Source organism: Embleya scabrispora DSM 41855, assembly GCF_000372745.1.
Taxonomy (GTDB): Bacteria; Actinomycetota; Actinomycetes; order Streptomycetales; family Streptomycetaceae; genus Embleya; species Embleya scabrispora.
Genome location: NZ_KB889698.1, coordinates 1 through 57,671 on the forward strand (window position 1 = coordinate 1; position 57,671 = coordinate 57,671).

A 57,671-nucleotide genomic window follows, 5' to 3' on the forward strand; every position below is an offset into this window, starting at 1 on the left:
ACGAGCGCGGACACGAGCCCGGATCCGACTGCGGATCCCACGCCGGACACGAGCGCGGACACGAGCCCGGATCCGACTGCGGATCCCACGCCGGAGCCCGCATCGCAGGCCCGTCCGGACACCCGGCCGGACCCGACGCCCGACGACTCCCCCGACGGCACCCCGGACGCCGGGCCGGATACCGACCCCCGTCAGGACACCACGCCGGACCCGTCCGCCGACCCGGCACCGGATCGCGACCTCGCCCCGGCCGCGGACCCGGTCGGGGACCAGGACGTGAGCCCGACGCCGGACGCACACACCGACCCCACGCCGGACCGGGCGCACCAGGACACCGCGCCCGACACGACCCCCGACCGGCCGGTCGACCAGGTGTCGGAGCAGACCTCCGACACGACACCCGATGGGCACCTCGCCCCGGACCAGGACACGGATCCGACCCCCGACGACCCCGCCGGTCGGCCGGACCCGGCCTCCCACCCGACCGGGGACCCGACGCCCACCCCGGCTCGGGACGGCAACGGCGACACCACCGTCGACGCGCCCGCGCAGCCGGGCGGACCGCTCACCACGACGACGCCCGGCGCACCGGTGCGGCCGAACCAGGCGGGCCCGTTCCGCGGCACGATCCAACGCCTCGGCGACCGCATGCGGGGTCTTTTCGGCCAGGGCCCGAACGTCGCGACCACCCCGAGCCACACCGCTCCGGCGGCTCCGCCGCCGCATCAGCCCGGCCCGTACCACCAGAACACCAACGCACCGTCCCCCTACAACGCGACGCCGTACGGCAACGGCCCGGTCGCGAACAACCCATACGCGCAGCCCATGCCGCACCCCACTACGCCGATCTCCCCCACCAGCCCGATCGCGAACCGCCCGCCGCTGTCCGCATCGCGTCCGTTCAACCGGCCCGGCGGCCTGCTCCCGCCCAACTGGAGCGACGCTGCCGCGCTGAACAACGCGATCCCGCGTAATCCCGACGGCACTCCCGTGGTACATCCGGACCCGCGAAACGGCAGATGGTTCCGGCTGCAAAACGACGGCGGCATCCAGGTCCCCGGCCGAAACATCAACTGCCTGGACGGCGTATTGGCCTTCGGCAACACCTGGTTCGGGCGTCCGGAGGTGTCCGCCGCCCGTATGCCGGGCGAGAACACCGGTGAGACCAACGGCCCCGCACGCATGGCGCAGGAGACGAACGGGACCTGGAACCAGCTGGGCGTCAACCCGGACGGCACGATCAACCCCGATGCCGGGTTCGCCCAGTTGGAAGCGACGCTGCGGGCCTCCGGACCCGGCTCGATCTCCTACATCGTCACCGAGTGGCCGCCGCGGCATGAGGTGCAACCGGACGGCTCGGTCGAGGTCGTGCGCAGCTCGCACGCCTGGGCCGCGATCAACGTGGGCGGCGAAGTCCTCTATGTCGACCCGCAGACGAACCAGATCGCGACCCATCCGCAGCCGAACGCGATAAGCGTCTACGCCATCACGCTGGACGCGAACGCCCGACCGGTATCCATGTCGCCCCCGCCGGTCACCCAGCCCGTCGCAACGCCGCCGCCTCCGCTGCCGTACAACCAGCAGATCAACCCGTACAACCAACAGCCGGTGCAGCCCACCCCGTACACCCAGCAACCGCCGCCGTACGCACAGCCGCACCACCAGCAACCGGTACAAACGAACCCGTACACCCAGCAACCGGTGCAGCCGAACCCGTACACCCAGCAGCAGCAACCGCCGTACGCGCAGCCTGCGCCCCACCACCAGGCCCCGGTGCAGCCCGGCCCGTACAACCAGCAGCAGCAACCGGGCCCGTATCACCAGCCGCCGCAGGAACCGGGGCCCTACAACCAACCCGCCCCGCACCAGCAGCAGCCGGTGCAAAACAACCCGTACAACCAGCAGCCGATCCAACTCGGCCCGGTCCACCCGACGCCGCAGAACCCGCCGCCGGTCCAACCCGCGCCGCACCAGCAGCAGCCGGTCCAGACGGGCCCGGTCCACCCGACGCCGCACAACCAACAGCCGGTCCAGACGGGCCCCGTCCACCCCGCGCCGCACAACCCGCCGCCGGTCCAACCCGCCCCGCACCAACAGCAGCCGTTCCAGACCGGCCCCGTCCACCCCGCGCCGCACAACCCGCCGCCCGGCGACCTGCCGCAGAACGTCACGGGTCCGATGCCGGGCTCGGCACCGAATCCGAACGGGGGCACCACGCCCGGCGGGGGCCCGAACACGACGCCGGCCACCCCGCCGCCGCCGAGGCACGCCCAGAACAATCCGCCCGCTCCGATCGACACGACGCCGCCGCTGGCGTCGCCGATGCGGCCGAACCCGAGGCCGCTCGGCGAGCCCGCGACCACGGCGAGCCCGACCGGCGACCGGCCGACCACGCACGACGGTCGGCGCGACGACGTCGAGCGCGAGGTCGCCGCGTACATGGCGACCCGGCCGGCGGCGACGAATTTCGATCCGAACGCCGCGGCGAATCCCAACCCCACGCCCAATAACAACAACAGCACCACCCCCACCAACCCGAACCCGCCCAAGCCCGAGGACGTTCAAGGCGGCCAGTCGCCCTACGACCTCAACGTCACCCGAGACCCGTCCTTCATGGCGGACCGCTCGAACCTGACCTGGGACACCAACCGCGGCAACGCCGAGTTCGAAATGCCGCAGACCGTGCGTTCGAACAACCCGCACCCGGACACGGGCGCGCCGCCGCGGACCAACCTCGACCGGGCGAAGCTGCTGCGCATGTTCGACGCGGCCGGGATCGACGCGCTCGTCAACCACCCGACGCCCGAAGACCTCACCAGCGCCGAGCGGCAGGCCCGCGATGAGTTCGACCGACTGCTGCGCGGGGACGACGGGGCATTGCTGACCGGGTCCGACCTGGCCGACCGCCGCAACGAGTTGGCCGCGCGCGGCCGGGACATGACCGGCGCCGGCCGATTCCCGATCAACTCGGGTTACGCCGGCCAGATAGTGCACTTCGCGAGCCCGACGCTGGACAACCATTTCCCCGACGGCGTCTACATCAATCTCCAGGGTTATCCGGACTTCACGCCGTATGCGGTGCGCACGATCAATCTCCCGCATACCGTCGTCGCACCGCCCAAGCGCAGCGATTTCCCGCCCGGCCGACAGGGTACGAAGGATTTCAAGGACGCTCGCGCGGAGGCGAACGACAAACAGCGCAAGCTGGATATTGCGCAGGCCAATGCCGAATTCCGGCGCGATCCGATGTGGGCCACCGCCCGACCCGGTCGCAGCGCGCCGGGATACGTCTGGCATCACGTCGAGGGCACACGCACCATGATGCTCATACCGTTCGCAGTACACTACGCGGTGAAACATCACGGTGGGATCGCCAGCGCCATGGCCCCCAATACCTCGACCGGCAACCCGGGAGTCTAGCAGTGACCGTCGAATTGACGCCGCGAGGAACACTCTCGGAAGCAGCCCTGCGCGAACTCGAAGGGAAACTCGGGTTCGCCCTGCCGGCCGAATATCGGGCCTGGTTGGCCGCGACCAATGGGGCTGATTTCCCGGTCGCCGCCCAGCTCATGCCACATGGTCTGGATCCCGAGGACGATCTCTACGGATATCGAACCGGCGGGGATCTGCAGACCGAGTTGCTCTACGCCCACGGCTATTGCCGGGATGTTCTCACCCTGGACTATCTGCCGGTCACCCGACTCACCACCGGAATCGTGGCGATCAAGGTCACCGAACCGGAATGCGGGTCGCTCTGGTACTGGAGCGAATCGACGCTCGACACCGACGAGGAATACACCCCGGAATACATCTCGGCCAATAATCTGCGCAAGGTGGCCGATACATTCGCCCGATTCCTGGAGCTGTGGGAGATCGATCCGACCTCCCCGTTCCTGGATTCCGAGTCCTGAGGCGGGAGCGATGACACACCGCCCCGCCCCGACGGAATACCGGACATGAAGGAGAGGACCGCAGCATGACCGACACCGGCACCGAGCACGGCGGCTCTCCGGCCGCCGAATTCGCGGGTTCGATCGTCGATTTCGGCCGCACGTCGCGCAGCCGGGTATACCCGGACGGTATCTTCGTCGACCTCTACGGATTCCCGGACTTCCTGCCGTATGCGCGAATGGTGATCGAGACCGGCCCGGTACCGCCGGGCCTGGGCATCGACGAGGCCCGGGTCACCGACGTACTGGCCGCCAACCTCGCGGCGGCCGGCACCGGCGACCCGCTGTACGCCGACGTGGCCGAGACCGCGACTCCGCGCGGGTGGACCTGGCACCACGCGCCGCACGAACGCCGGCTCCTCCTGGTCCCGGTCGACGTCAAGAACGCGCTCCGCCACCACGGCGGCGTGGCCACGATGACCGTCGACCGGGATCGCACCGGCCTGTGGAGCCCGGCCGAACAGGCCCGGGTGCCGGCCCGCCTCCGGGTGGGCCGGCCGCTCTCCGACGCCGATCTGACCCACCTGGAGAACAAGTACCTCAAGTACCGGCTCCCGCACGCCTACCGGGCACTGCTGATCGACAACGGCGGCGGCGCGCCGCCCCGACCGGCCGTGCACATGCGCCACGGGTTCGTACTGGACCAGCAGTTCTTCAACCTCTACGGCGAGTACGACCCCTACGATCTGCTCGACGTCGCGGCCCGCCTCACCGATCGACTGACCGCCGATTTCCTGGCCGTCGCGTGGGTGCAGGGCGGTGCCCTGGTGCTCAAGACGCAAGGGGTGGACGCCGGTTCGGTCTGGTACTGGGACAACGACGATCGGTATGCCCGACAAGGCGACTCCCCCGAGGCGACCGTCGGCCTGTTGTCCCGGCTCGCCGACGACGTCACCACGCTGCTGACCGACGAGCTGATCCAAGTGCCGGGCGAACTCGACGAGATCGCCCGCACCGCGGTTGCCGGCGGGCACTACCGACCGGTGGTCGCCGACCGCGCGGGCGCGGGTCTGCCCGCCGACCTGCGTCCCTGACGCGGCATCACGAAGGGAACGGACGAAGACTGATGTTCGACAATCTGCTGCCGCCCGGCGTCGGTGCGGCGTTGCAACGCCCCGGCATGGAGCCGATGACGGCGGTCAGCGCGCACACCACGATCGTGGACCTGCACCCAGCCGTGGCCGCGCTGCTCGACCGCACCGAGCCCGCGATGCGCTCGGTGTTCCACGGGCGGTGCCCCGACGCCCTGTTGTTGTCCCAGGTCGCCGTCGAGGCCGAGGCGTCGTTGGCCGCCGAGGGCACGCAAAACCCCGATCACGAGGTCGTGCTCGACCGGATGCGGCACCTGCTCCGCGGCGCGGCGCTGGCCGCGATCCTGCTGCGCGAGCCGAACGACCCGGCGCACGAACGGCCGATCCCGCCCTGCTCGTCCTGCGCGCCCGCGCTGGCGGCCCTGGAGGTCGCGATCCTGGAGGTGCCCGCGTCATGAGCGATCGTTTTCCCGAGGCCGTGACCCAGGCCCTCACGGCCACCGGCTGGCAACCCGGCATTCACATCCCGGAAGAGGAACTCCTGCGCTGGTACCGGGCGTTGGGCACGGCCGGGATCGACGTCCCGCCGAGCGCGATCAAGGCGCTGTGGGAGTTCGGCGGCATGACGGTGCATCAGTACGGTCCCGGCGTGGACATGTCCCGGATGCCGTTCCGGATCGACCCACTGGTCGGGCTGTACGCGGGCGACCTGCTCGCCGCGTACGGCGCGGCGCTGGGCCGGCCGCTGACCCCGGTCGGCGAATACGACCTGGGCCGCGGCCGGTTGGCGATGGATCCGCGCGGTGCGGTGTACCTGTGGTGGGGCGATCTGTGGCACGTGGCCGACACCTTCGACAGCGCGCTGATCGCGCTGATCGAGGGCCGCCGGCCGACCCGCCTGAACCTGGCACCGGCCGACGCGCCGCTGCCGCCACGGCCGATCGACGAGCGTGAGGCCCGGGACAAGGCCCGTCGGCATGTGGTGGGCGGGGGTCCGAACGCGCCGACCGACTTCGTGATGACCGAGTTCGAGTACGGCTGGCTGGTCCAGGCGATCTACGCGAACCCCGACCCGATGGCCAACATAGGCGCGGGCCAGTGGATCGTGGACCGCCGCAACGGCCGCGTGACGTTGTGGCCGAGCCTGCCCACCGAGAACGTTCTGGCCATGTTCCGCGAACGCTACGTGGACGCGTAGCCCCTGCCCGCACACCGGCCGTGAACGCCGATGCGCCCCGGAACCGCGTGGGTTCCGGGGCGCATCGCGTGGTGGCGATCGGCGGAGCCGAGTCACTGTCGAAGGTGATCCTTGTTGATCCCGTACCCGGGTATGTGCATCCGACCACCCAACTGTGCGTACATCGCGGACTCCACGTTGGTGAAGAACACGACGGGCACGTTGATCGGCGGCGGACTGTCCGGGGTGAAAGTGATCGGAACGACTCCGAAGATGTTGCCCTTGAGGTACTTGACGTACATCGTCGTCTTCGTATCCGCTTCCATCCAGGACTTGCTGCCCTCCCGGGCCGTGATGGCGACGTCCCTACCCGACGCCTCCTTCACGGTCATGGACAGGTTCCAGATGTCGATCCCCTTCGAAACCGTGAACTTCAGTGCCGGTTCCTCGGTCCCTTGGAGGGTCTTGACCTTCACCACACCCTCGTAGTTCAGACCCGCCATCGCCAGCAGATTGGATCTGAGCACGAACGGGTCGACCGCGACCGGCGGTTCGCCGGACCCGGCCTTGGCGTCGACCGGGCCCTTGATCGGGCACGGAAAGGGCGTTTTGCCAGCCGTCGGCTTGGCCGAGGACAACGTGGCGGACGGTTTCGCCGACGTCGTCGCGGACCGGGTCGCGGCCTTGCCGGAGGGAGTGGCCGAAGCCGCCGACGCGGGCTGCGTGTTCGTCGCGAGCGTCGACGGCGCAGCCGCCGGCGCGGTCGACGCCGTGGACGGGAGCATGTTCCCGGGCAACCCGAGTCCCGGGAGCCCGGGCAGGGCCACCTCGGGCAGTTTCAGTTCGGGCAACTCGAGCTCGGGCAACTTCGGTTCCGGCGTCCGTCCTTGCGGCGACCTCAACTCCGCCGCCCTGGTTTCGGCTGCCGGGCTTGGCGCTGCCGCAGCAGGTTGCCCCGCCTTGCCGACTGACGTCGAGGCCACCGATTCGCCGGGCGCGGTGCTCGGCGGCGCGCTCGCCGTGCTCGGCGGCGCCGACGTGCTCGACGAGGTCGTGGGACTCGCCGAAACACACGGACCGTCCGCGTACGGGTTGCTCGGCAGTTCATCGCTGGGCGACGCCTGGGCGATGCCGACGACACCGACCACGCCGATCATGGCCGTCGCGATCGTCGCCAGCGCCAGGCGCGGCGAAACCGCCCCTGGGGCACCGTCACCGGGCCGGTCGGTCTCCGACCCGGTCGATGCTTCCCCCGAGGCATCAGGGGCCTTTCCGTTCAGAGCCTGCGCGAGGAAGCCGTCCTCGACCAAGGTTTCCTGGGGAACGCGTTCGCCCCCGGTGCCGCCCTCGTCGTCCTCATCCGAGCGGTCCTCGCCGGCTTCCTCTTCCGCCGGCAGGAATACCCACGAGATCGCGAGCGTGCCGCCGATCAGGCCGAACAACATCCCGACGAAGAATCCGCCGAATGTGGCGACGACGAACGACACGAGCGACACGAGGATCACGAAGATCCCGATGTAGACCCTGGCCTTGGGATTCAGCCAGATCGCGATCCCGGACAGGATCAGGATCGCGCCGATGAAGATCGCCGAGACGCCACCCATCTGGGTGATCTTGAAGGTGATGTCACCGGCGCTGAGCGTTGCGTAGGGCGCCCACAGGATCGGGCCGGAACCCAGGATCGTGAAGAGCCCGGCCCAGAAGGGCCGTTCCTTCCGCCACCTCCGAAACGCCTGCCATCCACGTCCCAGCGCGCTGGGTTGCCGCTGTTCTGCGGTCACTCTCGACTCCCTGAAGTGTTGCTGCGGTATCGCGGACCGGCTGCGGGCGGACCTGCCCCCCGCAGCCGACGATGCGTCAGAAGCACTCCAGGCTCGGGCCGCCGACCTTCAGGTGCAGGTCGTTGAGCCAGAACTTGCCTGCCTGGACCATCCACGCGGACTGGTTCACGTTGGTGAACTTCGCCTTGGTGGCCTGTTGGCCGAACATGTTCGGGGCGCCGTTGCCGATGTCCTTGGGACCCTTGGCCCACGGGACGCCGTTGTCCTTGCCCATGGTCGACGCGTCCACGCCGATGTCGATGTTCTCGAAGTAGGCGTCACCGTCGAGCGAATCCATCGAGAGCGTCATGTTCTCGGCCTTCGCGGGCCGACCGTTCCCACCCGCCTTGATCTGCATGACGAGCGGAGTGCCGGGCACGCGCACCGACTGACACATGTTGGTGATCTGCGCGGTGCCGAGCGCCGCCGTGGCCACCGGAACGTCGGCGCCGTTCTTGCGCTTGAGCGCCTCGCCGTACTGCGAGAAGTCGGTCGCGTCCATCTCGTCCGCGTGCACCTTGAAGTTGCCACCGGACACCGTGATGTTGACCGGCACAACACCGTTGGCGACCCCCGCGAACACACCGACGGTCATCGCCGCGACCGGTATGAGGGTGATGCCGAACCGCTTCCAGCGAGTCTTGCCGCTACCCGCCTGAACCTTCTTGTCCATGGTCCTCCTCGGGACAGAATCCCCTCCTCATGCGGACCAGGGCCGCACGTGGCGGGGCATGGAGGGAGGGCCTGCCTGTCCTGGGACGGACCGGCACGGCCTGGATGGGGAGGTCCGCGTCCGAGCCACCGACCGGCTGCCGGGGCGAATGGGACACGGATCGAGCGGCCCGATCATCTTTCACGACCGGGTCGGCACACAAGAGGTTCGTTACCGGCGAGTAACGCCGACTTGGGGACAGCACCCTTCGCCGCATCACAGCGCGACGCCGGCGCCGGCACAGGCCATCCGATTTCATCGGATTAGTCCATTGAAAGGTCACCTGTAAGTGACCAAATGCCACGCAGGGCCAGGGATATGTCCCTTAGTCAAAGATGGGTAAAGACAAAGCCCCGGCCGCTCTCGAGACGAGAACGACCAGGGCTTCATCGACAAGACAAGACGTCCGACGCGGATCGGGGGACCAGGATCAGAAGAGCACGCCCGCAAGCGCCATTCGCGCCTTGGGCACCCTCGGGTCGTCCGCGCCGACGATCTCGAACAGGTCGAGCAGATGCAGGCGCGCCTTGTTCCGGTCCTCGCCCGCGGTCCGCCGCACGGTCTCCACGAGTCGGGCGAACGCCTCGTCCGCCCGGCCGTCCAAGATGTCCAGGTCGGCCGCGAGCGTCTGCGCCGCGACGTCGTCCGGGTGTTCGGCGGCATCCACGCGCGCCTTGTCCGTGTCCACGCCCTGCGTGCGCAGCAGGAGTTCGGTGTTGATCAGACCGAGCTTGGCCTCGGCGTGTGCCGGGTGGTCGGAGATCACGTTCCGGAAGGCCTGGGCCGCGCCGTCCAGATCGCCGGCCTCCAGGGCCTCGTCGGCGGCCGCGAGCAGCGGGTCGCCGGCGGGCTCCTCCTCGGCCTCGGCGGGCGCGTCGGCGGGCTCGCCGTCGACCACGACGCCGGTCAGGCCGAATCGCTCCTCACCGAGTTGCACGAGTTGATCCAGCACCTGCCGGGCCTGCTGCTCGGGTACCACGCCCTGGAACAGCGGTGCGAGTTGACCACCCAGGACCGCCATCACGGCGGGAATGCCCTGAATGCCGAACTCCTGGGCGAGACGCGGGTTGGCGTCGACATCGATCTTGGCGAGCACGAAGCGGCCGGCGTACTCCTCGGCCAGGCGCTCCAACAGCGGGCTCAGCTGTTTGCACGGCTGGCACCACTCGGCCCAGAAGTCGATCACTACGGGGGCCTGTTGGGAGAGCGCGAGCACCTCGGTCTCGAAGGTGGCCTCGGTGACGTCGATGACGACCCGTTGGGCACCGGACGCGGCGGCGGGCTTCCCGGCCGGCGCGGCCGCACGCTTGGCGGCGTTGTCGGCGGCGGCCTTGACCGCGCCGAGGTCGACTACTCCGCGCATGGACATGTTCCGTGGCTGCATGTAGACATCTTCCCCCGAGAGCAAGCCGAACGATGCACGGGGCGACTCACGGGTGCACGTCGATGCCTCGTCGCGCCCCGGTCCCCGCAGGATGCGGGCCCGGGACGGACGACGACCCTTGACGGGCCGTCAGTCGCGATCGTGTGCTCGAATCCCCATCCAGGCACTGCGATTCGCTACGGCTCGTAGCGTAAGGGGAGCGTCGGGGAGAATGCGACCGTAGGATCCGTAATGGCGGATGTGAGTTGCACCACCGCCGCGCACCGTACCAGCCGGTAACATGACCGACCGTGTACCGGGAATCGGCTGGAGACCAGGCGGACGAGCCGCCCACGCAGCGCAAGGGACGCCCGCGCAGCACCACCGCGGACGACGCGATCCTGGACGCGGCGCGCTCGCTGCTGGCCGACGGCGGATGGGCCGGGTTGACCATGGGGGACGTCGCCGCGCGGGCGGGAGTGGCCAAGACCACGCTGTACCGCCGCTGGCACTCCAAGCACGACCTGGCCATCGCCGCGGTCACGGAGATGCTCGGCACACTCGACCTGCCGGATCAGGGTCCGGACCTGCGCGCGGACATCGAGGACGTGGTCCGCCGCTTCGCCGCGCTCCTGGGCCGCCCGGAGATGCGCACGGCCCTGATGGGCCTGGTCGCCGACTCCACCAGCGACCCGGCCCTGCGGCGCCGCATCCGCGAAGAGGTCGTCGATCCGCAAAAACGCCTCGTCGTCGAGGGCCGCGCCCGCGCCGGGTCCCGAGGCGAGATCACCGCCCCCGGCGACATAGACGTCGACCTGATCTTCGACATCATCGCCGGCACGGTGGTCCAACACATCCTGGTAAGCGCCGAACCCGCCTCCGACGCCTGGGTCCAACGCTTCACCACGTTCGTGGTAGGCGGCATGCTCCCGTAACCCCACCCGACACTCCAAGCACCCGACCAAGCCGAGACGCACTCGGCCCGGCCGGCGCCTGGGGCAATCAGCCCGGCCGGCGCATGAGGCCACCTTGCGCCGCCGGGCCGAGTGCGCGTGAGGCCACCGATGCCGAAGGCGAGGCCGACCGCGACCCCCTCAGAATCGCGCCGGCTCCGTATACGTGCCCCACTCCTCCCGAAGGACATCGCAGATCTCCCCGAGCGTCGCCTCCACCCGAGCCGCCGCCAACATCGGCGGCACCAGATTCCCCGAGCCCCGCGCGACATCCCGCATCGCGGCCAACGCCGCGTTCACCGCCGCCTGGTCCCGCTCGCCCCGCCGCACACCGAGCGCCGACACCTGGTCCCGCTCGACCTCGTGGCTGACCCGCATGATCTCCAGGTCGCCGGTCACCGAACCCTCGTGGCAGTTGACCCCCACCACACGCTTGTCGCCCTTCTCCACCGCCCGCTGATAGCGGAACGCCGACTCGGCGATCTCCCCGGTGAACCACCCGTCCTCGATGCCGCGCAGGATGCCCGACGTCATCGGCCCGATCGGGTGCGGCGACGTCTCGCCCAGCTCGCGGATCCGCGCGAACGTCGCCTCCGCCTCGGCCTCCAGCCGATCCGTGAGCGCCTCGACGTACCAGGACCCGCCCAGCGGGTCGGCCACCGCCGCGACCCCGGTCTCCTCCATCAGCACCTGCTGGGTGCGCAGCGCGATCTCCGCGGCCTGCGCACTGGGCAGTGCCAGCGTCTCGTCCAGCGCGTTGGTGTGCAGCGAGTTGGTGCCGCCGAGCACCGCCGCGAGCGCCTCGACCGCGGTGCGCACCACGTTGTTGTACGGCTGCTGCGCGGTCAGCGAGACACCGGCCGTCTGGGTGTGGAAGCGCAGCCACTGCGCCTTGGCGGTCTTGGCGCCGTACACGTCACGCATCCACCGCGCCCAGATCCGGCGCGCCGCGCGGAACTTGGCGATCTCCTCGAAGAAGTCCACGTGCGCGTCGAAGAAGAACGACAGCCCCGGCCCGAACACGTCCACGTCCATGCCGCGCGACAGGCCCAGTTCGACGTAGCCGAAGCCGTTGGCCAGCGTGTACGCGAGCTCCTGCGCGGCCGTCGCACCGGCCTCGCGGATGTGGTAGCCGGACACCGAAAGTGGCTTGTACGCCGGGATCTCGGCCGCGCAGTACTCCATCAGGTCGCCGATCAGCCGCAGATGCGGCTCGGGAGCGAACAGCCACTCCTTCTGCGCGATGTACTCCTTGAAGATGTCGGTCTGCAGCGTGCCGTTGAGCGCGCCGATGTCCACGCCCTGCCGCTCGGCCGCGACCAGGTACATGCAAAACGCCGGCACCGCCGGGCCCGAGATGGTCATCGACGTGGTCACGTCGCCGAGCGGGATGTCGCGGAAGAGCACATCCATGTCGGCCGCCGAGTCCACCGCGACGCCGCAGTGCCCGACCTCGCCGAGCGAGCGTTCGTCGTCGCTGTCGCGGCCCATCAGGGTGGGCATGTCGAACGCGACCGACAGGCCGCCGCCACCGTTCGCCAGAATCATCCGGTAGCGCTCGTTGGTCTGCTCGGCGTTGCCGAACCCGGCGAACTGCCGGATGGTCCACGCCCGGCCGCGATAGCCGGTCGGGTACAGACCGCGCGTGTAGGGAAACTCGCCCGGCCAGCCGATCCGCTCGAAGCCCTCGTAGGGCTGATCGGCGGGCGGCCCGTAGACCGGCTCCACCTCGAGTTCGGACAGGGTGGTGCGGCGCATGTCCTCGTTGCGGACCTTGTCGTACCGGTCCTGCCAGCGCCGCCGACCCTCTTCGATGTCCTCGGTATTCACGTGGCTCCTGTCCGCTGCCGTCGTCGTAGGACCCATTCCCGCGCGGCACAAGAAAATTACTAGGACGTCCTAGTAAATGTCCACGACCCCGAGCGCGCCCCCGAGACTCGGCCCCGCGCAAGGCCCCGGAAACGCCGAAGCCCCCGACGGGACGTCGGAGGCTTCGAAGGCACGCGGGACCGGGGCGCGCGGCCCGGCGGCGACCGCTCAGGCGGTGGCCGGCGCAGCGGTCGGCTCGACCAGCTTGTGCTTCATCTTGTAGTCGAAGACGAACGGGCCGAACGGCGGAATCGCCGCGATGAAGGCGAGCAGCGTGGTCTTGTTGTCCCACGACAGCTTGGTGCGCACGTCCATCAGGGCCAGCAGGTACAGGATGAACATGACCGCGTGCAGCAGGCCCAGCGGCATGACCAGGTTGATGTCCGAGATCCGGCTCAGCAACGAGCCGAAGACGAGCAGAAGCAGGAACGAACAGCCCTCGGCGATCGAGATCACCTTGAAGCGGCCGACAGCGGTGGAAAGCATGGGGGATCCTCGGGGGAAGCGGATACGTATCGGGCTGACTGCGAGCCGACGACGCGTGCCGAGCGGCCACGAACCGGGCGGACCGGGCAGACGGAGCGGCTGGGGCGGACGGCTCAGGCGGTGGCGCCGGCGGTTTCCAGTCCGCGCTCCCGGACCGCCTCGACGGCCTTGCGCTCGGCGAAGAACGACGCGAGCGGGATCGTGCCGGCGACCATCATCAGCAGCATGCGTTCGAACTTCCACTTCATCTTGCTGCTGAGATCGAACGTGACGACCAGGTAGATCATGAAGAGCAAGCCGTGGGCCTGGCTGACGTAGAGCGTCGCCTTCTCACCCGTGTCGAACCCGTACTTGAGGACCATGCACAGGCACAGGACCAGGAGCATGCACCCGGTGATCCAGGCCATCACCCGGTAACGGGTCAATACGACAGGCTTCACGGCAGCACCTTCGGTAACGGCGGCTTCGACGACCACGTCGACCGCTTTTCACAATGGCGCATGCAGCTTACGTCGCCGGCACCGGGGTCCCCGAATCCGCCCCTCCCCACCGTTATGTGCCGACCGGTACGCACCGGCCGTGCCTCGGCCGAGTCGCACTCCGGGTCGCGCTCCCGCTACGCGTCGGCCGAATCGCGCTCCGCGCGGATCGGCGCCGGCACCGAGGCGTCCTCCGCCGCGGTCTCCTCGACCCGGAAGTCGCCCGCGTCCACCCGCAACACCCGCAGCAGGTCGAACAACTGGGCGCATTGCTCCGGGGTGTACGCGCCGAGCCCGAACTCGCGCGCGGTCAGGTCCCGCGTGGCCCGCTCGGTGACGTCGCGGCCCTTGTCGGTGATCACCGCGAGCACACCCCGCCCGTCGCGCGGGTTCGGCCGGCGGGCGACCAGTTCGGCCTGCTCCAGGCGGTCGATCGTGTTGGTCACACTCGTCGGGTGGACCATCAGCCGCTCACCGATCCGGGACAGCGGCAACGAGCCGGTCCGGCTGAAGGTGAGCAGTACCAGTGCCTCGTAGCGGGCGAAGGTCAGCCCGTACGGCTTGAGCACCGCGTCGGCGCCCGCGAGCAGGATCTGCTGGGCACGCATGATCGAGGTGATGGCGACCATCGGCGGGCACTCCCCCCAGTGCTCTCGCCAGTGCTCGTCGGCACGCGTGATCGGATCGAAGGGGAGATTCAGTGGCTTCGGCACGGGCCGAGCGTAGTGGAGGTTACCCATCGGTCACGTGGCTGTCTCACGTCTCGCGCATACCCCCACGCGTATGCCGCGCGGCCGGCCGTGAGCGCCGGCACGCGACGCGCCGATGGACCGCGACGACCAAAGGTCATTCAATCTTCAACTATTTTCGGTATTCTCTGTACATGACCGAATCCGAGCCCAGGTGGCTGAGCGACGAAGACCAGCGCGTCTGGCGCCGGATCATCGCGGTGATCAACATGCTGCCGCCGCGGTTGGAGCGCGAACTCCAGCGCACGCACGGGTTGTCCCTGCACGACTACCAGATCCTGGTCCAGCTCTCCGAGCACCCGGACCGGGAGGTGCGGCTGAGCGATCTCGCCGAGGCGACGCAGCAGTCCAAGAGCCGGCTCTCGCACCAGATGACCCGGATGGAGAACGCCGGCCTGGTGGCGCGCCGCAACTGTCCCACCGATCGGCGCGGCGCCTTCGCGGTGCTCACCGAGGAGGGTTGGCGAGTGCTCGAAGCCGCGGCGCCCACGCATGTGGAAAGCGTCCGCGAGCACCTGATGGACGTGATGACGCCCGCCCAGAAGCAGATCGTCGGCGAGGCGTTCGGCGCGGTGGCCGACAAACTCCGCCCGGCCACCCGCCCCACGGCCTGCCCGTCCCTGAAACAGCCCTGACCGACCGACCCAACCGAAGCCGGCCCACCCCTCGACCGGGCCGGGCCGACTCGCGACTACTGGCCCCCCAGTCCCGCGATCAACTCGTCCGCGGCCGTATACGGGTCCAGAGCCCCCGAAAGCACCCGCTCGGCAAGCGCGTCGAGCCGCAGGCCGCCCCGTAGATCGCCGATCCGCGCCCGCAGCGCGGTGACCGCGATCGCCTCGACCTCGTCGGCCACCCGGCGCCGGCGCCGGCGGGTCAGCTCACCGCCGGCCTCCATCCAGGCCCGGTGCTTCTCCAGCGCCTCGACCACCTCGTCCACCCCCTCGCCGCGCGAGGCCACCGTCTTGACGATCGGCGGACGCCAGTCCCCCGGCCCGCGTGCCTCGCCCAGCGAGAGCATGTGGCCGAGTTCGCGCGCGGTGGTCGCCGCGCCGTCCCGGTCCGCCTTGTTGACCACGTACAGATCGCCGATCTCCAGGATCCCGGCCTTGGCCGCCTGGATCCCGTCGCCCATCCCGGGCGCGAGCAGCACCACCGTGCTGTCCGCCATCGAGGCGATCTCCACCTCGGACTGACCCACCCCGACGGTCTCCACGATCACCACGTCGCAGCCCGCCGCGTCCAGCACGCGCAGCGCCTGCGGGGTGGACCAGGACAGCCCGCCCAGGTGCCCGCGCGAGGCCATCGAGCGGATGTACACCCCGGGGTCGGTGGCGTGGTCCTGCATCCGCACCCGGTCACCGAGCAGCGCACCGCCGGAGAACGGCGAGGACGGGTCCACCGCGAGCACCCCCACCCGCCGGCCCAGCCGGCGATACGCGCTCACCAGCGCGGTGGTGGAGGTCGACTTGCCCACGCCGGGCGATCCGGTCAGCCCGATCACGTACGCGTTGCCCGCCAGCGGCGCGAGCGCGGCCATCACCTCGCGCAACTTCGGCGACGCGTCCTCGACCAGCGAGATCAACCGGGCGACCGCCCTCGGCCTGCCCTCCCGGGCCTGGGCCACCAACGTCGCGACATCCATCCCCGACCTCATGCGCCACCGCTTCCCTGCTCGGATATGCCGAAACGACCCCGGAGTCGGCGTGGCGCTCCACCGGGGTGTGCGCCACGCGACTCCGAGATCGTTTCAGGTGGGTGTATCACCGGGAACCGCCCGGTCGGCGCCGGCCGCCGGACGAGTGCCCGAACCCGGGCCCGAACCGGCGACCGGACCGGTTCAGCTGCCCGGGACCGTGATGATCAGCGCGTCGCCCTGGCCACCGCCGCCGCACAGCGCCGCCGCGCCGGTACCGCCGCCGCGCCGCTTGAGTTCGAGCGCCAGGTGCAGCACCACACGGGCGCCGGACATCCCGATCGGGTGACCCAGCGCGATCGCGCCGCCGTTGACGTTGACCTTGTCGGTGCTCACGCCCAGGTCGCGCATCGACTGCACGGCCACCGCCGCGAACGCCTCGTTGATCTCGATCAGGTCCAGGTCCTCGACGTTCAACCCCTGCTTGCCCAGCGCGTGCTTGATCGCGTTCGAGGGCTGCGACTGGAGCGAGTTGTCCGGGCCCGCGACGTTGCCGTGCGCGCCGATCTCGGCCAGCCACTCCAGGCCCAGTTCCTCGGCCTTGGCCTTGCTCATCACCACGACGGCGGCGGCGCCGTCGGAGATCTGCGAGGCCGAGCCGGCGGTGATCGTGCCGTCCTTGGTGAAGGCCGGCCGCAGCTTGCCCAGCGACTCGGCGGTGGTGTCCGCACGGACCCCCTCGTCGGTGGCGAACACGATCGGCTCGCCGCGCCGCTGCGGGATCTGCACCGGCACGATCTCGGCGTCGAAGACGCCGTTCTTCGCCGCGGCGGCGGCCCGCTGGTGCGACCGCGCGGCGACCTCGTCCTGCTCCGCGCGGGAGATGTTCAGCTTGCCGTTGTGGTGCTCGGTCGACTCGCCCATCGGGATGTTCTCGAACGCGTCGGTCAGCCCGTCGTAGGCCATCGCGTCGAGCATCTCGACCGCGCCGTATTTGAAGCCCTCGCGCGACTTCGGCAGCAGGTGCGGGGCGTTGGTCATGGACTCCATGCCGCCCGCGACCACGATGTCGAACTCGCCCGCGCGAATCAGCTGGTCGGCCAGCGCGATCGCGTCCAGGCCGGAGAGACAGACCTTGTTGACGGTCAGGGAAGGCACGTTCATCGGGATGCCGGCCTTGACCGACGCCTGGCGGGCGGGCATCTGCCCGGCGCCGGCCTGGAGCACCTGGCCCATGATCACGTACTGGACCTGGTCCCCGGTGATGCCCGCGCGCTCGAGTGCGGACTTGATCGCGATGGCGCCGAGGTCGGTGCCGGAGAAGCCCTTGAGGGATCCGAGCAGACGACCCATGGGCGTGCGGGCCCCGGCGACGATGACAGAACCGGCCATGAGGGTGGCCTCCACAACTTTATGGTCGGGGTGCCATCGCCGGGCGGCCCGGACGACGTGCGGCATCCCCGCGACGGACGTGAGGTTGTTCCGGAACCTACCCGGAAGGGCCGCGACCGTGGCAGGGGGCTCCGATGTGACGGAACCCACCATCTCGGGCCACCCACACCGAGTGTGCTCTCGCCCATAGTCTCGTTGGGACGGGCCGGGTATCTACCAGCAGGTAACCCGGGTACTTCCCATAGCCCCTTGGAGGCCATGGTGCTCACGCGTATCGACCACATCGGCATCGCCTGCCGCGACCTCGACGCGACAGTGGCGTTCTACACAACGACCTACGGTTTCGAGGTGTTCCACACCGAGGTCAACGAGGAGCAGGGCGTCCGCGAGGCGATGCTCAAGATCAACGAGACCTCGGACGGCGGCGCCTCCTACCTCCAGTTGCTGGAGCCCATCCGGGAGGACTCCACCGTCGCGAAGTGGCTCGCCAAGAACGGCGAGGGCGTGCACCACATCGCCTTCGGCACCGCCGACGTCGACGCGGATTCGGCCGCGATCAAGGACAAGGGCGTCCGGGTGCTGTACGACGAGCCGCGTCGTGGTTCCATGGGCTCGCGCATCACTTTCCTGCACCCCAAGGACTGTCACGGTGTGCTCACCGAGCTGGTGACCTCGGCCGCGGACCCCGACGCGGAGCACTGAGCCGAGCGCTCGAATGGCGCCGGCACCCGGCGTTTCGGCACCTGCCCGCGACACCTCGCGCGGCGCCGGCTCCCGACCACACCTCGCGAACCCGACAACCCGTCAAGTGCGCAGCGCAGTTCCTGCGACTCCGCCTCTTGTCGGGTTTGTGCCGACCGCCTAGCGTTACCAGCGGGTAAGTTCAGCGAAGTTCAACAAACCCTCATGTTGTCTCATGCTTCAACCGCCGACCCATGGAGGCCGACGATGAAGGAGATCCTCGACGCCATCCTCGCGGGGGACACCCCCAAGGAGGCGTACGCAGCGCTCCCGCTTCCCGACTCGTACCGCGCCGTCACCGTCCACAAGGACGAGGAGACGATGTTCGAGGGCGTGGAATCGCGGGACAAGGATCCGCGTCAGTCGCTGCACGTCGAAGACGTGCCGCTGCCCGAACTCGGCCCCGGCGAAGCCCTCGTCGCCGTGATGGCCAGTGCGATCAACTACAACACCGTGTGGACCTCGCTCTTCGAGCCGGTCTCCACGTTCCGTTTCCTGGAGAAGTACGGCCGCAACTCGGAGCTGACCAAGCGGCACGACCTGCCCTACCACGTGGTCGGCTCCGACCTCGCGGGCGTCGTCCTGCGCACCGGCGCGGGCGTCAACGCCTGGAAGCCCGGCGACGAGGTGGTCGCCCACTGCCTGTCGGTCGAGCTGGAGAGCGCGGACGGGCACGCGGACACGATGCTCGACCCCGAGCAGCGCATCTGGGGCTTCGAGACCAACTTCGGCGGTCTCGCGCACATTGCCCTGGTCAAGAGCAACCAGCTCATGCCCAAGCCGGCGCACCTGTCGTGGGAAGAGGCCGCCTCGCCGGGCCTGGTCAACTCGACGGCGTACCGCCAGCTCGTCTCGCGCAACGGCGCCGGCATGAAGCAGGGCGACAACGTGCTGATCTGGGGCGCCTCCGGCGGCCTGGGCTCGTACGCGACGCAGTTCGCCCTCGCCGGCGGCGCGACGCCGATCTGCGTGGTGTCCTCCGAGGACAAGGCGCAGCTGTGCCGGGACATGGGCGCCGAGTTGGTGATCGACCGCCGGGCCGAGGACTTCCGCTTCTGGAAGGACGAGCACACCCAGGACCCGCGCGAGTGGAACCGGTTCGGCAAGCGCATCCGCGAACTCACCGGCGGTGAGGACGTCGACATCGTTTTCGAACACCCCGGTCGCGAGACGTTCGGCGCGTCCGTGTACGTCACCCGCAAGGGCGGCACCATCGTGACCTGCGCGTCGACCTCGGGTTACATGCACGAGTACGACAACCGATACCTGTGGATGAGCCTGAAGCGCATCGTCGGCTCGCACTTCGCCAACTATCGGGAGGCGTGGGAGGCGAACCGTCTGGTGGCGAAGGGTAAGATTCACCCGACGTTGTCGCGCACCTACGCTCTGGAAGAGACCGGCCAGGCGGCCCGGGACGTCCACCGGAACCTGCACCAGGGCAAGGTGGGCGTACTGTGTCTCGCACCGGAGGAGGGCCTGGGGGTTCGGGACGCCGAGATGCGAGCGCGGCATATCGACGCCATCAACCGCTTTCGTAACGTCTGACGGCGGTCCCTGGATCTGAGACCATTCTCCCTGGTAGTCAATGCGGTACGGGCGGTTCCGGATGTACATCCGGGGTCGCATCGTCACCAACCGGTCGGAAACGGCCGATTTGCAGTACTGAAACGTACGCGGCCAGGGGATGGAGTGGGACCCCACAGTGCGGGGCTACGACCGCTACCAAGTTGACGAGCACCTCGAACTGCTCGACGACGAGATCAAGCGGCTGAAGAAGGAGCGCGACGACACCGTCGCACACGCGGAGGACCTCGGCTATCAGGTCGAGGTTCTCCGCGCGAAGCTGCATGACCTTCGCCGCCAACTCGCCACGCCCCGATTCGACAGCATCGGCGGCCAGGCCGAGCAGATGCTGCGCAACGCCCAGTTGCAGGCCGATCAGGTCCGCGCGGACGCCGAGCGCGAACTCCAGGAGTCGCGCGCGACCACGCAGCGCCTGCTCCAGGAGGCCGCCGCGCGCTCCGCCCGGCTCGAGGCCGACTGGCAGGCCGAGGTGATGGAGCGCCGCCGGCGCCTGGACGAGGAACTGGCCCAGGCCCGCCAGGCCACCGAGACTCGGGTCAACGAGAACGTCGCGTGGGCCGAGCAGTTGCGCGCCCAGGCCGAGGAGCGTTCGCGCCAGCTTCTGGACAACGCCCGCGCCGAGGCCGAGCGGATCGCCGCCGCCGCGCGCGAGCAGGCCGTGGGCACCAGCGAGAGCACCCGCGCCGAGGTCGAGTCGCTGCTCTCGCGGGCCCAGAGCGACGCGGACCGGGTGGTCGCCGAGGCCAAGGCCCGGGCGAGCGTGGCCGTGGACCAGTCCGAGCAATTGCGCACCGAGACCCGCACCCGTGCGGAGAGCCTGGTGGGCGACGCCCGGGTCGAGGCCGCACGGATCATCGGCGAGGCGCGATCCGAGGCCGAGCGGGTCACCGGCGAGGCCGGCGCCCGCGCGCAGGGCGCCTCGGAGAACACCGCAAAGCTCCTCGAATCCGCCCAATTGGAGATCGAGCGGCTGCGCGCCGAGGCGGCCGGCGAGGCGGACCGCCGTCAGGCCGAGGCCCAGCGCCTGCTCCAGGCCGCCGAGGTCGAGGCGAACGAAAAGCTCGGCAAGGCCGCCGGCGACGCCGAGGCGTATCAGGCCAAGTCCCGCGCGGAAGCGGACAAGGTCACCGCCGAGGCCCGCGCCGCCGCCGAGCGGTTGCGCGCCGAGGCGCTCGCCGAGGCCGACCGGTTGCGCGACGAGGCCCGCGCCGAGGCCGAGGCGCTGCGTACCGACACCCGCGCCGAGTTGGACACCGCCCGCGAGGAAACCCTGGCTCGGGTCGACGAGTTGGAGGCCGGGGCGCGCGCGGAGATCGAGCGTCGCCGGCAGGAGGTGGACCGACTGCGGGCCGAGGCGCAACAGTTGCTCACCAACGCCGAGGCCGGCGCCGCCGAGCGCCTGGAGACCGCCGCACGGGCAGCGGACGACCTGATGGCCAAGTCCCGGTCCGAGGCGGAGCGGCTGCAGAGCGAAGCCCGTACCGAGGCGGACGAGTTGCGCGCCCGGGCACAGGCCGACGCCGAGGCGGTCGAAACGCGCACCCGCGAGTCGAGCGATCGACTGGCGAACGAGGCCCGCGAGTACGCGGAACAGGTGCGTGCCAAGGCCGCGGAGAGCGCCGAGGAACTGCTGGAGACGGCCCGTGCCGAGACCGGCAAGCTGCGCGAGAAGGCGGTCGCCGACACGCACCGTCTGCGCGAGCTGACGCAGCGCCAACAGGCGGAGGCCGTCGAGGAGTTGCAGCGCGCCCGGGACGAGGCGCAGAACCTGCGCGAGGCGGCCGCGACGGCCGCCGAGCAACTGCGCGAGGAGTCGGCCGCGCAGGCCGCGGAGCGGGTCGAGGCGGCGCGCGCCGAGGCGGAGCGGGTACGCACCGAGGCGGCCGAGAACGCCGGCCGCTCGCACGCCGAGGCCGAGGAGTTGGTGGCCAAGGCCCGGACCGAGGCGCACAAGGCCGCGACCGACGCGTCCCGTGCGGCCGAGGAATTGATGCGCTCCGCCGAGCAGGCCGCGATCGAACTGCGCGACCAGGCCGTGACGCAGGCCGAGACGGTGCGCACGGAGGCCGAGCGGCAGGCGGCCGAGCTGCGGGCCCGCACCGAGGAACTGCGCTCGCGCGCCGAGCAGTCCGCCACCGAGGCGGAGGCCGCGTTGGATCAGGCCCGGGCGGATGCCCAGGCCACCGTTGAGCAGGCGCGCGCCGAGGCCGGCGCGCGCACCCAGTCGGCCGCGGTCAAGGCGGACGAGCTGATCGGCAAGGCCCGCGAGGAGGCCGAGAAGGTCCTCACCGACTCCCGTGAGGAGGCGGACGGGATGCGCTCGGCCGCCCGCCGGGACGCCGCCTCGATGCGCGAGGAGGCGGAGACCGAGGCGCGCACGCTGCGCGAGGAGACCGAGAGCACCGCACGTTCGGTGCGCGAGGCCGCCGAGAGCGCGGCGCTGACGCTGCGCGAGGAGAGCACCGAGCAGGCCCGCACACTGCTGGCCGGCGCGGATGCCGACGCCACCCGGATGCGGACCGAGGCCGAGACCGCCGCGCAGGCGCTGCGCGAGAAGACCACCGAGACGGCCCGTTCGGTGCTGGAGCAGGCCGACGCGGAGGCCGAGCGCATGCGCACGGAGGCCGAGACGGCCGCCCGCACGCTGCGCGAGGAGACCACCGGGACCGCGCGTTCGGTGCTGGAGCAGGCGCACGCCGAGGCCGAGCGCATGCGCACCGAGGCGGAGGGGGCCGCCCACACGCTGCGTACCGAGACCGCCGCGACCGTGCGCGCCGCACTGGACAAGGCCGAGAAGGACGCCGCGCGGGTGCGTGCGGAGGGCGAGGAGACCGCGCTCGGCATCCTGGAACAGGCCGACGGAGAGGCCCGCACCCTGCGCCAGGAGGCGACCGCGGCGCTGGCCGCGGCCAAGGCCGACGCGGATGCGGCGCGGGCGCAGGGCGAGACCGACGCGGACCGGGCCAGGTCCGAGGCGCAGTCCGCCGCCCGGGCGCTCCTGGAGCGGGCCGAGCGCGACGCCGAGCAGGTGCGCACCGACGCCGAGACCGCGGCCCGCACGCTGCGGCAGGAGGCCGCCGCCGCGCTGGAGGCCGCGCGCACCGAGGCCGAACGGCTGCACACCGAGGCGAGCGCGACACGCGCCGCGGCCGACCGCGAGGCGACCACGCTGCGCGAGGAGGCCGCCGCCGCACTCGCGGAGGCGACGGCGGAGGCCGAGCGGCTGCGCGGCGAGGCCGAGACGGCCGCGCTGACCCAGCTGGAGCAGGCCGACACCGACTCGGCGCGGATGCGCGAGGAGGCGGAGGCCGAGGCGACCCGGCTGCGGGTCCAGGGCTCCCAGGCGCTGGAGGAGGCCCGCGACGAGGCCGCCGAGCTGCGCGACCGCACCAAGGCACGGGCTCGCGAGCTGCTGGAGAAGGCCGAGGCGCGCGGCACGGACCTGCTCGAGAGTGCGACCACCCAGGCCCGGTTGGCCAAGGAGGACGCGGCTCGCGCGGTGGCCGAGGCACAGGCCGAGGCGGAGGCGGTACGTGCCGCGGTGGTGGGCATCGAGGACGCCGCCCGCGAGGAGTCGGACCGGCTCACCACGCTCGCCGAACGCGACCTGGCCAAGGCCCGCGACGACGCCGAGACCACGCTGGTCCGGGCCCGCGCGGAGGCGGACGCCACGGTCACCGCGGCGCGCAAGCACGCCGAGCGGATGAAGTCCGATTCCGAGCGGGAGGCCGAGAAGACCCGAACGGCCGGACGGGAAGCGGCGAACAAGGAGCTGCGCGAGGCCGAGGAGGCCGCGACCGAACTGCGCGACCAGGCCCGCGCGGAGCTGGAGCGGGCCGCCAACGAGGCCGAGGATCTGCTGATTCGGGCGAAGGGTCGGGCCACCGAGATCGTCGGCACGGCCGAGCGCAAGGCCGAACAGCGCGTCAACGAGGCGAACGAGGCGGCGAATCGACTGGTCGCCGAGGCCGAGGCGGAGGACGAACGGCTGCGCGCCGAGGCGACGGCGGTGATAGAGAAGGCGCGCAAGGACTCGGACGCGATGATCAGCGAGACGCGCCGGGACACCACCGCCACCCGCGAACGCTCCGACAAGGAAGCCGAACAGGCCGTCGAACGCGCCCGCCGGCAGGCCGCGGAGGGCCTGAAGCAGGCCGGCAAGCGAGTCGACGACCTCGTCGCCGCCGCCGAGGAACAGGTGAGCGAGGCCCGCGTGGACGCCGAGAAGATGAAGGTGGCCGCGGCGGAGGAAGCCGAGCGAATTCGTGACAAGGCCGGTTCCGAGGCGGATAGGGTACGGATTGCCGCGGTGAAGAAGGCCGAGGCGTTGCTCTCGGAAGCGGAACAGCGCCTCGCCGACGCCCAGAAGGGCGCGGACGACCTGCGGGCGAAGGTGGCCGAACAGGTGGCCGCCGCCCAGCGGGAGGCGCAGGCGGTCCGTCGCAAGACCGCTGCGGACGCCGAGAAGGTTCTCGACGAGGCGCGGAAGGAGGCGGAGCGACTGCGCACCGAGGCCCGCAAGGACGCGGACCGTCACCGTGCCGACGGACAGCGCAAACTCGACGAGTTGAACCGCAGACGCAAGGACATCACCGCCGAGATGTCGCGCGTGCAGGGCGTGTTGGACGCGCTCGCCGCACCCGCGGGTCTGTCCTCCGGCAAGGGCAACTCCTCGTCGGGCAAGGGTCCCGCGGCGAAGGGTGCCGGTTCGTCGTCATCCGATTGAGCGATGCCGGCCGGTTCTCATCCCCCGGTCAGGTCGATGCTCCGCCCGATTCGTGCCAGGATTCCACCCGTCACCTCATTCACCGCACCCGTCATACGACAGGAACCCCATGAGCGACACTAACTCTCCGCACGGCTTCGACATCGTCCGCCGTGGGTACGAGCGTTCGCAGGTTGACGACCGCATCACGAAGCTCGTGTCGGACCGTGACAGCGCGCTCGCGAGGATCTCGGCGCTGGAGAAGCGGATCGAGGAACTGCACCTCGAAAGCCAGAACGCGCAGGCCCAACTCGCCGACGCCGAACCGTCCTACGCGGGTCTCGGCGCCCGGGTGGAGAAGATCCTCCGCCTTGCCGAGGAAGAGGCCAAGGACCTGCGCGAGGAGGCCCGCCGCGCCGCCGATCAGCACCGCGAGCTGGCCGAGGCCGCCGCCCAGCAGGTCCGTTCCGACGCCGAGCAGTACGGCAAGGAGCGCAAGGCCAAGGCCGAGGACGAGGGTTCGCGGATCCTCGACAAGGCCAAGAGCGACGCGGCGCAGCTGCGCGGCGAGGCGGCCAAGGACGCGTCGGCCAAGCGCGAGGAGGCCGAGGCCCTCTTCGAGGAGACCCGGGCCAAGGCCGCCCAGGCCGCCGCCGACTTCGAGACCAACCTGGCCAAGCGCCGCGAGCAGTCCGAGCGCGACCTGGCGGCCCGTCAGGCCAAGGCCGAGAAGCGCCTGTCCGAGGTCGAGCACCGGGCCGAGCAACTGCGCCTGGAGGCCGAGAAGCTGCGTACCGACGCCGAGCGTCGTTCGCGTCAGACGATCGAAACGGCGCAGCGCCAGGCCGACGACATCGTCGCCGACGCGCGGGCCAAGGCCGACCGGATCCGCTCGGAGTCCGAGCGCGAGCTGGCCGCGCTGACCCACCGTCGGGACAGCATCAACGCGCAGCTGACCAACGTGCGCGAGATGCTGGCGACCCTCACCGGCGCGGCCGTCGCCGCCGCGGGTGTGAGCATCGATGACGACGACGACAAGATGCCGGGTGTGCCGGCGCAGCAGAGCCGCTGACGCTCCCTCGCGGGGCATCGGTACGGGCCGTAGCGGCCGGTTTCGGCGGCCGGGCGGCGGACGGGTTCCACGAGGACCCGCCCGCCGCCCGGCCGCATTTTCATGACGCGGTCTCGGGGTGCGTCGGCAGGACTCGCAGCGTGCCGCGTCGGACCCGAGCAGGTGAACGAGGAGCAACGGGGCATGGGTCGACTGGGCAGCATCTGGCCGCGCCGCAGATCGGGGGCGCCCACCGGCAGCGGCACCGCCTCGGATGCGGACACGGCGTCGGGCACGGCGTCGGACGGGGCAGGCGCGCCCGCGGACCCGGTCGATGTCGACCCGACGGTGCCGGGCAAGCAGGCCACCGCTCCGGGGACTTCGGCCGATCCGGCACCCGTGCCGGTGCCGGTGCCCGCCCGGGTGGGCCCGGCCGATCCCGAGGCGACCGACGCGACGCCGCGGCCGGACGTGGTCGGTGCCGCGGACGCCGCCGCGGGCACGGGCTCGGGCGTCCCGGCGCAGGCCGACGGCAAGGCCCCGGGCTCGACCCCGGCTTCGCCCCCGACGCAGGACCAGGTCCCGACCCAGGCCCCGGTCCGCCCGTGGACCGGTGTCGGCTCGCGGTTCGGCGATCCCGGTCAACCGCTGCGCCGTTCGTCGCCGTTCTACGTCGGCTTCATCGGCGGACTCGGGCTGATCACCGCGTGGTTCCTGGCTCAGGCCGTGCTGGGCATCCAGCACGTCCTGATCATCATCCTGATCTCGTTCTTCCTGGCCGCGGGCCTGAACCCGTTCGTGGAACGGCTCGAACGCCGGGGCATGGCCCGACGCTGGGCCGTGTGCACGGTCGCCCTCGGCTTCCTGGTGGTGACCGCCGGTTTCGTCACCGCGATCGCGCAGCCGCTGGTCGAGCAGACGTCGAGCCTGATCAACTCCATCCCGGACAGCCTCACCGAGTTGCGCAACAACGAGAGGTTCCGAAAGCTCGACGAGAAGTACGACATAGTCACCCGGGCCAAGGACTGGGCCGCCGACGCCAACACCGCGCAGAACGTGGCGGGCGGCCTGTGGGGCTTCGGCAAGATGGTGCTGACCTCGCTGTTCGACACGCTCACCGTGATCGTGTTGACGCTGTACTTCCTGGGGGCGCTGCCCAGCATCAAGAACCACCTGTACAACCTGTTCCCGAAGTCGCGGCGGGCACGGGTGCGGCTGCTCGGCGACGAGATCCTGTCCGGGATCGGCGGCTACGTGAACGGCGCGCTGATCGTGGCCACATGCGCGGGTCTGTCCTCGTTCATCTTCCTGATGATCCTGGGCAACGACTACGCGCTGCCGCTGGCCCTGGTGATCGCGTTCACCGACCTGATCCCGATGATCGGCGCCACCGTCGGCGCCGCGGTGGTGTCGGTCGTGGTCTTCTTCGACTCCCCCGGCAAGGCGCTCACCTGCGTGATCTTCTTCCTGGCCTACCAGCAGTTCGAGAACTACCTGATCTATCCGCGGGTGATGAACCGCGCGGTGAACGTGCCACCGGCGATCACGGTGATCGCGGCTCTGGTCGGTGGCGCGCTGCTCGGCGTGACGGGGGCATTGCTCGCGATTCCGATCGCGGCCGCCGTACTGCTCATACTGCGCGAAGTGGTCACACCTCGCCAGAATCAAGCCTGAGTTGTCAATCATCCCACAGGATGATTCACGGAACTCCCCCTCGAACCTGTGATCGGACCGGGGCCCGCCGTGCGGCGGCCGTCGACAGCCGCGTTTCGGGCCTAAGCTCGGATCCTCAACCAGCTCATGCACCGAAACCATCCTGGGAGTGCGGCAACAGATGATCGAAGCGAGAGGGCTCACCAAACGCTACGGAAACAAGCTGGCGGTTGATCAGCTTTCCTTCCAGGTGCGTCCGGGCTCGGTGACCGGCTTCCTCGGCCCCAACGGCGCCGGTAAATCGACCACCATGCGGATGATCCTCGGGTTGGACGCACCGACCGGCGGCAACGTCACGGTCAACGGCCGCCCGTACGACCACGTCCAGGCCCCGCTGCGGGAGATGGGCGCGCTGCTGGACGCCAAGGCGATGCACGGCGGCCGGACCGCGTACAACCACCTGCTGTGCCTCGCGCAGAGCAACGGCATCCCCAACCGCCGGGTGGACGAGGTGCTCGCGATGGTCGGCCTGACCCAGGTCGCCAAGAAGCGGGCGGGAGGCTTCTCGCTCGGCATGGGCCAGCGGCTGGGCATAGCGTCCGCACTGCTGGGCGACCCCGGCATCCTGATGTTCGACGAGCCGGTCAACGGGCTCGACCCCGAGGGCATCCTGTGGATCCGCAACCTGATGAAGCAGCTCGCTTCCGAGGGTCGCACCGTCTTCGTCTCCAGCCACCTGATGAGCGAGATGGAGGTGACCGCCGACCACCTGATCGTGATCGGTCAGGGGCGGATGATCGCCGACACCTCGATGCGCGACTTCATCGAGACGAACTCGCAGTCGTTCACGGTGGTGCGCTCGCCCCAGGTGGACAAGCTCAACACGCTGCTCCAGGGCAAGGGCGCGACGATCACCCCGGACCAGGCGGTGCCGGGCGCGTTCCGCGTGCACGAACTGCCGCCGGCGACGATCGGCGACCTCGCCGCCGAGCACGGCATCGCGCTGCACGAGCTCTCGCCGCGCTTCGACTCGCTCGAAGAGGTCTACATGCGGATGACCCAGCACAGCGTGGAGTACCGCGCCGGGCTGCCGGGCGGCCCGCCGCCCGGATGGGGTCCGCCCGGGATGGCACCGCCGCCCGGTTACCCGCAGCAGGGTGGTCCGCAGTTCGCCGGCCCGCCGCCCGGCCTCCCGCCGCAGGGCGCGCCCGGCGCGCCGTGGGGACCCCCCGCCGGAGCCCCGGGCGCCGGCGCCCCGACCCTGTCCAAGCCGCAGTCCAACGGAAGCGAGGGCTGAGCGATGGCACAGAACACTCCGCCCCCCATGCCGCAGAACCAACCGCACGTGCAGAACCAACCGCACCCGATGGCGTCCGCGCGGATGGCTCCCCCGCAGCAGGCGTTTCAGCAGCCGGGCGCGCAGTTCGCGCCGCCCGCTCAGCAGGCGCCGTACCCGCCGGTGCAGCAGATGCAGCTCGGCGGCCAGGTCGGCGGCGGCAACGCGGGCTTCGGTCGAGTACTGCTGTCCGAGTGGACCAAGATCCGTACGGTCCGCTCGACCATGTGGACGCTGGCCGTGATGGTGCTGCTGATCCTGGGTCTGGGTGTGCTGCTCGCCGGCACGGTCAAGCCGGACACCGACGACGACTACGTGAGCATCGCGCTGATCGGCGTGATCATCGCCCAGCTCGCCGCCGCGACGCTGGGCGTGCTGACCATCTCCGCCGAGTACACGACGGGCATGATCCGCACCACGCTCACCGCGTACCCGCGTCGGCTCCAGGTGTTGGTCGCCAAGGGCGTGGTCTTCGCGGGCCTGATGTTCGGCGTCGGCGTGGTCACCATGGGCCTGACCGCGGTGATCGGCAAGTCGATGCTGACCTCGCGGATCGGCGAGTCCAGTGCCGACGTCGACCTGTTTCGCAGCGTCGTGGGCGGCTCGCTCTACCTGGCCGTGATCGGTCTGTTCGGGCTCGGCCTGGGCGTGTTGCTGCGGCACTCGGCGGGTGCGATCACCGCGCTGATGGGCGTGATCCTGCTGCCGATGATCATCGGCCCGTTCCTGCCGCACTCGGTCGGCGAGAAGGTCATGGAGTACTCGCCGATGTTCGCGCTCGGCAAGCTGATCGGTGGCGGTGGTGACGACAGCGGCCCGGGTCCGTGGCCCTCGCTGTTGTTGATCGCCGCGTACGCGGCGATCGCGCTGATCGCCGGTGGAATCCGGATGCGTTCGCGCGACGTGTGACCCGGTCGGTCCGGCGGTGCGCCCGATCACCCATCCGGGCGGTTGCCTGACCGTTCGTCAAAAATGTTGGTCCGTATCCCGAAAAGGTCTCGCTCGACAGTCGTCGGGCGGGGCCTTTCGGCCGTTTTGGGGGCGACTCGCACAGCCGCCGAAGGCACATCGAAAGATGGTCCGACGATATGCTCACGTCTCATGTATGGGCAGGGGGATCCAGGAACACCCAACGCAGCGGACGCGGCACCTGTGCGCGTTCCCGCTCCCGTTCACCAGAGCCGACGCTCGGGGAGCGGAGTGGCCGCGGGGCTCGGTTCCGCGGCGGCCGTCTTCGCGTTGGCGGGGATCGCGACCGCCGTCGTCCTGCTGGGCGATTCGGACACCGTCTGGGAGTCGGTACTCGCCGGCACGCTGCTCACCACCGCCGTCGCGCTGTCCTCGATCGCCGCATGGCTGCGGCACCGGGTCTCCGAGCGGCGGATCGCCCGACTACGTGAGCTGACCGTGCGTCAGGCCGCGGAGAGCGCCCGGCTGGAGGCCGAACGCGCCCGCCTGGAGGCGGAACACGACGAGTTGTTGCGCGGACGCGCCGCGCTCGCCGACGAGGAAACCCTGATGCGCGGCCGGGTGCACGACGTGTTCGTGAACCTGTCGATGCGCACGCTGACCCTGGTCGAGCGACAGCTGGACCTGATCGAGAAGCTCGAACACGGCGAGGACGAACCCCAGCGGCTCCAGGACCTGTTCCGGCTCGACCACCTCGCCACCCGGATGCGCCGCAACAGCGAGAACCTGCTCGTGCTCGCGGACGCGGACGAGCGACGCGGCCGGCGCCCACCGATCCCGCTGCTGGACGTGGTCCGCGCCGGTGTCTCCGAGATCGAGCGCTACGAGCGGATCGACGTCGGCCACGTGCCGCGCGCCGACGTACTCGGCCGCGCCGCCGACGACGTCGGCCACCTCCTCGCCGAACTCCTGGAGAACGCCGCGGCCTACTCGGCGCCCGAGTCCCGAGTGGAGATCGGCGGCTGGACGCTGGAGAACGGCGAGGTCGTGTTGTCGGTGGACGACAACGGGATCGGCGTACCGGCGGACCGGCTCACCGAGTTGAACTCGCAGATCGAACGGGACAGCACCGAGGAGGAGGCGGCGGGCGGCGGTGGCGGCCTGGGCGTGTTCGTGGTCGGCCGACTGGCTCGCCGACACGGCATCCGGGTGCAGCTGCGCCCGCGCCCGCAGGGCGGGTTGAGCGCGGTCGTGGTGATCCCCGCGACGGCGTTCGGCGGCTCGGGCCCCTCGCCGGCCGAGTTCTCCGCCGAGCGTGATCGGGAGCAGGAGCGCGAGCGGGACCGGATGGCCATCCCGGGCGTGGCCCCCGGCGCGCGGGCCATCCCGCCCGGCGCGGCCCGAATGGCGCTGCCGGCGGCCCGGCCGGCCGGCGCCGATTCGAGGCCCGCCGTCGAGGCCGAGCCGCCCACCCGGGCCGAGTCCGCCGGGCCGCGCGGTCCGGTGGTGCCGCGCGAGGACGCCGAGCCGCCCGCCCGGACGCCCAAGGGGCTGCCCAAGCGCATGCCGGCGGCCAACCCCGCGCCGGCCCCCGAGGAGGCGGCGGCGAAGCTGGTCGCCCCCGGCGCACTGTTCGCGGGCGCCGAAGCGGGCGAGGCCGCCGCAGCGGTGGAAGCCGCCGACGGGCCACGGCCGAGCACCCCGCGGGCGGCCGCACCGGTCGAGCCGTCCGCCGCCGCACCGGCCGCCGTGGTCGCGCCGCCCGCCCGGCGTGCCGCGACCCCGAAGCCGCAGCCGGTCGCCCCCGCGAAGCCGCACCCGGCCGCCGGCGGGGACGGCACGGGGCCCGCCGTCTCCGCGGTCGGCCGCACCCGGCGCGGGCTGCCCAAGCGCCTCGTGGCGGGCGACAACAGCGGTGCGATGCGCGTCGTACCCGCTGCGGACACGTCCCGGGACACCGGCACGCTCTCCGCCGCCGAACTGCGCAAGCGGCTGACCGGTTTCCAGGAAGGTCTGGAGGCGGCCCGCCGGGAGGGCGAGGCGACCGACCCGGTCGCGCCGTCCGACGAAGAGCCCACCTTCCCGCCGCCCGCGCGGGAGGAGACAGGAGGTGGAGACCGGTGACCGGGTCGAATGGCACCACGGCACGCGACGTCGACTGGCTGGTGGCCGGCCTCGCCGGGGATGTCCCGGGGGTCCGCGAGGTCGTCCTGGTCTCCTCCGACGGCCTGATGCTGGCCAGCGCACGCGGACCGGACGCGGCCGCCGCCGCGGCGGACGCGGAGGAACAGCTCGGCGCGATCGTCAGCGGCCTGGTCGCCCTGGCCGAGGGCACCTCGCGGGTGCTCGACATGGGCGCGGTCCGCCAGGAGATCGTCACGATGGCCGAGGGCTACGTCGTGGCGATGTCCATCAGCGACGGCTCCTGCCTGGGCGTACACGCGGGCGGATCCGCCGACCTGGGCGTGATCGCGTACCAGATGACCTCGTTCGTACGGCGCGCCGGCCACGTCCTGACGCCGGCCCTGCGCGCACAGATGCACCAGGACCGTGGAGGTGGTCGCGTTGGCTCCTGACGGCGGTTATTCCGACTTCGACGCAGAGCGGGGGTACGCGACCCGGCCCGACACGGGCGGTCGTACCTCGCGTGTGCGCCCTTACACGCTGACCCGGGGCCGCACCCGGTACGGCCACGTGCTGCTCGTGGAGACCCTGGTCACCACGCTGGACTGCCCGCAGGACGAGACCGGCGACATGCCGGAGGTCGCCCGGATCGTGCACCTGTGCCGCGGGGTTCGGTCGGTGGCCGAGGTGGCCGCGATCCTGCACATGCCGCTCGGCGTGGTGCGGGTACTGATCAGCGACCTGGCCTCGCAGGGCCGAATCAGCGTGTACCAGGCCGAGCACGAGGCCGGCCGACCCGATCGCGCGCTGCTGGAGAGGGTGCTCGGTGGACTACGCAAGATTTGATCTCGGCGGACTCGCCGGACTCGGCGACGAGGTCCCGGCCATCCCGCTGCCCGCCGCCGGCGCCGGCGGTCGACGGATCGGCGAGGGCCCGCCGATCACCTCGACGAAGATCGTCGTCGCGGGCGGCTTCGGGGTCGGCAAGACCACGCTGGTGGCGGCCGTCTCGGAGATCCCGCCGCTGACCACCGAATCGGTCATGACGGTGCTGAGCGAGGACGTCGACGACCTGTCCGGCCTGCCGGAGAAGCGCACCACCACGGTCGCGATGGACTTCGGCCGGATCAGCCTGGAATCCGACCTGGTCCTGTACCTGTTCGGCACCCCGGGGCAGAACCGCTTCTGGTTCATGTGGGACGACCTGGTGCGCGGCGCCGTGGGCGCGATCGTCCTGGTGGACACCCGGCGGCTGGAGGACAGCTTCCCGGCGGTGGACTACTTCGAGCGCTCCGGCATCCCGTTCGTGGTCGCCGTCAACCTCTTCGACGACGCACCGCGCTATCCCGAGGAGGACCTGCGCGACGCCCTGTCGATCAGCCCCCGCACCCCGATGACCGAATGCGACGCGCGGGTCCGGGAAAGCGCGGTGAACGCGCTGGCCGAACTGGTCGTGCACGCACTGGACCTGACGCCGTAGGACGGACGGGCACCATGGAGCAGCCGGAGCCGGCGGCGGAAATCACCCTGCGTGCGATCGGGCGCGTGTCCTGCCCGCGCGTGGAACTCGTGGACGACCACTGGGGGAACGTGCCCTCGGTGATCCACTTGGACGCCGAGCGCTTCACCCCGGACGCGCTGACCGGCCTGGCCGACTTCTCCCATCTGGAGGTGGTCTACCACTTCCACCGCGTACCCAACGCGGCCATCGAAACCGGCGCCCGGCGCCCGCGCGGCAACCCGAACCGGCCCGAGGTCGGCATCTTCGCCCAACGCGCCAAAAACCGCCCGAACCGCCTGGCGGTATCAAGGTGCTCCCTGGAACGAGTAGCCGGCCTGAACATCCACGTCCGCGGCCTGGACGCGATCGACGGCACCCCGATCCTCGACCTCAAGCCCTACCTGCGCGAGTTCGGCCCCCAGGGCAACCTCCACCAGCCGACGTGGTCAACGGAACTGATGAGCGACTACTACGCGGACTGACCCGTCCGAACCCCGCCCGGCAGCAAATGGCCGGGCCGGCGCTCGAGGCCACTCGGCCCGGCCGGCGCTCGAGGCCGAAGCAACCCGGCGGATGCGGCCCCGCCGCGATGTGGCGCACGGACCGGGAGTTGGGCACCGCCTTCCCGTGCGACGGCGGCCTGACCCTGGTCCTGTTGATGCCGCCCCGAGAGCGCGCCGACGCGTTTCGCCTGGACCCGGAGGGCGAGTACGACCGCACCGTCACCCTGATGCCCGGCCTGGCCGCCCGCATCGCCGGCTGCACCCGCGCGACCAGGATCGTGCAGGCCACCGACCTACCGTCCTACTTCCGCCACTCCACCGGCCCCGGCTGGGCCCCCGCCGGCGACGCCGGCCACTTCAAGGACCCGGTCACCGCCCAGGGCATCCGAGACGCCCTCCGCTTCGGCCGCCTCCTCGGCGAGGCGGCCGCCCCGGTACTCGGCAACCCGGAACGCCTCGACGCCGCAACCGCATCCTGGGAACACCGCCGGGACCACGAATGCCGCGAGACCTACCACTGGACCAACACCCTGGCCCGCTCCACCGCGGTCACCGCTCTCGAAGAAACCCTGATGCGCTCCATGGCCGCCCGCCCCGAAGGCTCCCGCCCCCTCCTCGACGTCTACTCGAGGATCCGAAGGCCCTCCCAACTCCTCACCCCCACAGCCCTCGCCACCCTCCTCGCCCGCACCCTGACCCACCCGGGCGTCAACAGAGCAGCCGTCCTCCGCACAGCCCTGACCGAAGCCCGCAACCAACGAACCATCCGACACGACCTGCGCCGGCGGTAGGAGCCACCACAGTCACCGAACGTCCCGTCACCAACGTCCCTCGACCCCACAATCCCGCCGTTGTACCGGGGCCTGCCGGGATTGCGGCTGCCCACCACCGGACCGGATCACGCGAGGACCCCTCAGAACCCGGCTTTCGCCGACGCCGGGCAGCGTGGAATCCATAATTCCGCACAATTTGCCAGCAAATCGTTGGGCGCATATCGGAACCCTTGATTCCGGACCGCCATCGGGCTCCTGCCGTTGCCCCGGATCGGCTTGTGCTGCCCACCAACCGATCCATAGCGTGTTTCGCGCCGGTCCGTTCGACGCCGTCCGGCACTCGACCGAGCCGCGCACATGAAGCATCTTTCTCATGGATTGTCGGATTCACCCACAATTCCGCAAGGATTCGCAGGAGAGTACAAGAATGCCCGAACAGGAAATAGAAGATACAAATATAAATCGAATCATGTCGCCCGAATATTTTCGCACCGACCCGACGAGCGGCCCTCCCAAAAGCAACATAATTCCGCCGGCCACATCCTCACATGCCACCCTGTCGGCGCCGTCGGGTTCCTTTCAGGTCAAAATCGAAGAGTTGGCTCCGGCGGCCTCCAGGGCGGTCTCGGTGACCCAGGAGCTCAGGAGTCTCGGCGCGGATATAAATCACGGCCCGCCCCCGGGAACTCCGGGTTTCATGACCGGCTTCCAACTGGGCGAACTCAGTCGTGAGTGGGGCGGCGCGATCGCCCATCTCGCGGATCTGGCGCAAGCGGCGGCCGATAAAATCTACCGAACTCGGACGAAATACGCCGGGACCGAATCCAACGTTGCCACCAACTTTACGCCGGGGTCATAGCCGTGGTCACTTTCGCAGAGCTCAGAGGCGCGAACTTCGAAAGCTGGCGAGAATCCGCCCGTATGTGGAAGACAACAGCCGCCAAGCTGACCGAGCTGGAGAATGCCTTCAGAACCGGGGTCAACGACGGAGTCGAGACGGCCGGATGGAAGGGGCAGGCGGCCGGGACCGCGGACCAGGAACTCGAGCAGACGGTTCGGCAGATCGCCATCTCGGCGAGTCAGGCCCAAACCATCAGCACTGCAACCGATCGCGCGGCGACCGAACTCCCCGCGATTCAAACCACTTTCCGATCGGCGATCCAGGAGGCCGAAGCCGCAGGACTCCGAGTGATCGAGAACCCCGGCGGATACACCGTGCAGGCGGCGGTGACCGGGGAACCCGGTAACCTCAGTCCGGCAGATTCGGCAAAACAGCAAAGCGCAATCGACGGCTATGTTGCCCGGTTCAATACACTCCTGCGCCAGGCGAATGAAGCCGACTCGAAATTCGCTGCGGTCATGGCCACATTGCTGCCGGGCGACGTCGCGGAGACTCGGCTGGATTCCTGGCAGAACAGCACCGAAGACACCCAGCGTGTAGCCGGCCTGTACGGCGTCGGGCCCGTTCCGAAACTTGATCCCGCGCAGACGGCGGGCTGGTGGAATGGGCTATCCGATGAGCAGCGGGCCATGTATTTGGCCGCTTATCCAAAACAGCTGGGAAGTACGGACGGCCTGCCGGCAGCCGTCCGCGACAAGGCAAATCGCACGGCTCTGGACCAACGCTTGACCGAGCTGTCACCGGCACTGGCCGGCGGCAAATCTCCCAATCATGACAAACGCGAATGGGAGAACCTCACGGAGATCAAGAAGCAATTGGTCGCCGGCTACGCTCGTCCGACCGGTCGGGAATTACTGCTACTCAAGTTCGGTGACAAATTCCTCGACGGCCAGGTAATCATGTCCGTCGGCGATCCCGACAAAGCAAAGCATGTCTCCATCTCAGTTCCCGGTACCGACTCGACCGTTGTGGACACTCTCGAGGGTGGAATCAATCGAATAAATGCCATTCAGGAGACCGCAGACACCCTGACACCGGGTGGGCACAGCGATTTGGCGTCGATCTTCTGGCTCGACTACGACGCTCCCGAACAAGGCGGAAGCATGGCCGGGTGGGATCGCTCTCGGGAGGGGGCGCCGCGGTTGGACTCCTTCGTCAACGGGGTGCGCGCCCAGGGGAATGATCAGCACCTGACGGTGGTCGGTCACAGTTACGGGACAGCATTGGTCGGCGATGCGGCAAAAGCCGGAAACGGGTTGGCCGTCGACGACATCGTTTCCCTGGGCAGCCCCGGGATGCACGTCAAGCGGGCTCAGGACTTGCACATGGATCCAGCCCACGTGTGGGCCGAGCGCGCAACGGGTGCGTCGGTGGACACGGCCGTGGTCGACGGCGGGAAGGTATCGCACGGCACCGACCAGAAACCGGGCGGCCGCAGCGTCTTCGACATCCTGAGGGGAGGCCCCGGCGATCGAGTCACACCGACGGACACGGCTTTCGGCGCCAACATCATGCGCGGGGACGCACACGGCCACAGTGCGTACTGGAATCCCGGGAGTGAAAGCCTCATCAATCAGACCAAAGTCGTGATCGGCGCATACAATGACCCAAATCAATCCAAACGGCCACAACTTCAATAGGGCACACCTCGTGACTGGTCACCGCTTCCTCGCCAAGTTCACTGCGCTTTCGGTGGTGATTCTGTTGTTGGGCTCGATTTCGGCATGTGGAGGTTCAGTGAAAGAAAATGATGTAAAAATCCCCAAGATGTCGGAAGAGCGGGCCAAATCGGTCGCCGAGGAATACGGAAGGCGAATCGTCGAAGGCATCGGAGCTCCTAAAGTGGAGCGCAAACCGTCGTCCAGTGCTTCTCCATGCGGAAACGTCATGGAAGGAAAGGATTCCACGCAACATCACTTCTGGATGAAGCACGTCCAGAACGTCGTCGTGTCCCCGCAGGAGCAGGTGGCAACGTACCTTCGGGCTCGGACCGTCATTGAGGGCATGGGTTTCAAGATCCGAGACTTCGCCACCGACACGAGTGCGAGCGGAGGCGCCGGTAGATTGCGTGCAATGAACTCCGCCGACGGCTTTTCCATCGCTCTGGAAACGACCACTCCATCGGAGGAAATCATGATCATGATTTCCAGCCCGTGTCTGGAGCGGCTGCCCGAATGGGAGGGTGACGTCTCGGCGGGGCCCAGTGCCGGGCGGACTCCCTAGCCTCGGGCGGGCGAAGCCGCGACATGCGGGGCGGGAGCGCTGTCGCCCGCTCCCGTCGGAGCCGCGAACCCGGCTTGGAGCCAGAGCTCAGCGCGCCAGCGCCGGGAGCACTTCCTTGCCCAGTCGGGTCACGTTCTCCAGGGTCATCGATGGCACGCCCGCGCCCTCGGCGAACAGGAGGAAGCGGGTGATGCCCGTGCGCTCGGTGGTGCGGGAGAGGCGGCGGACGCAGTCGGTCGGTGAGCCGACCGGGTGAATGCGACACAGGAAGTCGGTGTACTCGTCGGGGTCGCGCATGTGGCGTTGGCGGTCGTCCACGGTCACGTGCGCGGACAGGCCCCGGCGCAGCCACCGCGGCATCGCGCTCCGCAGGGTGTCGGTAGCCTCACGGCGGGTGTCCGCGACGTAGGCCACGCTCGCGGCGGCGTGCTCGACCGCCTTGGGGTCGCGGCCGCACGCGGACGCGGCGCATTCGTAGGTGCGGACCATCGCGGCCTTCTCGGCGTCGTCGGCGTGCATACCCAGCAGCATCGGCAGCCCGTGTCGGGCGGCCAGTGAGGCGCTCTCGCGCGAGGTGCAGGCCAGGATCACCGGCGGGTGCGGGTAGGTGCGCGGGCGTGGCACCACGGGCACCTTGCGGAACGCGAAGTGTTCGCCCTCCGCGCCCACCCGCTGGTGGGTGAGCCAGCGCATCAGCAGATCCAGCGATTCGGGGAAGGCGTCGTCGTATCGACGCAGACCGGTGCCGAAGACCTCCAGATCCACCCATGGCCCGCCGCGCCCGACGCCCAGGGTGAATCGGCCTCCGGAGAGTTGGTCCAGCAGGGCCGTCTGCTCACCGAGAGCGACCGGGTGTTGATCGGACAGCACGCTGATGGCCGTCCCCACCCCGATTCGGTGCGTACGCCCCAGTAGCATGGAGGCGAAGGTGACCGCCGACGGGCACAACCCATACGGCACGAAATGGTGTTCGGCGATCCACGCCTCGTCGAACCCGGCCTCCTCCGCGGCGATTCCCGCGTCCATGGCAGCGGTGAGCACCTCACCGTGATCGCCCGCGTCGAACTGTGCCGCCAGCAGGAAGATGCCCAACTTCATCGCGTCCTCCTCGTCGTGTCCCCGTCGGCCCTGCGGCCGGATCGGGCCGACGGCGGCGGAGCGGGACGTGGGGCGGGGCGCCCACAGACAACACAACGCTCGAACGACCTCAGAGGTAATCCTTCACCGCTGATGGTTTTCCACCCGAACGAGCGGCTATCGACAAGGCGGCGCCATCGCGCGACCGCCGAGGCGAATGCTCGAACACATACCCGAACACATATTCGGGACGGACCGAGGCGAACGGCACATCCCACCGACCTGTGCCTGTCCGACAGGGGCTGCCATACTCCTGGGACCCCGCGGTACTACTTCGCAGTAACCAAGGCGTACTCCCGCTGGGGAGACGCCATTTCAGCAGCGAGGAGCACAGCAGATGACCCGTGACATCAGCACGGTCGGCGTGGTCGGCCTGGGCACCATGGGCGCCGGCATCGTCGAGGTCCTGGCCCGGGCGGGAATCACCGTCGTGGGCGTGGACGTCTCCGACGAGGCCATCGCGCGTGGCCGGGCCCGGATCGCCGAGTCGACCGCCCGCGCCGCGGCGCGCGGGAAGCTGACCGAGGACCAGCAGCGAGACATCTTCGATCGCATCACCCTCGGCACCGACCTGAGCTCGGTCGCCGCAGCGGACCTCGTCCTGGAGGCGATACCGGAGCAGCTGGAGCAGAAGCAGGAGCTTTTCGCCCAGCTCGACAAGATCTGTGGGCCGGAGACCATCCTGGCCACCAACACCTCCTCACTGTCGGTCACCGAGCTGTCGGTGTCCACCACGCGCTCCTCGCGCGTGGTGGGACTGCACTTCTTCAACCCCGCGCCGGTGATGAAGCTGGTCGAGGTGGTCCGCACGGTGGTCACCGAACCCGAGGTGCTCGCCGATGTGGTCGCGCTCGCCGAGCGGCTGGGCAAGTCGCCGGTGGTGGCCGGTGACCGGGCCGGGTTCATCGCCAACGGGCTGCTGTTCGCGTACCTCAACCACGCGGCGTCGATGTACGAGCAGAAGTACGCCACCCGCGAGGACATCGACGCGGCGATGCGCTTCGGCTGCGGTCTGCCGATGGGGCCGCTCGCGGTGCTCGACCTGGTCGGGATCGACACCGCGTACGAGATCCTGGAGCAGATGTATCGCCAGTCGCGCGATCGCCTGCACGCACCCGCGCCGATCCTCAAGCAGATGCGTACCGCGGGCCTGCTCGGGCGCAAGAGTGGTCGCGGCTTCTACACCTACGAACAGGCCGGTTCGCCGGTCGTGGTGGCCGAGGCCGGCGGGTCCGCGGCCGTCGCCGGCACGCCGCGCGACGTGCGCGCGGTGGGCGTGGTGGGCACCGGGACGATGGCCACGGGCATCGTCGAGGTGTTCGCCAAGTCCGGCTACGACGTGGTCTACGTCGCGCGCAGCGAGGAGAAGGTCGAGCGGGTGCGCGCGGCGCTGGTCCGCTCGCTGGACAAGCAGATCCAGCGTGGCCGGCTGACCGAGGAGGCCAAGGCGGACGCGCTGGCCCGGGTGGTCGGCTCGACCCGGCTCGACGACCTGGCCTTCGCGGACCTGGTCGTGGAGGCCGTTGTCGAGGAACTGTCGGTCAAGCAGGCCCTGTTCGAGAACTTCGACGAGATCTGCAAGCCCGGCGCGGTGCTGGCCACCACCACCTCCTCGCTGCCGGTGATCGACTGCGCGGTGGCCACCTCGCGGCCCGGTGACGTGGTCGGCATGCACTTCTTCAACCCGGCGCCGGTGATGAAGCTGGTCGAGGTCGTTCGTACGGTGGCCACCTCGGACGATGTGGTGGCCACCATCCACGAGGTCTGTCGGCGGACCCGCAAGCACGCGGTGGACTGCGGCGACCGCGCGGGCTTCATCGTCAACGCGCTGTTGTTCCCGTACCTGAACGACGCGGCGCGCATGCTCCAGGCCAACTACGCGACGGCCGAGGACATCGACACCGCGATCAAGCTGGGTGCCGGTTACCCGATGGGCCCGTTCGAACTGCTCGACGTGGTCGGGCTGGACGTCTCGCTGGCCATCCAGAAGGTGCTCTTCGCCGAGTTCCGCGAGCCGGGCTGGTCGCCGGTGCCGCTGCTGGAGCACCTGGTCACGGCGGGCTACCTCGGCCGCAAGACCGGTCGCGGCTTCCGGGACTACGCGAAGCGGTAGAGCGGTACCGGGCCGACGCGGGTCGGCCGGGAGTCGGCGGACGCGAGTCCGTCGAAGGTGGGTGGTACGAGAGGGGTACGGGCGTGCGCACCGCGTGCACCCGTACCCTTTTTGGTGTGCCGCGTCGTAACAAGCCCACCAGCCGCTCCCGGACCGTGGACCGGGACGAACCCCGCGACCCCAGCCTCGGCTTCGAGGAGCGCGAGTCGGGGGCCGACGGGGAATGGCTGGTGCGACCGATCAGCGGTCAGGCGGCGACCAAGACCTATCGCTGTCCCGGGTGCGACCACGAGATCCCGCCGGGCGTGCCGCACCTGGTCGCGTGGTCCGCGGACGGGCGGGTCGAGGAGCGCCGGCACTGGCATCGCCCGTGCTGGAACAGCCGCGGGCAGCGGCGGATCACCCGGCGACGGTAGGCGCCGCGTCCCGACCCGTGGCCATCCGCCGACCGGCCGGACGCCGGGGGCGGGTCACCAGCGTCGCGGTGAGCAGCAGCGCCAGGGCCGGCAGGGTCACCGCGAGCACGAGCGGGACGAGCAGCGCGACCGCCGAGGCCGCGACATGCAGAGCGGCCGCGCCGATCACGCCGACCCGGGCGGACGAGCCGGCGTGCAGCCGATCGCGCAGGTTGCGCACCGCCCACACCGACCAGATCACGATCACCAGGCCGAGCAGGGCGAAGAAGGCGATGCCCAGGGCGCTCACCAACGGCCGACTGTCCACCTCCCGGTCCCGCGAGACGCGCAGGACCAGCATCGGCGCGACCACGCCACAACAGACGACCGCCGCCACCACCTCGGCGCACAAGGTCACGATGGCCGCGTACGTCACGATGCCCCGGGTCAACGTCATAAGCCGCGATCGTGCCCGCTGGGCGCGGGTTTGTCGAGAGTGCGTTCGAGTCGGCGTGGGGAACACCGGTCGGGTACGACGGGCCGGACGAACCCGGTGGAGCGTGTCCGGCGCAACGGCCCCGCCGCCTCGCCCGGGTGAACCCGGGTCCGGGCGGGCCGATCGGGGCCGTCCGGACCCGTCGGCGCGGTCGCCTGGCCCGGGTTCGCCGGGTTCGCTCTCGGGGCCGCCGGCCCCTCAGGTCCGTCGCCCGAAGCGCAGCGAGACGTAGCGGTCGAGCAGCTTCATGGTGCCCCGCGTGCGGGTGAACGACGCGGGCTCCATCGGCGTCTTGAACAGCCGTCGGGTGATCGATTGCGGGCGGGCGAATTCGCGCAGCCCGTCCGCGCCGTGGATCCGCCCGAAGCCGCTCCCGCCGACCCCGCCGAACGGCAGCGCCGGAATGCTCGCGAAGGCGATCACCGCGTCCACCGACACCATCCCGGTTCGCAGTCGCCGAGCGATCTCCACACCCAGCCGGCCGGTCCGGGCGAACACCGCCGCGCCCAGGCCATAGCCAGTGCCGTTGGCCAACCGCACCGCCTCGTCCAGGTCCTCGACCGTGCGTACCGAGATCACCGGGCCGAACGTCTCCTCGCGGGCCACGCCGCTGTCGTCCGGCGCGTCCACGAGCACGACCGGGTCGATGTACGGCGGTCGTACCGCGCCGACCCCACCCACCACCGCCGTCGCGCCGCCGGCGATCGCCTCGTCGATGTGCCGACGCACCACCTCGACCCGGACCGGCATGGTCATCGGCCCGTACGCGCCGCCCGGTTCATCGGGTGGCACCAAGTCCGCGATTCCAGCACGGAGTTCGTCCAGGAACTCGGCCTTGATCGAGCGCTGGACGAAGACCCGCTCGATCCCCACGCAGGTCTGCCCGGCGTTGGAGCGCGCGCCCCACAGGGTGGCGTCGGCGGCTTCCTTGACGTTCGCGCCCGCGCCGACGATCAGCGCGTCCTTGCCGCCGCACTCCATCAACACGGGTGTGAGGGTGAGCGCGCACGCGGCCATCACTTTGCTGCCGGTGGCAGCCGAGCCGGTGAAGGCCGGCTTGTCCACGCCGGCCCCGCACAGTGCGGCCCCCGTCGAGCCGTCGCCGGTGACCACCTCGAACACGCCCGCCATCGCGTCCGGATTGGCCCGGGCGAACGCGTCGGCCAGGAACACGCCCACGCCCGGGGTGAATTCGCTCGGCTTGAACAACACCGCGTTGCCCGCCGCGAGCGCGTAGGCGATCGAGCCCAGTGGAGTGAACACCGGGTAGTTCCACGGTCCGATCACGCCGACCACACCGAACGGCCGGTACTCCAGGTACGCCGCGTGGTTGGCCATCGCCAGGCCGGCGGGCACTCGGCGACGGCGCAACACCCGCGCGGCGTGCGCCGAGGCCCAGGCGATGTGCTCCAGGCCCAACAACAACTCCAGGAACGCGTCGTCGTGCGGTTTGCCGGTCTCGTCGTGGATCAGCGCCCCCAACGCGTGCCGGCTTCGCACGATTTCGGCCGCCCAGGCGCGCATTCGGCGGCGCCGCTCGACGGGCGGGAGGCCGGCCCACCAGGCGCCGCCGACCCGGGCCCGATCCACCGCCGCGCGCACGTGCCCGGCGTCGTGGATCGGGTAGCGGGCCAACTCCTTGCCGGTGGCCGGGTCGAAGGATGCGAAGGTCTCCATGGTCGTGGTCACCGCCGGCTCGTCCTCTCTCGCAGCACGGACTTCTGCACCTTGCCGGCCGCGGTCAGCGGCAGCGCGTCGACGAACTCGACGCTCCTGGGCGCCTTGTAGCCGGCGATCAACGTCTTCACATGGACCCGGAGCAGATCGGCCGTCAGTTCGCGGCCCGGATGCAGCACCACGACGGCGTGTACACGTTCGCCCCAGGTGGGGTCGGGCAGGCCGATCACGGCGCAGCCGGCGACGTCCGGGTGTGCGTTCACCGCGTTCTCGACCTCGGCGCTGTACACGTTCTCCGCGCCCGTGACGATCATGTCCTTGAGCCGGTCCACCACGGTGATGTAGCCCTCGGCGTCCATGAAGCCCAGGTCACCGGTATGCATCCAGCCGCCGCGCAGCGCCTGTGCGCTCTCCTCCGGCCGGTTCCAATACCCCAGCATCACGTGGTCCCCGCGCGAGACGATCTCGCCGACCTCGCCGCGCGCGAGTTCCCGCTCGTCCGGGCCGACGATCCGTACGTCCGCGTGGTAGCAGGGCCGGCCCGCCGAGCGCAGCTTCACCGGGTCCGCGTCCAGGTGGTCCTGCGGCGCCAACAGCGTCGCCAGTGGCGAGAGTTCGGTCTGGCCGTAAGCCTGGATCAGAGCCGTACCGGGCAGCGCCTTGAGCACCCGGTCGAGCAGCGTGGCGGTGATCGGCGACGCGCCGTAGGTGAGCAGTCGCAGCGAGGAAAGGTCGTACCGGGCGAAATCCGGGTGCTCCAGCACCATTTGCAGCATCGTCGGGGCAAGGAAGACCTCGGTGACGCATTCGTGCTCGATGGTCGCGGCGACCTGTTCGGGGTCGAAGAACGGCAGCACCACCTGCGGTATGCCGACGATCGAGGTCATCAGCGACACCCCGAACCCGGCGATGTGGAACAGCGGGGCCGCGTGCAGGACGCGGGCATTGGGCGCGAGCCGGTAGGCGGCGGTGGCGACCAGGCCGCCCATCGCGGAGGCGAGCAGGTTGTCGTGCGAGAGCATCACGCCCTTGGGGAATCCGGTGGTCCCGCCGGTGTAGAAGATTCCGGCGAGGTCGTCGCCACCGCGGTTCGCGTCCGGGATCGGCTCGGCCGCGGCGAGCAGCGCCTCGTAGTCGTGCGTTCCGGGCCCGGTGGGCGCGTTGCCCATGTGCACGATCTCGCGCACGCTCGACGAGGCGGCGCGCAGCGTGGGTACCAGACCGGCGAACGCGTCGTCGACGATCAGGACGCGGGTCTGCGAGTCGTCCAGCGAGAAGGCGATCTCGGCCGCGCTCCAGCGGATGTTCACCGGGTTCAGCACGCCGCCGGCCCACGGAATCGCGCTCAGACACTCCAGGTAGCGGAACGAGTTCAGGCCCAGGATCGCGACCCGATCGTCGGGCGCGACACCCAACCCGCGCAGCGCGCCGCCGAGCCTGGCCACCCGCTCGCGCAGCTCGTGGAACGTGGTGCCCACGTCGCCGTCGAGCACCGCCGTGCGCTCCGGTGTCTGTTGGGCCCATCGGTGCAACGGCTGGGTGATGCCCATGGACTGCTCCTCGCGTCGGAGGGGAGGTAGAAGTGCGGGCGTGCGGGCGCGGAACCGGGGGTGCCGGGCGGCCGGTGCCGGGCGGCCCGGCGGCGGGTGTCCGGGGCCCAGGGCCGGTGTCGGGTGCCCGGTGTCCGGTGCGGCGTCTCGGGGTCGCCGGCGGACGGCGAAGCCGCCTGGATGCGGAGGCGCCTGGATGCGGAGGCGCGGGCACGCCGCCGAGGCCCGCCCGCGCCGCCGAAGGGTTCCGCCGCGGTGTCAGCAGTCGCGCAGCGTCGGCGACTGGTTGAGCAGTTGGCCTCGAATCGAGGTGAACTTGGCGTACCGGTCCGCGTCCAGGCCCTCGACCGGGAAGACCGCCACGCGGTGGCAGTTCTGGAACGCCAGCTTGACCCCGAAATGCCGTTCCATCGAGCCGCGAATCGCATCCGAGGCCAACGCGCGCAGCAGTTGCCCGCGCTCCGTCTCGGTGCCGGGCGGCACCTGGTTGTCCGCGAACGGCCCGCCGTCCACCTGGAGCTGCGTCACCAGCGAGGAGACGAGATTCCAGGCGTAGGGCAGCGAGGTACGCACACAGTCGACGAACTCGGCCTCGTCCACGTCACCGCGTTCGGCCTGTTCCAACAGCTTCGCAGGCACATCGAGCGACATCGGTGCTCCTTCCGGCCGGGCGTACGCAAGTTCGCCCGGCGGTTCGGGTCGTGTCTCGTACGTGGCAGGTGGCGCCCATGCCTCGATCACGACGCGCCCGAACGCCCATCCGCCCGACCCGCACCGTCTCCTGACTCACCGTAGGACATCGGGCACACGTTGCTCCATAGCGAACGGTCGGCGAACCCGCCGCGCGGCCCCTCCGGCGCGGTGGCCACGGCCTGCACCGGTTCGGGCGTGCCCCGGAGTGCGTTCGCGACGTCCCGCTCGGTTTCGCGTCGGTCGAGGGTGAGTGATGAGGTGCGTCACACGAGTCGTGCCCGCGCCTCGGGGGTGGCCGAGGGAGGTGCTTCGGAGGCGGTAGCGTCGGGGCATGCGTCTCGTCATCGCCCGTTGCTCCGTGGACTACGTCGGGCGACTCACCGCCCACCTGCCGTCCGCCCCCAGGCTCATCCTCGTCAAGCGGGACGGAAGCGTGTCCGTGCACGCCGACGACCGCGCGTACAAGCCGCTGAACTGGATGAGTCCGCCGTGCACCCTCAAGGAGGGGGACGGCGTGTGGACGGTGATCAACAAGGCCGGCGAGAAGCTGATCATCACGATCGAGGAAGTGCTGCACGACACCTCGCACGAACTGGGTGTCGACCCCGGCCTGGTCAAGGACGGCGTGGAGGCACACCTTCAGGAACTGCTGGCCGACCGGCTCGACGCACTCGGCGCCGGCTGGACGCTGATCCGCCGCGAGTACCCGACACCGATCGGCCCGGTGGACATCCTGTGCCGGGACGCGGACGGCACCACCGTCGCGGTCGAGATCAAGCGCCGCGGCGAGATCGACGGCGTCGAGCAACTCACCCGCTACCTGGAACTGCTCAACCGGGACACCCTGATCGCCCCGGTCAAGGGCGTCTTCGCCGCGCAGGAGATCAAGCCCCAGGCCCGCGTGCTGGCGGTGGACCGGGGCATCACCTGCGTGACCCTGGACTACAACGCGCTGCGCGGCACCGAGGACGACAAGCTGAAGCTGTTCTGATCCGGTCGTCCGCCGAACCTGTTGATCCGGTCGTCGCCGGGTCCCGAGTGCGGGGTCCGACGACGACCGGCGGCCGACCACCTCATGAGGCGTCGGTGCCCGCCGGTGACTGGGGTGGGGCCGAAGTGGCCGGCGGCGCACTCGTCGGCGGTGGTGCCGACGTCGATGTTGCCGGCGCGGAAGTGCTGCCCCGGGACGGCGAGTTGGCCGGGCTGGACGATCGTGGCGAGTTCGCCGGCGCCGACGTGGTGGCCGAGGTCGTCTCCCGCGTCGTCGTGGTGGTCGTGGCCGTCGCACCGGTCGAGCCCGGTTTGTGGCTGCCGGTCGGGGGAGCCGGCTTGTCCCGGTCGACCTTGGGGTCGACCTCGGCGCCTCGGTTGGGGGTGTTCGGGTCGAAGGCCGCCGAGCCGGTGGAGCCCACCGGCCTGCGATGATCGTCCTTGTCCGGCGAGTCCGAGCCCATCGCGACCACCGCGGCCAGGGTGACCACCAGGACCACCGCCGCGCCCGCCGTCATCAGCACGCCGCGCCGGCCGATCCCGCCGCGCGACGCGCCGGCTCCGCCCTCCGCGGACGCCGCGACCGCCGCCCGGTCGCCGCCGGCCAGCGCCAACACCCGGCGATCCGCCGCGAGTCCACGCTTGTCCGAGCCGACGTCGCGCATCCGGGTGGCCGCGGCCGCCTCCTCGCGCGCACCCTGTGCATCGCCCGTGCACAGCGCCAGGACGGCCAACTCGTGCCGGAACCAGGCGTGATCGGACGCCGCCGAGGCGCCCGCGTCGCGCGCCGAGGACAGGCCCAGGTCGAGTACCTCGCCCCACGTGTCCCAGCGGGCCGAGGCGCCGAACGCGGGCGCCGAGGCCCGGGCCAGCGCGCGCGCCGAACCGGCCTTGCCCAACCGCTCGGACTCGCGTAGACACGCCAGGATCGTGTCCGCCTCGCGGGCGACCTCGGCGGGGGTGACCGAGGGGTGCGAGACCCACCAGGTGAAGTGCTGGATCGCCGCGACCGCCCACGAGGACGGTCCGCGCACGATCGCGGCGACCGCCTCGGCGGTGCCCCCGGTGAGCCGATACCGGCCGAACTCGCATGCCGCCAGCCCTGCTTCGACCAGCTCGTCCGCGGCACCCACCGCGTCCACCGCGCCGGTCAGGGCCGGCAGGTGTACCGGGTCCGGGAGTTCGCCGTCCAGGGCGGAGGCCAGCCGCAGCACCTGCTGCGCCGACGCGGACACCAGCGGCACCAGGCGCGGTACGAACTGCCGCGGCTCGCCCGGCGAGGGCAACTCGCCCGAGCCGTCCGCCGCGCCGTCGTCGAGCAGCCCGTAGCCGGACCGCCCGCGCTCGCGCCGCGCGAGCAAGGCGCCGGCCTGGACGAACCGCCCCGGATGGCCCCCGACCTGGAACCACAGCGCGGAGGCCCAGGCGAGTTCCTCGTCGTCGAGTTCACGCCCGGCGATACGCCGCAGCAGGTCGAAGGACGCCTCCTGGGGAAGACCGCCCAGGGTGATCTCGTGCAGCGGCGAATCCCGGCGCACGATCGGGTCGACCACCTCCGGACCCGCCACCAGGAACGCGCATTCGGGTGCCATCCGCAGGAGTTCGACCACGTCGTCCTGGCCCAGCTCCAGATCGTCCACGACCACGAGCGCGGCCACATCGGCCAGCATCCCGACCAGCTGCTCGCGGGTGGGCCGGTACGCCGGGCCGGCGAAGCACGCGTCGTGCAACTGCTGCAACAGGTCGTCCAGGCCCCGACGCCGCCCGTCGAGCAGGACCACCCCGTCCGGCGCTCCCGCGGGATCGAGCGCGGCGAGGTGACGCAGCAGGGTGCTCCGCCCGCTCGACGACGGTCCACCGATCCGGACCGAGGTGCCGCGCTGCAACAGGCCGGTCAGCTCGGCGATCTCGACGCCGCGACCCAGCGGCGGCAGATCGCTCGTGGGCACCGAACCGGGCAGCCTGGACGGGCGCGGCTGCCGGGCCCCGCCGGGCATCGGCCCGACGTCGGTGCCGTCCACCCCACCGAAGGTGAGCAACAGCTCGCCCGCGATCAGCTGGAGCACACCCGGCCCGGGCTCGCCGTTCCCGCCCCGATCGGCCCCCGCGGCCGGGTCCGACCGGTCGTCGTCGATCCGGATCGGCTCGGTTCGACCGGTCCGGGGCGCGGAAGAAGACTCGGCGGAAGGCTTGACGGAAGACGATGAAGCGGAAGGCTCGAAGGAAGGCGCCGAAAAGGACTCGAACGAAGGCGCGGCGGACGTCCGGGATGAGGGCGGGGACCCCGCGGACGCTCCGGGCGGCGGCGAAAACCCGGCCGCGGCCCCGAACGGCGACGCCGGCGGCTCACTCTCGGACCGCGACTCGGACGCCGGCGGCTCGAACGCGGCCCCCGACCCGCCCGGCTCCTCGCGCTGCCCCGCACGCACCGCACCGGCCTGCGGACGCGGCCCGAACAGCTCGTCCAGATAGGCGTCGTCACCCCACGAACCGCCGACGGAGTCCATCGAGTCGCCGTAGGAGTCCATCGCGTCGCCGGCCGAATCCGTCGGCGTATCGGCCAAGGGCCCGAGCGGATCGTCCTCGAAGCGCTTTTCCCCGTCTTCTTCCGGCCGTTCCCTGCCGCCGCCGTTCATGCCACTCCCTGTGCTCCCCGTCGTGGTTCCTCGACGCGCCGGTGCGGCCGGGGACAAGTCCGGGCACTCGGGGGCGGAAACCGGTGATCAGTGTGCCGGGCGCGGCCGGCACACCGATACCCGGCGCCGGGTTCGTGACAAGATCGTTGAGCACCGACGCGCCGAGCAGCGGGGCCGCCGTCCATGGGCTGCGCGTACTCCCGCCGTACCGCGTACCACCTTGCCACCTCCTGCCGTCGAGCGGACCGGGTCCGGGCCGACCTTCGCTCCCTCTTCACATCAACGCGCGCGCCTTCGAGTGGTCACGGGACGATCCGATCGAGCCGGGCCCGAGGGCGTCACGGGCTTGCCGAAAAGTCGGTGCCTGCCCGTCGTGTCGCCCTATGGTGCACAAGTGGCGCCACGACGGTCAGGCGCACAGGGGGAACAGGGGGACATACATGTCCGGTTCCATCACGTCCGGTTCCATACGTTTGCGACGCACGGGACGGCGGGTGAGCCGGCACAGGACCCGGTTCGCCTGCGCCGCCGCGCTGTTCGCCTCATTGGCACTGTCGATACCCTCGGCCGGCGCATCGCCGGCCTCGTCCGCGGTAGTCTCCGACTCATCGTCCCGCCCGCCCGGCCCGGAGCTCTTCGGCTCGGCACAGACCGCGCGTGCCGCCTCCGCGCAGGCCGCCGCGGTGCCGCCGAAATTCTCCGACGATTCGGTACTGACCGGCCTGACCCAGCCGATCGACGTGGCCTTCGCCGGGGACGGACGGGTCTTCGTCGCCGAGAAGTCCGGCGTCGTCAAGGTGTTCGACTCGCTCACCGATCCCACGCCCACGGTGTTCGCCGACCTGCGAGCGAAGGTGCACAACTTCTGGGACCGCGGCCTGCTCGGCCTGGCCCTGGCCCCGAACTTCCCGACCGATCCATCGGTCTACGTGATGTACGCGCACGACGCGCGCCCCGGCGGATCGGCCCCCTACTGGGGCACCGCCACCGGTCTGGACGACGGTTGCCCGGACCCGCCGGGCGCACAGGCCAAGGGGTGTCTGATCACCGGCCGAATCGCCAAGCTGACCGCGACCGGGAACACCGCGGGCCCCGAACAGGTGCTGGTCGAGGGCTGGTGTCAGCAGTTCCCCTCGCACGCCACCGGCAGCCTCGGCTTCGGCCCGGACGGCTATCTCTACGCATCCGCCGGGGACGGCGCCAGCTTCGACTGGGCCGACTACGGCCAGAGCACGGCGAGTGGCCCGATCCCGGGCAAGGATCCGATCCCGGCGAACCCGTGTGCCGATGGGAACAGTCCGGTCGGCACCGTACTGACCGCGCCGACCGCCGAGGGCGGCGCACTGCGCGCGCAGGACTTCCGTACGCCGGGTGACCCGTTCGCGCTCAACGGCAGCATCATCCGGATCGACCCGAACACCGGTGCGGGCGCGCCCGGCAACCCGCTCGCGGGCAGCGCCGACGCCAATGCCCGCCGCCTGGTGGCGGCCGGCATGCGCAACCCGTTCCGGTTCGGCTTCCGGCCCGGCACCAACGAGCTGTGGGTGGGCGACGTCGGCTGGGGCACCTGGGAGGAGGTCGACCGGCTCATCCCCTCCGGCAGCGCCGTGGCCAACTTCGGCTGGCCCTGCTACGAGGGCTCGGCCCGCCAGGGCGGCTACGAGTCGATCGGTCTGAACCTGTGCGCCAACCTGTACGCCGAGGGCCCGGGAGCGGTCAAGGCGCCCTACTACGCCTACCAGCACAGCGCCGTGGTGGTCCCGGGCGACGGCTGTCCGACCGGCAACGGCTCGGCCATCTCCGGCGTGACCTTCTACTCGGGACAGCGCTATCCGGCCGCCTACCGCAACGCGATGTTCTTCGCCGACCACAGTCGGCGCTGCGTGTGGAGCATGCTGGCCGGTCCGGACGGGCTCCCGGATCCGGCCACCCGCCAGGTGTTCGTGAGCAACGCGAACCCGGTGCAGCTGACCACCGGCCCCGAAGGCGACGTGTACTACGTCGGCTTCGAGGACGGCGCGATCCACCGGATCCGCTACACCGGCAGCGCGCCGAACGCGGTCGCCTCGGCCGGCCCGACCACCGGAACGACGCCGCTGACCGTGGCGTTCACCGGCTCGGCGTCGACCGACCCGGATCCGGGCGAGACCCTCACCTACGCCTGGGACCTGGACGGCGACGGCGCGTTCGACGACTCGACCGCGGCGAACCCGTCGTACACGTACACCGCTCCCGGCACCTACACCGTGAGACTGCGGGTCACCGACCCGGTGGGCCTGACCGGCGTCTCCGCACCGATCACCGTCTCGGCGGGCAACGCACCGCCGACCCCGGTGATCGACACCCCGGCCGCGACACTGACCTGGAAGGTGGGCGATCCGATCGCCTTCAGCGGCCACGCGACCGACCCGCAGGACGGCGCCATCCCGGGCACGGGCCTGAACTGGCAGATCATCATGCATCACTGCACGACGCCCACCGACTGCCACGAGCACCAGATCACCGGCCAGGGCGGCACGTCCGGCACCTTCACGGCGGTCGACCACGAGTATCCGTCGTGGCTCGAACTGCGGCTGACCGCCACCGATTCCGGCGGCCTGACCGGGACCACCAGCGTGCGCCTGGACCCGCGGACCGTGAACATCACGCTCGCCTCCGACCCGCCGGGCCTGACCCTGGGCCTGTTCTCCGCACAACGCCCGGCACCGTTCACCAGCACGGTGATCGTGGGCGGCACATCCTCGATAGCCGCGCCGACGACACAGACCCTGAACGGCAAGAACTACGAATTCGTGTCCTGGTCGGACGGCGGCGCGGCCGCGCACAACATCACCGCGCCCGCGACGCCGACCACGTTGACCGCCACCTATCGTGAGGTCGACGGACAGCCGGCCGGTCTGATGGCCGCGTACGGCTTCAACGCGACGAGCGGCACGATCGTCACGGACGACGCCGGCCAGGGCAACAACGGCACCGTCACCGGCGGCACCTGGGTCGCCGGCCATTCCGGCAACGCGCTTTCCTTCAACGGAACTTCGTCGATGGTGACGGTGCCGCACAGCGCCCGCCCGACGCTCACCACCGGAATGACCCTGGAGGCATGGGTCAAACCCACGGCGATCACGAACTGGCGCACCATCCTGCTCAAGGAACGTGGCGGCGGCCTGTCCTACGCGCTGTACGCGAACGGCACCGCCGCGCCCAACACGTCCATCAACACGACCGGCACCAACAACGACACCTACGCCGACGGCGCCGCACCACTGACCGGCGGCGCGTGGGCGCACGTCGCGGCCACCTACGACGGCAGCACGCTGCGCCTGTACGTCGACGGCGTCCAGGTCGGGGCCACCGCGCACACCGGCCCGATCGTGGACGCCGGCGGCGCGCTGCGCATCGGCGGCAACAGCGTCTGGGGCGAATACTTCGCCGGCCTGATCGACGACGTCCGCATCTACAACCGCGCCCTGACTCCCACCGAAATCACCACCGACATGGGCCACCCGGTCCCATAAGCCGGCCCGACCCCAAGCGCCGGACGGGCCGAAACAGCCCGTCCGGCGCTTGAGGACACCCACGAATCCACGCGACTCGCAATCCGGCGATGTGCTTCGAACGCGGCCCCATTCGGCCCGTCCGGCGTTTGCGGACAGGCCCCCGCCGCGAACCGGGCGCGGTGAGTTCAGCCCACCGACACCGCAGCCTCGGCCGCCAGGCCGTTCGCCTCGCGGATCACCTCCACGATCCGCCCCATGATGTCGGTGATCCCGAAGTCCTTCGGCGTGAAAACGGCAGCGACCCCCTGCGACCGCAACACCACGGCGTCCGCGGACGGAATGATCCCGCCCACGATCACCGGCACATCACCGATCCCCGCGGAGCGCATGCGCGAGAGCACATCCGGAATCAGCTCCAGGTGCGATCCCGACAGGATGGACAGCCCCACGCAGTGCACATCCTCCTCGACCGCGGCCGCGACGATCTGCTCCGGAGTGAGCCGAATCCCCTGGTAGACCACCTCGAAGCCGACATCGCGCGCCCGCACCGCGATCTGCTCGGCCCCGTTCGAGTGCCCGTCGAGCCCCGGCTTGCCGACCAACAGCCGCAACCGGCCACCCAGTTCCTCGCCCGTACGCCGCACGGCACCGCGCACCTCGGCCAGCCCCGCGCCATCCTGCACGCCGACCACCCCGGACACCCCGGTCGGCGCCCGATACTCGCCGAACTCCTCGCGCAGCGCCTGCGACCACTCCCCCGTGGTCACCCCGGCGCGCACGCACGCCAGCGTGGCCGGCATCAGGTTGACCGCCGAGGTGGCCTTCCACGAACGCGCGTCCTCGCGCAGCCGGGCCATCGCCGCGTCCACCGCCTCCGGGTCGCGGTCCGCGCGCCATGCCTTGATCTTCTCGATCGCCGAGCGCTCGGCGTCCGGGTCGGCGCTCATGATCGCCGCGTCCAGGTCGGCGGTGAGCGGGTTCTCCTCGGTGGTCTCGAACCGGTTCACCCCGACCACGACCTCGTCGCCCGCCTCGATCCGGGCCCGCCGGGCCGCGTGCGAGCCGACCAGTTGCGACTTCATGTAGCCCGACTCGATCGCGGAAACCGCGCCGCCCATCGCCTGGACCCGGTCGATCTCCTCGCGCGCGCCCGCCACCAGATCGGCGACCTTGGCCTCGATCACGTGTGAACCGTTGAAGATGTCGCCGTATTCGAGCAGGTCCGACTCGTAGGCCAGGACCTGCTGGATGCGCAACGACCACTGCTGGTCCCACGGTCGCGGCAGCCCCAGCGCCTCGTTCCAGGCGGGCAGTTGCACCGCCCGCGCCCGCGCGTCCTTGGACAGCGTCACGGCCAGCATCTCCAGCACGATGCGCTGGACGTTGTTCTCCGGCTGCGCCTCGGTCAGGCCGAGCGAGTTGACCTGTACGCCGTAGCGGAACCGGCGCTGCTTGGCGTCCTGTACTCCGTAGCGCTCCAGCGTGAGCTCGTCCCACAACCGGACGAACGCCCGCATCTTGCACATCTCCTCGACGAACCGCACCCCGGCGTTGACGAAGAAGGAGATGCGCTGGACCACCTCGCCCATCCGGTCCGCCGGCACCTGCCCCGAATCGCGGACCGCGTCCAGCACGGCGATCGCGGTGCACATCGCGTAGGCGATCTCCTGCACCGGAGTCGCGCCCGCCTCCTGGAGGTGGTAGCTGCAGATGTTGGTCGGGTTCCACTTGGGAATGTGCGAGACCGTGTACGCGACGGTGTCGGTGATCAGCTTGAGCGAGGGGCCGGGCGGGAAGACGTAGGTCCCGCGCGACAGGTATTCCTTGATGATGTCGTTCTGCGTGGTGCCGGTGAGCTTGGCGATGTCCGCGCCCTGCTCCTCGGCGACGACCTGGTAGAGCGCGAGCATCCACAGCGCGGTCGCGTTGATCGTCATCGAGGTGTTCATCTCCTCGACGGGGATGCCGTCCAGGAGCTGTCGCATGTCGCCGATGTGCGAGATCGGCACGCCGACCTTGCCGACCTCGCCGCGCGAGAGCACGTGGTCGGGGTCGTAGCCGGTCTGGGTCGGCAGGTCGAAGGCCACCGAGAGGCCGGTCTGGCCCTTGGCCAGATTGCGCCGGTAGAGCGCGTTGGAGGCGGTGGCCGAGGAGTGGCCGGCGTAGGTGCGCATGACCCATGGACGGTCACGCTTGATCGGAGATGCCTGCTCGATCGGAGCCCCCTTGCTCGAAGAACTGGGGGGCCGACCGGCCGGGGACGGCGTGGCCGGCTGCGAGGGCTGAGCTGAGGGCGTCTGGCTCGCCACGGAATACCTCCGGAGGGTTCCGGACCGACCGGTACTCGGCGACTACCGGCCTGGGCTATCCCGCTGGTCCGCCGTCACCGCGCCTGGTGCGGCCCTGCTTACCACGGAGTGTACTGACGGGTAATAGCTCCGGACAGGTGTGATCGACCACAGCACGCAAGTCGTTGCCCGGTCGGCCCGACACTGTGTCGGCCCGGTCGCCCGATCGACCGGATCAGGCGGCGGTGGGCTGGCGGAGCGTGAGGATACGGTGCAATCGGGTCAACACGAGCACCCGGTACACGTCCGGATTGACCCCGGTCAGCACCAGACGACGTTCGCACCGACCCGCACGCCGATGCGCGCCGACGATCAGGCCCAGGCCGGTGGTGTCCAGGGCGGACATCCGGGTGAGGTCGAGAATCAGGTCGCCGTCACCGTTGTCCAGCGCGTCGTGCAGCGCCAGTCGGACATCGGCGGCGGCCCGCACGTCGAGCACACCTTCCAAGTGCAGCTCACGTGGGTGGCCCCAAACGCGCATCGTCTCCTCCTGGGGGGATCCGTCCGTTCGATGACGGTTCGATTTCCCAGAAGAACACCCAAAACCCGATAATCCTCACTCATCACATCGGACTTCACTCGTATCAGTGACGAATCATCAGATGATGCACAGGCCGTACGCCGCCCATCGGGCCAACGGCCGCCCGACGACCGCCCCATGACCTGGAAGTTTCCGAAGTCGGTCGCGGAGCGGCCGTCGCACAGGGCTCAGTAGTCGTAGAAACCCTTGCCGGTCTTGCGGCCCAGGTCGCCCGCCGTGACCATGCGGTTGAGCAGCTCCGGCGGGGCGAACTTCTCGTCCTTGCTCTCGGCGTAGATGTTGCTCGTCGCGTTGCGCATGATGTCCACGCCGGTCAGGTCGGCGGTGGCCAGCGGTCCCATCGCGTGGCCGAAGCCCAGCTTGCAGGCGATGTCGATGTCCTCGGCGGTGGCCACGCCCGCCTCGTACAGCTTCACCGCCTCGACCGTGAGCGCGGTGATCAGCCGAGTGGTCACGAAGCCGGCCACGTCCCGGTTGACCACGATGCACGTCTTGCCCATCGCCTCGGCCAGTTCGCGTGCGGCGGCCAGCGTCGCGTCCGAGGTCTTGAAGCCGCGGACCAGTTCGCACAGGCTCATCAACGGCACCGGCGAGAAGAAGTGCATGCCCACGACCGACTCGGGTCGGCCGGTGACGGCGGCGATCCCGGTGATCGGGATCGCCGAGGTGTTGCTCGCAAGCACCGCGCCGGGCTTGCAGATCCGGTCCAGCTCGCGGAATACGGCCTGCTTGACCTCGACCTGCTCGAACACCGCCTCGACCACGACGTCCGCGTCCGCGACGGCTTCCAGGTCGGTGGTGGTGGCGATCCGGGCCAGCGCCGCCGAGGCGTCCTCGGCGGTCAGCCTGCCCTTGGCGACGAACTTGTCGTACGAGGCCGCGATCCCGCTCAGCCCGCGCTCCAGGGCGGCGTCGGTGACATCGCGCAGGACGACGTCGTATCCGGCCTGCGCGGCGACCTGGGCGATGCCCGACCCCATGAGCCCGGCCCCGATGACGGCGATCTTGTTGGTCACTGCGCTACCTCTCCAGTACACGATCCCGAGCCGACGCCCCGCGGGCGCCGGTGCTCCCGGGAGCGTAGCCGGACCGTCGACGGCGCCGACGCACCCCTACCTGACGGGCCGTCAGAAACGCGAGGTACTCTCCGGCTCCGGCTCCCGGACGATCTTCGCCCCCAGCGACTGGAGCTGCGTCTCCAGGCCCGTGTAGCCGCGATCGATGTGGTGCACCCCGCTGACCGTGGTGTCCCCGTCGGCCACCAGGCCGGCCAGCACCAGGCCCGCCCCGGCGCGGATGTCCGCGGTCAACACCGGGGCGCCGGAGAGCTGTTCGACCCCGCGCACGATCGCGTGGTGTCCGTCGGTGCGAATCGACGCACCCAGCCGGAGCAACTCCTGAAGGAACACGAAGCGCGCCTCGAAGAGGTTCTCGGTGATCATCGCCGAGCCCTCGGCGATCGAGTTCATCGCGGCGAAGAACGGCTGCATGTCGGTGGCGAACCCGGGATACGGCAGGGTGACCACGTCAACCGCCTTGGGCCGTCGATCCATTACCACCCGGAACCCGTCCCGCACGTGCGACACCTCGGCGCCGGCCAGCGTCAACTTGTCGAGCGCGATCTCCAGATGCTCGGGGTGGGCGTTGCGTACCGTCACGTCGCCCAGCGTCATCGCGGCCGCGACCGCGAACGTGCAGGCCACGATCCGGTCGGGCACCGTGCGGTGGCGCACCGGCTTGAGCCCATCGACGCCCTCGATCTCGATCGTGGACGAACCGGCGCCCTCGATCCGCGCGCCCATCTCGGTGAGCATCGAGCAGATGTCCACGATCTCCGGCTCACGCGCCGCGTTGTCGATCACCGTGCGGCCCTGCGCGAGCACCGCGGCCATCAGGATGTTCTCGGTCGCGCCCACACTCGGGAAGTCCAGCCAGACGGTGGTGCCCTTCAGCCCGTTCGGCGCCTTGGCGATCAGC

At 70.3% G+C, this 57,671-nt stretch carries 46 protein-coding genes (1 of these 46 running past the window's edge); 27 read left to right on the top strand and 19 right to left on the bottom strand.

Going from position 1 to position 57,671, the window contains the following annotated elements:
• The 5 genes from A3IC_RS59000 to A3IC_RS63225 all read left to right on the top strand — a co-directional run.
• On the top strand, positions 1-3,420 hold a 3,420-nt coding region (locus A3IC_RS59000; RefSeq protein ID WP_040877863.1), incomplete at its 5' end, for a toxin glutamine deamidase domain-containing protein.
• Between the two features lie 2 nt (positions 3,421-3,422).
• On the top strand, positions 3,423-3,911 hold the full coding sequence (locus A3IC_RS0138580; protein WP_020555419.1) for an SMI1/KNR4 family protein: 489 nt from the start codon (positions 3,423-3,425) through the stop codon (positions 3,909-3,911).
• 65 nt (positions 3,912-3,976) lie between these two features.
• A complete protein-coding gene (locus A3IC_RS59005) occupies positions 3,977-4,984 on the top strand; it encodes an HNH endonuclease (protein ID WP_020555420.1) in 1,008 nt (335 codons plus the stop codon).
• Positions 4,985-5,016: 32 nt separating this feature from the next.
• Complete coding sequence (locus A3IC_RS0138590; protein ID WP_020555421.1) at positions 5,017-5,439, top strand: YwqJ-related putative deaminase; 423 nt, start codon at positions 5,017-5,019, stop codon at positions 5,437-5,439.
• On the top strand, positions 5,436-6,179 hold the full coding sequence (locus tag A3IC_RS63225; protein WP_052174006.1) for an SUKH-3 domain-containing protein: 744 nt from the start codon (positions 5,436-5,438) through the stop codon (positions 6,177-6,179). Before A3IC_RS0138590 ends, A3IC_RS63225 begins: the two co-directional genes overlap by 4 nt.
• 92 nt (positions 6,180-6,271) lie before the next feature.
• Here A3IC_RS63225 and A3IC_RS70345 read toward each other — a convergent pair whose 3' ends face one another.
• The 3 genes from A3IC_RS70345 to A3IC_RS0138610 all read right to left on the bottom strand — a co-directional run bounded on the left by A3IC_RS70345 (position 6,272) and on the right by A3IC_RS0138610 (position 10,074).
• Positions 6,272-7,939, bottom strand: coding sequence for a DUF6114 domain-containing protein (locus A3IC_RS70345; protein ID WP_020555423.1), 1,668 nt, complete (start codon positions 7,937-7,939; stop codon positions 6,272-6,274).
• Positions 7,940-8,015: 76 nt separating this feature from the next.
• Positions 8,016-8,651, bottom strand: a complete 636-nt coding sequence (locus A3IC_RS0138605; protein WP_020555424.1) for a DUF6230 family protein — start codon at positions 8,649-8,651, stop codon at positions 8,016-8,018.
• Between the two features lie 469 nt (positions 8,652-9,120).
• The gene (locus A3IC_RS0138610) at positions 9,121-10,074 is read right to left on the bottom strand and encodes a tetratricopeptide repeat protein (RefSeq protein WP_020555425.1); all 954 of its coding nucleotides are present in this window, start codon (positions 10,072-10,074) and stop codon (positions 9,121-9,123) included.
• Between the two features lie 290 nt (positions 10,075-10,364).
• On the opposite strand from A3IC_RS0138610, the gene A3IC_RS0138615 reads away from it, so the two are divergent.
• Positions 10,365-10,988, top strand: a complete 624-nt coding sequence (locus A3IC_RS0138615) for a TetR/AcrR family transcriptional regulator (protein ID WP_020555426.1) — start codon at positions 10,365-10,367, stop codon at positions 10,986-10,988.
• A gap of 159 nt (positions 10,989-11,147) precedes the next feature.
• Here the strand turns inward: A3IC_RS0138615 and icmA are convergent, their stop codons facing one another.
• The 4 genes from icmA to A3IC_RS0138635 all read right to left on the bottom strand — a co-directional run bounded on the left by icmA (position 11,148) and on the right by A3IC_RS0138635 (position 14,553).
• Entirely contained in the window at positions 11,148-12,764 is a 1,617-nt protein-coding gene (icmA, locus tag A3IC_RS0138620; RefSeq protein ID WP_425387383.1) for a coenzyme B12-dependent isobutyryl-CoA mutase large subunit, read from the bottom strand.
• Between the two features lie 279 nt (positions 12,765-13,043).
• Positions 13,044-13,361, bottom strand: a complete 318-nt coding sequence (locus tag A3IC_RS0138625; protein ID WP_020555428.1) for a DUF3817 domain-containing protein — start codon at positions 13,359-13,361, stop codon at positions 13,044-13,046.
• 113 nt (positions 13,362-13,474) lie between these two features.
• Positions 13,475-13,801, bottom strand: coding sequence for a DUF3817 domain-containing protein (locus A3IC_RS0138630; protein WP_026219233.1), 327 nt, complete (start codon positions 13,799-13,801; stop codon positions 13,475-13,477).
• A 176-nt stretch (positions 13,802-13,977) separates the two neighbouring features.
• Positions 13,978-14,553 carry a MarR family winged helix-turn-helix transcriptional regulator gene (locus A3IC_RS0138635; protein WP_020555430.1) on the bottom strand — a complete coding sequence of 192 codons (576 nt, stop codon included), beginning with the start codon at positions 14,551-14,553 and terminating at the stop codon, positions 13,978-13,980.
• Between the two features lie 170 nt (positions 14,554-14,723).
• Here A3IC_RS0138635 and A3IC_RS0138640 point away from each other — a divergent pair, with 170 nt between their 5' ends.
• A complete protein-coding gene (locus tag A3IC_RS0138640; protein WP_020555431.1) occupies positions 14,724-15,224 on the top strand; it encodes a MarR family winged helix-turn-helix transcriptional regulator in 501 nt (166 codons plus the stop codon).
• A 56-nt stretch (positions 15,225-15,280) separates the two neighbouring features.
• Here A3IC_RS0138640 and meaB read toward each other — a convergent pair whose 3' ends face one another.
• A complete protein-coding gene (gene meaB / locus A3IC_RS0138645; protein WP_020555432.1) occupies positions 15,281-16,234 on the bottom strand; it encodes a methylmalonyl Co-A mutase-associated GTPase MeaB in 954 nt (317 codons plus the stop codon).
• A 195-nt stretch (positions 16,235-16,429) separates the two neighbouring features.
• Positions 16,430-17,617, bottom strand: coding sequence for an acetyl-CoA C-acetyltransferase (locus tag A3IC_RS0138650; protein WP_040877866.1), 1,188 nt, complete (start codon positions 17,615-17,617; stop codon positions 16,430-16,432).
• A gap of 261 nt (positions 17,618-17,878) precedes the next feature.
• On the opposite strand from A3IC_RS0138650, the gene mce reads away from it, so the two are divergent.
• The 16 genes from mce to A3IC_RS69175 all read left to right on the top strand — a co-directional run bounded on the left by mce (position 17,879) and on the right by A3IC_RS69175 (position 37,621).
• Positions 17,879-18,319 (top strand): methylmalonyl-CoA epimerase, encoded by a 441-nt coding sequence (gene mce / locus A3IC_RS0138655; RefSeq protein WP_026219235.1) that lies wholly within the window; start codon positions 17,879-17,881, stop codon positions 18,317-18,319.
• Between the two features lie 246 nt (positions 18,320-18,565).
• Entirely contained in the window at positions 18,566-19,903 is a 1,338-nt protein-coding gene (gene ccrA, locus A3IC_RS0138660) for a crotonyl-CoA carboxylase/reductase (RefSeq protein ID WP_020555435.1), read from the top strand.
• 139 nt (positions 19,904-20,042) lie between these two features.
• A complete protein-coding gene (locus A3IC_RS69165; protein WP_020555436.1) occupies positions 20,043-24,668 on the top strand; it encodes a hypothetical protein in 4,626 nt (1,541 codons plus the stop codon).
• A 109-nt stretch (positions 24,669-24,777) separates the two neighbouring features.
• Positions 24,778-25,719, top strand: a complete 942-nt coding sequence (locus A3IC_RS0138675) for a coiled-coil domain-containing protein (RefSeq protein ID WP_020555437.1) — start codon at positions 24,778-24,780, stop codon at positions 25,717-25,719.
• Between the two features lie 183 nt (positions 25,720-25,902).
• On the top strand, positions 25,903-27,372 hold the full coding sequence (locus A3IC_RS0138680; RefSeq protein ID WP_158696275.1) for an AI-2E family transporter: 1,470 nt from the start codon (positions 25,903-25,905) through the stop codon (positions 27,370-27,372).
• 160 nt (positions 27,373-27,532) lie between these two features.
• The gene (locus A3IC_RS0138685) at positions 27,533-28,648 is read left to right on the top strand and encodes an ABC transporter ATP-binding protein (protein WP_040877867.1); all 1,116 of its coding nucleotides are present in this window, start codon (positions 27,533-27,535) and stop codon (positions 28,646-28,648) included.
• 27 nt (positions 28,649-28,675) lie between these two features.
• Positions 28,676-29,596, top strand: a complete 921-nt coding sequence (locus tag A3IC_RS59020) for an ABC transporter permease (protein WP_063744942.1) — start codon at positions 28,676-28,678, stop codon at positions 29,594-29,596.
• Between the two features lie 291 nt (positions 29,597-29,887).
• Positions 29,888-31,720 (top strand): ATP-binding protein, encoded by a 1,833-nt coding sequence (locus A3IC_RS59025; protein WP_020555441.1) that lies wholly within the window; start codon positions 29,888-29,890, stop codon positions 31,718-31,720.
• On the top strand, positions 31,717-32,172 hold the full coding sequence (locus tag A3IC_RS0138705; protein WP_020555442.1) for a roadblock/LC7 domain-containing protein: 456 nt from the start codon (positions 31,717-31,719) through the stop codon (positions 32,170-32,172). The genes A3IC_RS59025 and A3IC_RS0138705 overlap by 4 nt, the downstream gene beginning before the upstream one ends.
• A 73-nt stretch (positions 32,173-32,245) precedes the next feature.
• Positions 32,246-32,566: a DUF742 domain-containing protein gene (locus A3IC_RS0138710; RefSeq protein WP_052174010.1), complete on the top strand. Its 321-nt coding sequence runs from the start codon at positions 32,246-32,248 to the stop codon at positions 32,564-32,566.
• A 40-nt stretch (positions 32,567-32,606) separates the two neighbouring features.
• Complete coding sequence (locus tag A3IC_RS0138715; RefSeq protein WP_052174011.1) at positions 32,607-33,200, top strand: GTP-binding protein; 594 nt, start codon at positions 32,607-32,609, stop codon at positions 33,198-33,200.
• 14 nt (positions 33,201-33,214) lie between these two features.
• Positions 33,215-33,703, top strand: a complete 489-nt coding sequence (locus tag A3IC_RS0138720; protein ID WP_020555445.1) for an SAM-dependent methyltransferase — start codon at positions 33,215-33,217, stop codon at positions 33,701-33,703.
• A gap of 107 nt (positions 33,704-33,810) precedes the next feature.
• On the top strand, positions 33,811-34,515 hold the full coding sequence (locus A3IC_RS59030) for an NAD(P)/FAD-dependent oxidoreductase (RefSeq protein ID WP_052174009.1): 705 nt from the start codon (positions 33,811-33,813) through the stop codon (positions 34,513-34,515).
• A 409-nt stretch (positions 34,516-34,924) separates the two neighbouring features.
• Entirely contained in the window at positions 34,925-35,356 is a 432-nt protein-coding gene (locus A3IC_RS69170; protein ID WP_158696276.1) for a hypothetical protein, read from the top strand.
• Positions 35,357-35,418: 62 nt separating this feature from the next.
• The gene (locus A3IC_RS0138730; RefSeq protein WP_020555447.1) at positions 35,419-37,038 is read left to right on the top strand and encodes an alpha/beta hydrolase; all 1,620 of its coding nucleotides are present in this window, start codon (positions 35,419-35,421) and stop codon (positions 37,036-37,038) included.
• 10 nt (positions 37,039-37,048) lie between these two features.
• On the top strand, positions 37,049-37,621 hold the full coding sequence (locus A3IC_RS69175) for a hypothetical protein (protein ID WP_158696277.1): 573 nt from the start codon (positions 37,049-37,051) through the stop codon (positions 37,619-37,621).
• Between the two features lie 87 nt (positions 37,622-37,708).
• Here A3IC_RS69175 and A3IC_RS0138740 read toward each other — a convergent pair whose 3' ends face one another.
• A complete protein-coding gene (locus tag A3IC_RS0138740) occupies positions 37,709-38,719 on the bottom strand; it encodes an LLM class flavin-dependent oxidoreductase (protein WP_026219238.1) in 1,011 nt (336 codons plus the stop codon).
• Positions 38,720-39,095: 376 nt separating this feature from the next.
• On the opposite strand from A3IC_RS0138740, the gene A3IC_RS0138745 reads away from it, so the two are divergent.
• Both A3IC_RS0138745 and A3IC_RS0138750 read left to right on the top strand, forming a co-directional pair.
• Positions 39,096-40,871, top strand: coding sequence for a 3-hydroxyacyl-CoA dehydrogenase family protein (locus A3IC_RS0138745; RefSeq protein ID WP_020555450.1), 1,776 nt, complete (start codon positions 39,096-39,098; stop codon positions 40,869-40,871).
• Between the two features lie 116 nt (positions 40,872-40,987).
• A complete protein-coding gene (locus A3IC_RS0138750; protein ID WP_026219239.1) occupies positions 40,988-41,287 on the top strand; it encodes a hypothetical protein in 300 nt (99 codons plus the stop codon).
• Here A3IC_RS0138750 and A3IC_RS0138755 read toward each other — a convergent pair.
• The 4 genes from A3IC_RS0138755 to A3IC_RS0138770 all read right to left on the bottom strand — a co-directional run bounded on the left by A3IC_RS0138755 (position 41,271) and on the right by A3IC_RS0138770 (position 45,640).
• Entirely contained in the window at positions 41,271-41,723 is a 453-nt protein-coding gene (locus tag A3IC_RS0138755) for a hypothetical protein (RefSeq protein ID WP_020555452.1), read from the bottom strand. The two genes, A3IC_RS0138750 and A3IC_RS0138755, sit on opposite strands and share 17 nt — an antisense overlap.
• A gap of 237 nt (positions 41,724-41,960) precedes the next feature.
• Positions 41,961-43,451, bottom strand: coding sequence for an aldehyde dehydrogenase family protein (locus A3IC_RS0138760; RefSeq protein ID WP_020555453.1), 1,491 nt, complete (start codon positions 43,449-43,451; stop codon positions 41,961-41,963).
• Positions 43,448-44,989: a long-chain-fatty-acid--CoA ligase gene (locus tag A3IC_RS0138765; RefSeq protein ID WP_020555454.1), complete on the bottom strand. Its 1,542-nt coding sequence runs from the start codon at positions 44,987-44,989 to the stop codon at positions 43,448-43,450. Before A3IC_RS0138765 ends, A3IC_RS0138760 begins: the two co-directional genes overlap by 4 nt.
• A gap of 258 nt (positions 44,990-45,247) precedes the next feature.
• A complete protein-coding gene (locus A3IC_RS0138770; protein WP_020555455.1) occupies positions 45,248-45,640 on the bottom strand; it encodes an SCO5389 family protein in 393 nt (130 codons plus the stop codon).
• 373 nt (positions 45,641-46,013) lie between these two features.
• Here A3IC_RS0138770 and nucS point away from each other — a divergent pair, with 373 nt between their 5' ends.
• Positions 46,014-46,673 carry an endonuclease NucS gene (nucS, locus tag A3IC_RS0138775; RefSeq protein WP_020555456.1) on the top strand — a complete coding sequence of 220 codons (660 nt, stop codon included), beginning with the start codon at positions 46,014-46,016 and terminating at the stop codon, positions 46,671-46,673.
• A gap of 82 nt (positions 46,674-46,755) precedes the next feature.
• On the opposite strand, the gene A3IC_RS0138780 is transcribed toward nucS, so the two are convergent.
• Positions 46,756-48,738 (bottom strand): hypothetical protein, encoded by a 1,983-nt coding sequence (locus A3IC_RS0138780; RefSeq protein ID WP_158696278.1) that lies wholly within the window; start codon positions 48,736-48,738, stop codon positions 46,756-46,758.
• Positions 48,739-49,802: 1,064 nt separating this feature from the next.
• Between A3IC_RS0138780 and A3IC_RS59040 the strand changes: the two genes are divergently transcribed.
• Positions 49,803-52,823, top strand: a complete 3,021-nt coding sequence (locus tag A3IC_RS59040) for a LamG-like jellyroll fold domain-containing protein (RefSeq protein WP_211232332.1) — start codon at positions 49,803-49,805, stop codon at positions 52,821-52,823.
• Positions 52,824-52,990: 167 nt separating this feature from the next.
• Here the strand turns inward: A3IC_RS59040 and A3IC_RS0138790 are convergent, their stop codons facing one another.
• The 4 genes from A3IC_RS0138790 to murA all read right to left on the bottom strand — a co-directional run.
• Positions 52,991-54,979 carry a protein meaA gene (locus tag A3IC_RS0138790; protein ID WP_020555460.1) on the bottom strand — a complete coding sequence of 663 codons (1,989 nt, stop codon included), beginning with the start codon at positions 54,977-54,979 and terminating at the stop codon, positions 52,991-52,993.
• A 349-nt stretch (positions 54,980-55,328) separates the two neighbouring features.
• Complete coding sequence (locus A3IC_RS0138795) at positions 55,329-55,634, bottom strand: STAS domain-containing protein (RefSeq protein ID WP_020555461.1); 306 nt, start codon at positions 55,632-55,634, stop codon at positions 55,329-55,331.
• Positions 55,635-55,861: 227 nt separating this feature from the next.
• Positions 55,862-56,710 (bottom strand): 3-hydroxyacyl-CoA dehydrogenase family protein, encoded by an 849-nt coding sequence (locus A3IC_RS0138800; RefSeq protein ID WP_020555462.1) that lies wholly within the window; start codon positions 56,708-56,710, stop codon positions 55,862-55,864.
• A 111-nt stretch (positions 56,711-56,821) separates the two neighbouring features.
• Positions 56,822-57,671, bottom strand: partial view of a UDP-N-acetylglucosamine 1-carboxyvinyltransferase gene (gene murA / locus A3IC_RS0138805; RefSeq protein WP_020555463.1) — the 3' portion only. The gene runs 431 nt beyond the window's last position; the window shows 850 of its 1,281 coding nt (coding positions 432-1,281); the start codon falls outside the window, past its right edge; its stop codon occupies positions 56,822-56,824.

Coding starts and splice junctions, on each gene's coding strand:
- A3IC_RS0138675 (WP_020555437.1), top strand. CDS start 24,778: ATGAGCGACACTAACTCTCCGCACGGCTTCGACATCGTCCGCCGTGGG.
- A3IC_RS0138605 (WP_020555424.1), bottom strand. CDS start 8,651: ATGGACAAGAAGGTTCAGGCGGGTAGCGGCAAGACTCGCTGGAAGCGG.
- A3IC_RS0138720 (WP_020555445.1), top strand. CDS start 33,215: ATGGAGCAGCCGGAGCCGGCGGCGGAAATCACCCTGCGTGCGATCGGG.
- icmA (WP_425387383.1), bottom strand. CDS start 12,764: ATGCGCCGCACCACCCTGTCCGAACTCGAGGTGGAGCCGGTCTACGGG.
- A3IC_RS0138685 (WP_040877867.1), top strand. CDS start 27,533: ATGATCGAAGCGAGAGGGCTCACCAAACGCTACGGAAACAAGCTGGCG.
- A3IC_RS0138590 (WP_020555421.1), top strand. CDS start 5,017: ATGTTCGACAATCTGCTGCCGCCCGGCGTCGGTGCGGCGTTGCAACGC.
- A3IC_RS0138610 (WP_020555425.1), bottom strand. CDS start 10,074: ATGCAGCCACGGAACATGTCCATGCGCGGAGTAGTCGACCTCGGCGCG.
- A3IC_RS0138730 (WP_020555447.1), top strand. CDS start 35,419: ATGTGGAAGACAACAGCCGCCAAGCTGACCGAGCTGGAGAATGCCTTC.
- A3IC_RS69165 (WP_020555436.1), top strand. CDS start 20,043: ATGGAGTGGGACCCCACAGTGCGGGGCTACGACCGCTACCAAGTTGAC.
- A3IC_RS0138795 (WP_020555461.1), bottom strand. CDS start 55,634: ATGCGCGTTTGGGGCCACCCACGTGAGCTGCACTTGGAAGGTGTGCTC.
- A3IC_RS0138650 (WP_040877866.1), bottom strand. CDS start 17,617: ATGGCCGGTTCTGTCATCGTCGCCGGGGCCCGCACGCCCATGGGTCGT.
- A3IC_RS0138625 (WP_020555428.1), bottom strand. CDS start 13,361: ATGCTTTCCACCGCTGTCGGCCGCTTCAAGGTGATCTCGATCGCCGAG.
- A3IC_RS63225 (WP_052174006.1), top strand. CDS start 5,436: ATGAGCGATCGTTTTCCCGAGGCCGTGACCCAGGCCCTCACGGCCACC.
- A3IC_RS0138745 (WP_020555450.1), top strand. CDS start 39,096: ATGACCCGTGACATCAGCACGGTCGGCGTGGTCGGCCTGGGCACCATG.
- nucS (WP_020555456.1), top strand. CDS start 46,014: ATGCGTCTCGTCATCGCCCGTTGCTCCGTGGACTACGTCGGGCGACTC.
- A3IC_RS59020 (WP_063744942.1), top strand. CDS start 28,676: ATGCCGCAGAACCAACCGCACGTGCAGAACCAACCGCACCCGATGGCG.
- meaB (WP_020555432.1), bottom strand. CDS start 16,234: ATGGATGTCGCGACGTTGGTGGCCCAGGCCCGGGAGGGCAGGCCGAGG.
- A3IC_RS0138640 (WP_020555431.1), top strand. CDS start 14,724: ATGACCGAATCCGAGCCCAGGTGGCTGAGCGACGAAGACCAGCGCGTC.
- A3IC_RS0138765 (WP_020555454.1), bottom strand. CDS start 44,989: ATGGGCATCACCCAGCCGTTGCACCGATGGGCCCAACAGACACCGGAG.
- A3IC_RS59005 (WP_020555420.1), top strand. CDS start 3,977: ATGACCGACACCGGCACCGAGCACGGCGGCTCTCCGGCCGCCGAATTC.
- A3IC_RS59030 (WP_052174009.1), top strand. CDS start 33,811: ATGTGGCGCACGGACCGGGAGTTGGGCACCGCCTTCCCGTGCGACGGC.
- A3IC_RS69170 (WP_158696276.1), top strand. CDS start 34,925: ATGCCCGAACAGGAAATAGAAGATACAAATATAAATCGAATCATGTCG.
- A3IC_RS0138755 (WP_020555452.1), bottom strand. CDS start 41,723: ATGACGTTGACCCGGGGCATCGTGACGTACGCGGCCATCGTGACCTTG.
- A3IC_RS0138680 (WP_158696275.1), top strand. CDS start 25,903: ATGGGTCGACTGGGCAGCATCTGGCCGCGCCGCAGATCGGGGGCGCCC.
- A3IC_RS0138770 (WP_020555455.1), bottom strand. CDS start 45,640: ATGTCGCTCGATGTGCCTGCGAAGCTGTTGGAACAGGCCGAACGCGGT.
- A3IC_RS0138790 (WP_020555460.1), bottom strand. CDS start 54,979: ATGCGCACCTACGCCGGCCACTCCTCGGCCACCGCCTCCAACGCGCTC.
- A3IC_RS0138740 (WP_026219238.1), bottom strand. CDS start 38,719: ATGAAGTTGGGCATCTTCCTGCTGGCGGCACAGTTCGACGCGGGCGAT.
- ccrA (WP_020555435.1), top strand. CDS start 18,566: ATGAAGGAGATCCTCGACGCCATCCTCGCGGGGGACACCCCCAAGGAG.